Below are 57296 nucleotides of genomic sequence, written 5' to 3' on the forward strand. Positions count from 1 at the left end.
ATCCGCGTATTCGAGTCCGACGGTATCGTTGCCGATGCCGCAGCGGGCGCCGATTACATCAAGATCCGCAGTGACGCCATGTTCAACGAGCGTGACGTGCGGGCGCTGGAGGTGCATGAAGGGCTGGTGCATGTCGGCACCACGCTCAACGGGCAGAATCAGCCGATCTGCACCTTTCTGTCCAAAGGGCCGCCGTCGTCGACCGTCACTCAGGAAGGCCTGGCGATTCTCATGGAAGTCATCGCCTTCGCCTCCTACCCAAGCCGCCTGCGCAAACTGACCAACCGCACGCGGGCTATTCACATGGCCGAGCAGGGCGCTGATTTCCTCGATGTGTTCGGGTTCTACCGCGAGCAGGGTTTCAGCATGTCGGAAAGCTACGGCAACGCCAGTCGGGTATTCCGCGGCTCGGTGCCGAACGGACTGCCATTCACCAAAGACCTTTCGTACCTGAAAGGCTTCATCATGGTCTACAACTACATCCAGCTGGCCGTACGCAAAGGCAAGCTCGAACAGGTGCCCCTGCTGTTCTGCGGCAAAACCACACTGGAAGACATGCGCACCCTGCGACAACTGGTGGACGAAGGGCTGGTAGTGGCACCCAAATACCTGCCCGAACAATTCCGCGACATGAACGCCCTGTCAGCATGGATGTGTTTCTCCAACTTCCTCAACCACCTGAGCCTGGACCGCATCGAAGCGGATTACTCGAATATCTTGTAGGTGTTGAGTGGTGTTCTACACGAATACAGAAATGCTTTAGATGTGCTTTTCGATCGCGATGGCACTGACGACGCCGATTGCGACGTAAGTGACGGATCAGTGTCAGGACGAAGGAACCNCGAGGGGCGAAAAGGTGCCTTGAGTCAGGAATAAACATTACTGACATCGCAGAACCTCCGTGTTACGTGGAGCGTCGGCACGAGACCCAATTGTAAGGAACCCCGCATTTGAAACTGATCGGCATCCTCGCTTTGATCCTGAGCCTCACCGGTTGCAGCTCCATGCTGTTCTATCCCGAGCGAGACGTGCCGTTCACGCCGGACAAGGCACGGCTGCAATACCAGGACGTGAACCTTACCGCTGCCGATGGCACGCGCCTGCACGGCTGGTGGCTGCCGGCAAAAGAAGGGGTGCCGGTAAAAGGCACGGTCTTGCACCTGCACGGCAATGGCGGCAACCTGGCGTGGCATCTTGGCGGCGTCTGGTGGCTGCCCGAGCAGGGTTACCAAGTGCTGATGGTCGATTACCGTGGCTATGGCGAATCGCAGGGAGAACCGAGCCTCCCGGCAATCTATCAGGACGTTCAGGCCGCATTCGACTGGCTGAAGACAGCACCTCAATCGCAAGACATGCCCCTTGTGGTTCTGGGGCAAAGCATCGGCGGGGCATTGGCGGTGCATTACCTGTCAGAGCACCCGCAAGAGCGCTCCCGGGTCAAAGCATTGGTGCTGGACAGCGTGCCCGCCAGCTACCGCAGCGTCGCACAGCACTCGCTGAGCAAATCCTGGCTGACCTGGCCGTTGAAAACCCCGCTGTCATGGCTGATCCCGGATGCCGACAGCGCCGTCAACGGCCTGCCGCAACTGGCCGGCACACCGATGCTGATCTTCCACAGCATCGACGACACCCTTGTGCCGCTCGCCAACGGCATCGAACTGTACAAGGCCGCGCCACCGCCGCGCGTCTTGCAGCTGACCCGAGGCGAACACGTGCAAACCTTCGCTGACCCCCTGTGGCGTCAGGTCATGCTGCGCTATCTGGACGACCCGACCCACTTCAACGGCCTGCGTCGTCTGGCCGAAGTGCCCAATTTTCCGACCCCTGAAAAACAGCCTGCGCAATGAGTGATGATCGTAATGTGAACGGCATGATCCTGACCGGCATTGGCGCGATCATCGGTACGGTCGGCTGCCTGTGGTTTTACGGCTACCTGCACTTCGCCAGGCCGGAAGACGCGCTGCTGTTGAGCGAATTTACGCTGCTCAAGACCGTTCCGGGCGAGGATTACAAGATTGCCGCAACGCCCGCTGCCGAGGTCGCGCAATGCATCGATGGCGTGCTGGTGCTGTTCGACACCTCGCAAAAGGGCCTGTCAGGTGTGCTGATCAATGATCACCGCCAGGCCGTGCGCTGTATCGGCCAGCAGACGCCCCGGCAATAAGACGTTTATAAAACCGTCACCCATAAAAAAGCCCCGCCTGTATGCGCAGGCGGGGCTTCGGTGCAACAGCTCGGTCGCTTATTTCATCGAAGAGCGTGGTGCAACAGGCTGGTTGTCGTTGGAGATGGTCACTTCCACACGGCGGTTCATGGCGCGGCCCGAGTTGCTGGTGTTGTCAGCAACAGGGTATTCCTTGCCGTAACCCATGGTCACAACGCGCGCCGGGTCTACGCCCATGCGGACCAGTGCCATGCGAACCGAATTGGCGCGGCGCTCGGACAGCGACTGGTTGTAGGAAGCCGAACCGGTGCTGTCGGTGTAGCCTTCGACAATCACTTTACGGTCTGGATTTTCCTGCAGGAAAGCGGCCAGTTTGCCGATGTCGCCCTGAGCGGTAGGCTTCAGATCAGCCTTGTTGTAATCAAACAGCACGTCACCGAAAGTCACCAGCGTACCGCGTTCGGTCTGCTTGGCGTTCAGGCTGTTTTTCAGCGCAGCGATCTGAGCGTCGCGAGCTTCCAGACGGGCTTTTGCACGGTCGGCAGAAGCATTTTGCAGAGAGGCTTCGGAAGTGCGCAGCGCGATGGTTTGCTTGGCCAGTTCAACGCGCTGGTTGGTCAGGTAAGCCAGTTGGTCGACTTTCTTGACGTCTTCATCGTCGCGGAAGGCTTTTTCAGCCTTGTCCAGCCACTCGCTGGCGTCTTTGGTTTCAAGCGCCGCGACTTTGGTGGCTTCCGGGTTGGTTTGCAGCGCGGTGTAGTTGCTGCGCGCCTGCTCCAGATTAGGGTTGGGCTTGGTTGCACAGGCTGCCAAAGCAACGCTCATGGCCAGCAGAGCAGGGATCATCAATTGTTTACGCATAATATGGTCGTCCTTTAATCAGTTACGAATTCATGAAAACAGAAGGTTGGCGGAGCAATCACTGCACCTGGCGCAGGCCTTCTTCACGGAGTTCGTTGACGCCCTGGCGAGCATCCTGCACAGCCTTGGCAGCTTTGGCGGCCTGAGATTTGCGCTCAGCTACACGAGCATCCCACTCAGCCTGTTCAGCCAGTTTGCGGGCTTCGTCGTATTTGTGGTCTTGCATCGCCAGATCAGCTTCCTTGAGCTTGTCCTGAGCCGATTTCATTTCAACGGCTGCGAACTCTGTACCGCCAGCGCTGACGGCGCTGTTGACGGCCGATTGGGAAACCGCGTACTGCTCGGACGGCGGGTTGCCAGCGCAACCAGCCAGAATGAAGGTGCTACCGATTGCCAGTGCGGCCAGTTTCAAGCCGCGCAGGCCTGTGGATTTTTTGTTGGCAGTGAGGGTGTTCATGGTGATCAACTCCATTGTCTGACTCCGAACGTGGTTATCCATGACAGTTTGTATAGCAAGTCCGGGCATGAGGTCATACAACTGCCTGCTGCCATTCGGGCTTTCCTGTAATGGTTAATGGCTCCGACCTGCGCAGTTTTTGATTAGTTCAGTTAAATATTTTTGATTGGTAAGGAATTGTCAGCGCATTTGCGAGGCTGAAAGGATGCTTGTCGACATATGAAAGAAGCGTTCGTCCAGGTTGCCGTGCCCAGTGAAGCAGCTTTACGCAGCCGGCAATTGTCGCCGCACCGGCTTTTGGTGCACTGTTGGCAATCAGGATTCGAATACACGTGGCCGCCTGCGGGAGGGTCATGCTACTAAGCCCAAACAAAAACCGGGAGAGGGAACGATGGCCGATATCGATGTGCGTCTGCGCGAAGACGTTCACCTGCTGGGTGAACTGCTGGGCAACACCATCCGCGAGCAGCGCGGAGCTGATTTTCTTGACAAGATCGAACGCATCCGCAAGGGCGCCAAGGCCGGCAGACGTGGCTCTGCCGAAGGCGCCGAACAACTCAGTTCGAGCGTAGACAGCCTTGGCGATGACGAGCTGTTGCCTGTGGCGCGGGCCTTCAACCAGTTTCTCAACCTGGCCAATATTGCCGAGCAGTATCAGCTCATGCACCGTCGTGACGACAGCCAGCCGCTGCCGTTCGAGTCCCGCGTGCTGCCCGAGCTGCTTGATCGTCTGAAGGCCGAAGGGCACGCGCCTGATGCACTGGCGCGGCAGCTGAGCGAGCTGCAGATCGAACTGGTGCTCACGGCCCACCCTACTGAGGTCGCGCGCCGTACGCTGATCCAGAAGTACGACGCTATCGCGGCGCAACTCGCGGCACTGGATCATCGTGACCTGAACAGCGCCGAGCGCGAACAGATCACGGCGCGCCTGCAACGCCTGATTGCCGAAGCCTGGCACACCGAAGAGATCCGACGCATCCGGCCCACGCCGGTCGACGAGGCCAAATGGGGCTTCGCGGTCATCGAGCATTCGCTCTGGCACGCTATCCCGAACTACCTGCGCAAGGCTGACCATGCGTTGCACGCCGCCACTGGCCTGCATCTGCCGCTGGAGGCTGCGCCGATACGCTTCGCGTCCTGGATGGGCGGTGACCGGGACGGCAATCCGAACGTAACGGCCGCGGTCACCCGCGAAGTTCTGCTGTTGGCACGCTGGATGGCGGCTGACCTGTATCTGCGCGACGTCGATAACCTGGCCGCCGAGCTGTCGATGCAGCAGGCCAGCCCGGCCCTGCGCGCCAGTGTCGGTGACAGCGCCGAACCCTATCGCACCGAGCTCAAACGCCTGCGCGAGCGCCTGCGTGCGACCCGTAACTGGGCCAATGCTTCGTTGACCGTCACCCAGCCAGCGCCTGACGAGGTGCTCAGCGACAACCAAGAGTTACTCGACCCGTTGATATTGTGTTTCCAGTCGTTGCACGAATGCGGCATGGGCGTGATTGCCGACGGGCCGCTGCTGGATTGCCTGCGTCGCGCTGTCACCTTCGGCCTGTTTCTGGTGCGGCTGGATGTGCGTCAGGATTCCAGCCGGCACTGTGCAGCCATGACCGAAATCACCGATTACCTGGGGCTGGGTCGCTACGAAGAGTGGGGCGAGCAAACCCGCATCGACTTTCTGTTACGTGAACTGAATAACCGCAGGCCGTTGTTGCCTGCCTGTTTCAAACCTGCTGCCGACACTGCCGAAGTGCTGGCGACCTGTCGGGAAGTTGCGGCGGCTCCAGCAGCGTCGCTGGGCTCTTACGTTATCTCGATGGCCGGTTCGGCGTCGGATGTACTGGCTGTACAACTGTTGCTCAAGGAATCCGGGCTGCAACGGCCGATGCGCGTGGTGCCGCTGTTCGAGACCCTGGCCGACCTCGATAACGCCGGGCCGGTGATCGAGACGTTATTGGGTCTGCCGGGCTATCGCTCACGTCTGCATGGCCCGCAAGAAGTCATGATCGGTTATTCCGACTCGGCCAAGGACGCCGGCACGACAGCGGCGGCCTGGGCGCAATACCGGGCGCAGGAAAAACTGGTGGAGATCTGTCGCGAGCAGCACGTCGAGCTGCTGCTGTTCCACGGCCGCGGCGGTACAGTCGGGCGTGGCGGCGGTCCGGCGCATGCGGCGATTCTGTCACAGCCACCCGGTTCGGTGGCGGGGCGCTTCCGGACCACCGAACAGGGCGAAATGATCCGCTTCAAGTTCGGCCTGCCGGACATCGCCGAACAGAACCTCAACCTTTATCTGGCGGCGGTACTGGAAGCCACCCTGCTGCCGCCGCCGCCACCACAACCCGCCTGGCGGACGATGATGGACCAGCTGGCCAGCGACGGGGTCAGCGCCTACCGCGCGGTGGTGCGCGAGAATCCAGAGTTCGTCGAGTACTTCCGTCAGGCAACGCCCGAACAGGAGCTGGGCCGTCTGCCGCTGGGCAGTCGACCTGCCAAGCGTCGCGAAGGTGGCGTCGAGAGTCTGCGCGCCATTCCGTGGATCTTCGCCTGGACCCAGACGCGTCTGATGCTGCCCGCCTGGCTCGGTTGGGAAGCCGCGCTGGGCAAGGCGCTGGAGCGCGGTGAGGGTGAAGTGCTGGCGCAGATGCGCGAGCAGTGGCCGTTCTTCCGTACCCGCATCGACATGCTGGAAATGGTACTCGCCAAGGCCGATACGGACATTGCCAGGCTCTACGACGAACGTCTGGTTCCCGCCGAGCTGCAACATTTAGGCGCACATTTACGCGACCTATTGTCGCAGGCGTGCACTGTGGTTCTGGGGCTCACCGGGCAGACGCAACTGCTGGCCCACAGCCCTGAAACGCTTGAATTCATAAGTCTGCGCAACACCTACCTCGACCCGCTGCACCTGCTTCAGGCCGAACTGCTGTCCCGGTCGCGCAGCCGCGAAGCGAGTCTTGACAGCCCTCTGGAGCTGGCGCTGCTGGTGTCTGTAGCGGGTATCGCCGCCGGCCTGCGCAACACCGGCTGATCCGTCCGGCCAATACCGCAGCCGGGTCATTTCGATCCGGCTGCGGCAAGGTCGGGGTTTGCAGGTCAGCCTGCCGGAAACGTTGATACAGATCATGCCGCTCGACAGTCAAGGCCTGCAAGCCGGTACACCTGCGGTTACTGCGACTTTCGGCGGCTTGTGCGGCCCCGGTCGGCTGTGTATCTTGATCAGCCTTTCGGCCTGTTGGCCTGATTATTTTTTAGATTGGCCCCCGAGGCGAATCCGTTGATTTCACTATAAAAATTTTGAGGAGCATGACGATGCGCGTGATTCTGCTGGGAGCTCCCGGGGCCGGTAAAGGTACTCAGGCAAAATTCATCACTGAAAAATTCGGCATCCCGCAAGTTTCGACAGGCGACATGCTGCGCGCTGCGGTCAAGGCGGGCACCGAGCTGGGCCTGAAAGCCAAGAGCGTCATGGACGCAGGCGGCCTGGTTTCCGATGACCTGATCATTGGTCTGATCAAGGACCGACTGGCCGAACCGGATTGCGCGAACGGCGTGCTGTTCGATGGTTTTCCGCGCACCATTCCTCAAGCCGAAGCGCTGTTGAACGCCGGTCTGGAAATCGACCATGTGCTGGAAATCGCTGTCGACGACGAAGAAATCGTCAAGCGCATGTCCGGTCGCCGTGTCCATGAAGGCTCCGGCCGCATCTACCACACAATCTTCAATCCGCCGAAGGTCGAAGGCGTTGACGATGTGACTGGTGAACCCCTGTTGCAGCGCAAAGACGACGTCGAAGAAACTGTTCGCCATCGTCTGGCGGTCTATCACGCGCAGACCAAGCCGCTGGTCGAGTTCTACAGCAATCTGCAAGCGAAAAACGGCAAGCCTAAATGCAGCCACATTCCTGGCGTCGGCTCGGTTGAAGAGATCACTGCCAAAGTGCTGGACGCCTTGAAACCCGTGAAGTCGGTGAAACCTTTGAAACGTCTGAACCCCCGTCACTGAAGCACGCAGCCTGTTCAATAAATGGCCCGCTAGCGGGCCATTTGTCATTTATACTGCGCCACTTTTTCACCAAGACGGAAACATCGATGAGCACCTTGCTGGCCCTGGACACCGCCACTGAAGCCTGCTCGGTCGCTTTGCTGCATGACGGCAAGGTGCTGAGCCACTACGAGGTGATTCCGCGCCTGCATGCCCAGCGCCTGTTGCCGATGATCAAGGACTTGCTGGCCGAGGCGGGCATTGCGATGTCGGCGCTGGATGCCATCGCCTTCGGGCGCGGTCCGGGGGCTTTCACCGGCGTGCGCATTGCCATCGGGGTGGTGCAGGGGCTGGCGTTCGCGCTGGAGCGTCCGGTGCTGCCAGTGTCCAACCTCGCGGTGCTGGCCCAGCGTGCCTTTCGTGAGCATGGCGCGACGCAGGTTGCTGCGGCCATCGACGCACGCATGGATGAGGTGTATTGGGGTTGCTATCGCGAGACGGCGGGCGAGATGCGCCTGATCGGCGAAGAAGCAGTCATGGCGCCTGAACGGGCGACGCTGCCGACCGATGCCAGCGGTCAGTGGTTCGGCTCGGGCACTGGCTGGGGTTACGCCGAACGCATTCCGGTGAGTCTGGCTGCGCATGATGCAAGCATGCTGCCCCACGCCCAGGACTTGTTGGCCTTGGCAACATTTGCCTGGAATCGTGGCGAATCCTTGCCGGCAGACGACGCTCAACCGGTGTACCTGCGTGACAAGGTCGCCACGCCGAAGACACGCTGAGTTTGCATCCGGTGCGATGCGGGAATGACTGGGCAAATGCTCTGAACAGGTAGCCTGAGGGCTCATGAAATCCCGCGTCGCGCCGAAATAGTATCAACAGGCCATCTACCGTTTATCGTCTGGGTGCGTCGTAATCTCATATGGCGTAAACAATATTCAATATATGTGGTCTAGTTATCGTTCGGCAATTTGCGAACTACAATGCAGTAACGCTAAATTGCCACTATCGACGCCGAGTACTTAATCGATGCGCATAGACGGAACCTCATCACGCTCTTACCCGATCAAGCGAAAGCCGCAGAAGACGCCTTCCACTGTTGAAGGTTCTTTTGAGGAAGTCGCCGCTGATGCCGAGCTGCCACCGCTTTCCGCGCAGGCACGCCGCGAGCCGGGTGATGCACCTATTGGCAGTACGGCCAATGTACCTGCGCGTCCGCAAGACATTATCTTCCCGCGCTCAATGAGTTCTCGTGTCGCTCACGCTCTGGCCAGTTACCTGACCACTGCCAGCTTTGTGGATTGGGACCTTGAAGTATCGGGGCTCGATCTTCACGTCTGATTGTGTCTGACCTGCCTTACTACCTCGGTTGCCCGTCATGGAGTGAAAACGCCTGGCGCGAGTTTCTTTACCCCGAAAATGCCCGTCCGAATGATTTTCTGAGTCTCTACACTCAGGTATTCAATGTTGTTGAAGGCAACACCACTTTTTACGCGCGTCCAGCCGCCACGACCGTGCAGCGTTGGGCCGAAATAATGCCTGATGATTTTCGTTTCACCGCCAAATTCCATAAAGACATCAGCCACAGCGGCGACCTTCGTGAGCAGATCGGCGCTGCCGAGGATTTCATTCGCTTGCTTGCCCCGTTGGGTCAGCGGATATCGCCGTTCTGGCTGCAACTTCCCGCCAGTTTCACGCCGCAGCGTCTTGCCGAGCTGGTTGGCTTTGTCGATGAATTGAAGATGCCGCTGGCGGTAGAAGTGCGCAACATGGCGTTCTTCATGAAAGGCGACGAGGAGCGCATGCTCAACCGGCTGTTGCTGGATCGCGGGATCGAGCGCATCTGTCTCGACTCGCGCGCCTTGTTCAGTTGCATCTCGAGCGATCCTGCCGTGCTGCATGCGCAATCCAAGAAACCCAAAGTGCCACCGCGCCCGGCAGCATTGACCCTGTTCCCCCAGGTCCGCTTCATTGGCCGCCCCGAGCTGGAAGCCAACGATCCCTTTCTGGTCCAGTGGGTGGAGAAGGTCGCTTTGTGGATCGAAGAAGGGCGAACGCCTTACGTATTTCTGCACACTCCGGACAACCTCAGGGCTCCAGAGCTGGCCAGGCGTTTTCACGAACAACTGATGGTGCGCCTGCCCGGGCTGCCATCGCTGCCGGAACTGGATCGCGGGCCGCAGGTTGAACAGTTGGGCTTGCTCTGAGGTCTTCAAGCAGGGGCCGATAGCGCCTGAATCTTTCAAAGGCTGAATATGCGGGCATTGCTGTTTTTTCTGGTGGTTTGCACAGGTATTGCGCTTGCCGTCTGGCGCGGCTGGATTGATGTACCTGCGCAGTGGAATCCCTGGGCGCCGCTCGACGTGCGAGCCGAGCCGAACGTCCTGACGTCTTACAAATTGTCACGATTGCAGAACGATCCCGCCCTCTGCGATCAGGTGCTGGCGACCTCGGGTTTGCGTTTCAGTCGGCAGGNTGAATACCTTGCGTGTGCAGGGTGGCGAGGTGGCGCTGAGCAGCAGTTTTCTGGCCAGTTGCCCGCTGGCAGTGGCTTATGCGTTGTTTGATGTCCATACCTTGCAGCCTGCTGCTCAGGCGGTCTTTGGCCAGCGCGTGGCACGCATCGATCACCTCGGCAGCTTCGCCTGTCGCAACATCTACAACCGCGCCAACAGCCGGCTCAGTCAGCACGCTAGCGCCAATGCGCTGGACATAGCGGGTTTTCGCCTGGCTGACGGCCAGCGAATCAACCTGCTCAAAGACTGGGGTGATAGCGGCGACAAGGGGCGTTTTCTAAGGCTGATTCGCGACGGCGCCTGCAAGAACTTCAGCTCCGTGCTGGGGCCGGAGTACAACGCCGCGCATCGCGATCACTTTCATATGGACATGGGGCGGTGGGCAGTATGCAAGTGAGCGGCAAGCTGCAAGTTAGAAGCTCTCTCAGATCCGGGTGGCAGCTTGAGGCTTGAGGCTTACCGCTTACGCCGCCATCCTGAGGTTCTGCAAAATCAGTGGGCGAGCCCAGCCGTTTTCGTAGTCGAACTGGCGCTGTTGGGTGGCGATGGTTTGCGGGTCCAGGGGCAGGGCAGGCTTGTCGGCCAGTTCCCATTCAAGTTCGGCAATCGGCAAATGCAGCGGGCGCGGCTGCGGACCGGGGCCAGGAGTGCCTTTGTCGTCGTAGGGGTTCATAACAAGTGGGCGTACCCAGTTGCTTTCGAATTCCAGATTTCGCTGCTGTGCGATCATTTCAGCCATGCTGAAAGGTTCGGCGGGCGGTGGCAGCAGGTCGAGATCAAATTCGGCGATCGGCAGGAACAACGGTTCTGGTGGCTTGACCTCGGTGTCAGTCACCGGGCAGGCGCGTTGCTCGACGATTTTGCTCAGCGTCTTGGCGCCGGCAACCGGCTCGCCGGTTTCAATATCGACTTCGGCGGCTGTCGGGTGTACTGGAACGCTATCGCTGTCACTGACCTGTTCTGCCATCGCGCGGGCAAAAGCATCCGACCACAGCTGCGTTACACCACCCAGTGTGCGGGTGTTGCGAACGCTAAAGTCGCCTGAGTGCGACAAATAGCCAATGGCGGGTTGAACAATGTCTGACATAGCGATCAGTACTGACGTTGGGTCTGGCAAAATGCCTGATACTTGGTTATCGGCAGAAATTGCCGATCATTAACAAATTTTGAGTGTGTAAGCGCAATGAGTGAGCAACAAACAGGCAGTCGTATCCGGGTCGAGGCGATGGCCGTCGACGGACAGGAGCGGGCGAAGGAATGGGCGCAGCGTCTTGGCTTGCCACTGCACGACGAAGAGGCCGATTTTGCGTTGCAGCTCACCGACGTTGGCTTGCAATTGCAGCAGTTGGGCGACGATGCGCCAGGTGCCGTGCGGGTGGACTTTGTCGAAGGTGCGGTTGCGCACCGGCGTATGTTCGGTGGCGGCACCGGGCAAATGATTGCCAAGGCAGTCGGCATTCAGCCCGGCATACGCCCCAGTGTTCTGGATGCGACGGCGGGCTTGGGCAAGGATGCGTTCGTGCTGGCGAGTCTGGGTTGTGACATGAGCCTGATCGAACGCCAACCGATTATCGCGGCGCTGCTGGAAGATGGTCTGGCGCGTGGTCGTGCTGATCGTGACGTCGGTTCGATCGTTGCCCACATGCGCCTGCTGACCGGTAACTCCATTGACCTTATAAACACGTGGGCAGACGAGCCGCCGCAGGTCATCTACCTCGATCCGATGTTCCCGCACCGGGAAAAGACCGCACTGGTCAAAAAAGAAATGCGCCTGTTCCGGCCGCTGGTCGGCGACGACATGGACGCCCCCGCCTTGCTGCAAGCCGCCCTGGCGCTGGCCACCCACCGCGTAGTCGTCAAACGCCCCCGCAAAGCCCCCTGCATCGAAGGGCCCAAGCCTGGCTACGCGCTGGATGGCAAATCCAGCCGCTACGACATCTACCCGAAAAAAGCCCTGAAACCCAAGGTGGTCGAGAAGGCACCGGGTGAGTAGAGCGTTTGCCCGGCTGCTTCTCCGTGCGTGCGTTGAGAACGCCTGAACCCCGGTTGTTGCTTACGCTCCAGCGCTGTGGGAACGGGCCGGGCGACGCTTCGCTTGTCCGCGAACTGCCGGGAACCGGCAGCAAAACCGGATATGCGGTACATCAGGCGCAACCGGGTGACCGGTTTTAGGGCACTTCAGGACCTGTATATGATGCTGGGGACCCTGGCGCGGGAACGTATTTGCGTCAAAGCGCCCCAAACACCTTCTTCGCCAGCCCGGTAGCCGCTGCCTGCGGGTTGGAGCGGATGCTCTCTTCCTGCCTGGCAATCATCTCGAACAGACCGTTAAGCGCCTGCTCGGTTACATAGCTTTCGAGATTGGCACTTTTGCTGTCCAGCGCGCCAAGCGCTGCAGCCTTGCCGGCGAAGGCATTGTATTTCTGTGCCAGACCCACTTGGTCAGTAGACTTCTTGACGATAGGCAGGAATTTGGCGCGGATCTGTTCACGGCTGGTGCTGCTCAGGTACTGGGTCGCCGAGTCCTTGCCACCGCTGAGAATGGCCTTGGCATCGGTCACCGTCATTTTTTTCACCGCGTCTACCAGCAACGCCTGAGCCTGAGGTACGGCTGCTTCAGCCGCCTGATTCATGCTGGTTTCCAGTTGATCGACCTGGCTGCCCATGCCCAGCATTTTCATCTTCTTCGCGACCTGGCCCAGCTTGCCCGGCAGCTCGATACGCACCTGTTCATTCTTGCTGAAACCGCCGGGCACTCCCAGTTGCTTGACAGCAACCTGCGCGCCCTGGGTCAGGGCATCCTTGAGCCCGCCCGTGGCGTCCGATTGTGAAAGGTCGCTCAGCGACAAGGCGAACACGTTGGCCGACATCAGCAGACCTGCACAGAGACCGGCAACGGTAAACGAAAAACGAGGCATAAGGCGTCCTTGTATAGATAGGTTCTAACCCGCGCATGAGTTGATAGCAGCGCAGCACGCTATCAAGCGTATCAGGAAGTCATGGCAGGCATGTAAAACCTGCGGATGAGTCTTGATGATTTCTGAAGAGGGGGTGTGTGGGTGAAACGACAGCGGCGCGTTGAGAACGCGCCGCTGAAGAGCGCTTTTTATTTCGAGGTCAATCAACCGTCTACTTGAATGACCTTGATCATCAGACCGGTCTGATCTTCGCCGGCCAGTGTCACTTCATGCACGGTGTCGCTGATCCAGATCAGGCGATTGTCATGTTCAATCCGTGCCGACAAGCCGTAAGTGTGGCCCGGCACCGGATATCGATCGGTTGCATAGCCCAATTCAAACGGGATCGGCACCTGGTGGTTGATTGGCTTCTCGCAGACATCAATCACTTCCGAAAAATCGTCAGCACCGCTGATGTCACTCAGCTGAACAGTCAGTTTGCAGTCGCTTGGCAGAGCGATGCGTGGCAGGTAATAAACTTCACCCTGAAGGCGTACTAGGGGTTCACTGGACATTTCAATTTCCTTATTGAGTAGGCACCAGTCATTGGTGCAAACCACACGTTAGCTGACGCCAGCATGTAGAAAACACCTGTCTGAAAGTCCTTATCAATTTGCGGAAAACCCCTACGTCTCCCCAGTCTCGCTTCTCACATTTTGCTCTTCTTCGTTGCTGTGCAGGGCAACTTGCCGGATCGACAGGCGGATTTCAGCAGGCAGGACGCGCTTGGCTGCACCTTCCGCCAGTTCGCCCAGCAACGGGTGATAACTCAGTTTGCCTGAGGCGTCCTTGCGCAGTACACCGAGGTCCAGCAAGGTCTGGATAAAGTGCCGGAACAGGCTCTTGTCGAAAAACTCCGGCGCGTTCAGGCCATGCAGGATCGACAGGCGCTGGGCCATGACCGTGCACAGGTCTTCCAGCTCTTCGGGGCTCAGAGTGTTCTGGCCATTGTTGAGCAACAAGGCAATTGCCATGTAGAAACGCTGCAAGGTCTGCGCGATGGCGCGCGACAACAGGGTCAGCAACACGAACTCCCGGGAGCTGGGTTCCGGGCGCACGTAGGCGTCATTCTTGAAGCGCAACAGACCTTGTTCGACGAACGCGGCGAGCCATTGATCGATCACCTCATCCAGCTTGTTCAGCGGCCAGCGAATGAACAGTTCCGATTGCAGGTAAGGATAAAGCGCGTGGGTGTAGCGCAGAATCTGCTCGCGGGTCATGCGTGACGAACTCTGGAAAAAGCTCGCCAGCAACGACGGCAGGGCGAAGATGTGCAGGACGTTGTTGCGGTAGTAGGTCATCAGGACCGCGTTCTGCTCGTTCAGGTACAGAATCCTGCCCAGCGCATCTTTCTGCTCGGCCAGCAGGTCCATGCCTTTGACGTGCTCGATCAGCGAACGGCCGTCGCCTTCCGGCAAGGTGGTGTGCGGTGAATACGGCACGCTGCGCAATAGCGTCAGGTACAGGTCGAGAACACGCTCCATGGCCTGATCGTCCAGCGCCAGTTTTTGCGTCGACAGCAGTGCCACCGCCACCAGGTTCATCGGGTTGACCGCCGCCGCTTCGTTGAGGTGCTGGGCCACACGCTCGCCCAGTCGATGCGTGGTTGCACTCAACCATTCGGGGCGATACTGCGGCGCGAGTTCCTGGGCGCGCCAGTCTGGCTGCTCACTGTCGAGGAATTCAGCCAGCTTGATCGGTTCTCCGAAGTTCACCGAGACCTCACCAAAGCGCTGCTTCAATGCGCCGATGACTTTGAAAATATCGAAGATCGATTCTTTTTTCTTGGTCGCACCGCGCAGCTCGCCCAGATAGGTACGGCCTTCCAGCACTCGCTCGTAGCCGATATACACCGGAACGAAGACAATCGGCATCCGCGAGTTGCGCAAAAAGCTGCGCAGTGTAATGGCTAGCATACCGGTCTTGGGTTGCAGCATGCGCCCGGTACGCGAGCGACCGCCCTCGACGAAGTATTCGACCGGAAACCCTTTGGTGAACAAGGTGTGCAGGTATTCATTGAACACTGCGGTATACAGCGGATTGCCCTTGAAGGTACGACGCATGAAAAACGCGCCGCCACGCCTTAGCAGACTGCCGACCACCGGCATGTTCAGGTTGATACCGGCGGCAATGTGCGGCGGGGTCAGGCCGTTGCGAAACAGCAGATAAGACAGCAACAGGTAATCGATGTGGCTGCGATGACACGGCACGTAGATCACCTCATGCCCCGGCGCGACTTCCTGCACACCTTCGATGTGGCTGACTTTGATGCCGTCGTAGATCTTGTTCCAGAACCAACTGAGCACCACTTCCAGAAAACGGATGGCGGAATAGGTGTAGTCCGACGCGATTTCGTTGCCGTAACTCAGTGCACGTTCGCGCGCCTTCTCATGCGAAATCTTTTCCCGTTCGGCTTCTTCGATGATCGCCTGTTTAACCAGCGGCTCGTCCAGCAGGCCCTTGACCACGGTGCGCCGGTGCGACACATCCGGGCCGATCACGGCACTTTTCAGGTTGCGGAAATGCACGCGAAGCAGACGCTGGCTCATGCGCAGGGTCAGTGGGTAGCCTTTGTTCTGGTCAACCAGTTCACGCATATGAATCGGCGCGGAAAACTGCACGCGGGTCTTGCGGCCCAGAATCAGGATGCTGACCAGACGCCGCAAGCGCCCGGTGACTGCCCAGCTGTCGGCGAACAACAGTTTCCAGGCGCTGGACTCGCGATCAGGCGACTGACCCCAGAACACACTGACCGGAATGATCTGCGCATCTTCGGTAGGGTTCTGGCTGACCGCTGCCACCAGACGTTCCAGCGCCGGTGGCGCACCGCGCTTGTCATGGCGGCCCAGCCAGTCAGGCGAGGGCGTCAGGTAGAAATACGCCATCGGTTCGATCAGCTCGCCAACCGCAACCGACAGCACGGGACGCGGCAGGCCGGCCTTGCGGCATTCGGTGTCGACGACCGCGAGATCGCTGACCGACGGCGACTGCAACGCATAGAACACCGGCCGACTGCGGTCGAGGTTGAGCGTGAAGGACGACTGATTGATGGTTTCCGAGCGAACCCAGAGGTACAGCAATCGGCGCAGGGTGCCGAACACAAGACGACGGAACGGAGAGCGGGTCATACGGCTTCTGCTGAGTAGGGGGCGGGCGGCTGCCCGAGATGGGCGTCAGTGTGACGCATCCCGAGAAGATCGGCAAAAAGGCTGAGCCGTCTTCCGGCAAGTCGGGAGGTGGACCTGTAAAACACAGCCACGACGGCACGGTTGTACCGCCGGAGAAAGAAGTCTCAGGCGGTGCGCCAGGTGATCTCTTCTTCACCGTCGGCACTGACGCGTATCCAGCGATCGGCGGTTTCGTCGCTTTCTTCTTCGATCCACGTGCCTGGGGCACAGCGCACTTCGACGTTCAGTGCGGCGAATGCGGCGCGCGCGCAGGCGATGTCGTCTTCCCACGGCGTCTGATCGCTGTCCAGGTGCAGGCTGTTCCATTTGCCCACGGCTTTGGGCAGCCATGTCACGCGCACGTCACCGGCCTGGCATTTCCAGGTCTGGCCGCGTTGTGTCCAGTCAGTGCATGGGCCAATGGCAGCTTCCAGCCATGCAGCAATTGCCTTGTGATCGACGTCTGCATCTTTCAGGTAAATCTCGATATCGGGTTGGCGCATGGGTGCCTCTGTTGAATGCTTATTGCAGCACGAAATAATCGTAGCGCATGGAAACGGTGACCTTGAAAGGTCCGGGTTGCTCGATGACTGCCGCGCGGCGTTCGGCGCTGGCTCGCCAGCCATGCGGTGTCATGGCCAGCAAATCGGCGCGGGACTGGCCGTCGATCAGCGTCAAGGTATAGCGCAGTGTTTCGCTGTGTTGCAATTGCATGCCTTCCGGCACCAGCGCCAAGTGCTTATCGTCAGCGTAATCACGCACTTCATCGTACAGCCGTTGACGCAGCTCCATCAGGTGCTCGCTGGTCGGGCCGACGCGCATCAGTCCGCCGCCAGGCGTCAGCAGGCGTTTGGCTTCTTGCCAGTCCAGCGGGCTGAACACGCTGGCCAGAAACTGACAACTTGCCTCCGGCAGCGGCACCCGGGCCATGCTGGCGACCATCCAGGTCAGCCTCGGATCACGACGGCAAGCCCGTTTGACGGCTTCGCGGGAGATGTCCAGGGCGTAACCGTCGGCGCGCGGCAGGGCTTCGGCAATCTGTGCGGTGTAATAACCTTCGCCGCAGCCAATGTCCAGCCAGTGCGCCGGATTGTGCTCGGCGGCCAGCTCGGCCAGTCGCCGGGCGACCGGTGCGTAGTGCCCGGCGTTGAGAAAGTCGCGCCGTGCTTCGACCATGGCCTGATTGTCACCGGGGTCGCGGCTGTTCTTGTGCTGCACCGGCAGCAGGTTCAGATAACCCTGTCGAGCACGGTCGAAACGGTGGTTGGCCGGGCAGACCACACCGTTATCTGCCGTACTGAGCGGCGCAGAGCAGATCGGACAGGTCAGCATCAGGCGAGCAACTTGACCAGGGTCCGGTAGTAAATCTCGGTCAGTACATCGAGATCACTGGCCAGAATACGTTCGTTGACTTGATGGATCGTCGCGTTGACCGGTCCCAGTTCGACCACCTGGGTACCCAGCGTGGCAATGAACCGACCATCGGAGGTTCCGCCACTGGTCGAGGCCTTGGTGTCGCGGCCGGTGACGCTCTTGATGCTGGACGACACCGCGTCCAGCAGCGCACCCGGTTCGGTCAGAAACGGCAGGCCGGACAAGGCCCAGTCCACATGCCAGTCCAGCTCATGCTTGTCGAGAATGGTCGCCACGCGCTGTTGCAGGGCTTCGACGGTCGACTCGGTCGAAAAGCGGAAATTGAAAACCGCGACCAGATCGCCTGGGATCACATTGGTCGCGCCGGTGCCGGAATTGAGGTTGGATATCTGGAAGCTGGTCGGCGGGAAGAAATCGTTACCGTTGTCCCAGTGCTCGGCAGCCAGTTCGGCCAGCGCCGGAGCAGCGAGGTGAATCGGGTTCTTCGCCAGATGCGGGTAAGCCACATGGCCCTGCTTGCCACGCACGGTGAGTTTGGCACCGAGTGAGCCGCGACGACCGTTTTTGACCACATCACCCACCAGCGTGGTACTTGAAGGCTCGCCGACGATGCACCAGTCGAGTCGCTCTTTGCGTGCAGCCAGGCGCTCGACGACAGCCTTGGTGCCATGGTGCGCCGGGCCTTCTTCGTCACTGGTAATCAGAAACGCCACCGAGCCCTTGTGATCGGGATGATCGGCGACAAAACGCTCGGCCGCGACCAGCATCGCCGCCAGGCTGCCTTTCATGTCCGCTGCGCCACGTCCGCAGAGCATGCCCTGGTCGTCGATCAAGGCGTCGAACGGATCGTTCTGCCATTGCTCCAGCGGACCGGTCGGCACCACGTCGGTATGCCCGGCGAAACACAGCACCGGGCCGTCCTGTGTGCCGTGGGTGGCCCAGAAGTTATCGACGTCTTCGATACGCATCGGCTCGAGCGTGAAGCCGGCATCGCCCAGGCGCTGCATCATCACGGTCTGGCAATCGGCATCAATCGGCGTGACCGAAGGCCGACGGATCAGGTCGCAGGCCAGTTGAAGGGTAGGCGAGAGGTCGGCGGGGGCCGTCATGTACAGAACTCCGGTAGCAAGACTTTGGGCGCGAAAAGGCGGATATCTTAAAGCAAAACGACGACCTGAGGCCGTCGTTTATTGTGCGCTGTGGATAGGTCAGGTTGTGGAACGGGAAGGGCGGTTTGCTATTGCAGAGAGGATTGCCATGACCACTGCCGCCAGGTAAGGGAGCGATTGGGCGAACAGCATTGCAATCCAGAAACCCAGATCCATGCCGATGTCTTCTTTCCTGATAAACAAAAAAGTGATTGTTCCCCACAAAATCAGCACCATGCACACGTCTTCTCTGGCCTCCAGCATGGCTTGCCCGAAACTGTTGCCGGATGTCTGCTTGGGGGTGCGGAAGAAGGGCAGTTGTGATGTGAATATGCCTGACAATACGGCCTTGCCTATAGTCGGATAAAGCGCCATGCCTGCCAGTATCGCGGCCAGCGCTTCTTTGATATCTGTGCTGATCAGTCGTTGATAAAGGGCAAGTACTTTGACGACTCGTAGCGCCAGCAGCAGTAGCAAGGAAAATGGATAGACCCACGCGACAGGTGCTGAGATGTCGGGTCGAAGGACCATTATCACGGACCAGAAAAGCATTGTCAGCGTCAGCAAGTAATTCAAGCCTTCTGCCGCCCAAGGCATCCATCCGGCCAGGAAGTGATAACGTTGTATTGCGTGCAGGTGAGGGCTCTTTCCTCTGATGAGACTTCCCGCATGTTGCTTGACGATCTGCATTGCGCCGTAGGCCCAGCGATACCGTTGTTTCTTGAAATGCGTGAAGGTATCTGGAATTAGTCCTTTGCCATAGCTGGAAGCGTTGTAGCCGGTGGAAAATCCATGTTCCAGCATTCGCAGACCGAGTTCCGCATCTTCACATATACACCATTGCGCCCAGCCCAGTTGCTGTAACGCAGATTTTCGAATCAGGGTCATTGTCCCGTGCTGGATGATGGCGTCCTGATTATTTCGGACGACCATCCCAATGTTGAAAAAACCTCGGTACTCCGCGTTGCAGCAACGCTTGAACAGGCTGTCATCACCATCACGGTAGTCCTGCGGTACTTGAATGACTGCAATATCGGGGTTCTCGAAATGCGGCACCATGTGCTTTAGCCAGAGCGGGTGGACACAATAGTCGGCGTCGATAACTGCCACGATGTCGGTCAGTTCAGACGTATATTCCAGCAGGTAGTTAAGCGCGCCAGCCTTGAATCCTTCCAACGAGTCGACATGAAAGAATCGAAAGCGCGGACCCAGTTGCTGACAGTGCTGTTCAATTGGCTTCCAGGTCTCCGGGTCTTGGGTATTATTGTCGATGATCAAAACTTCGAGATCTGGGTACTTGAGGGCGTTCAATGAATCGAGCGTCTGTTTCACCATTTCTGGAGGTTCGTTGTAGCAAGGCACATGTACAGAAACTCTGGGCGAAAAATCGGTTTGAGTGCGCTTGGGAGGAAAGGATCTCGGCTTCTCAGGCCCCCAGCAGGCTTCCAGAAACTCATGCACTTCCGTACCCGCCCCGACCATCAGGCTGGCTGCCCAGAACAGAGCGACAGGCAGAGCGACCCATTCGGAAAGAGGCTGCGCGTAGTGCATGCCGATCGCCACCAGCACACTATAGGCCACAGCTAACATCAACAGTCCTGTTACCCAGGATGTTGGTCGCAAGACTTCAAGGATCTTCGGGATTTTCGACTGCCAACTGACGTGTCTTTTGATAGGTCCACGCACCTGCAGTTTCAGAGTGCGTTGTGCATCGAAAATACCCCAGTGGGGACCTTGTAAACCCTCATCGGTCTTCCAGGGTTGATCAAAGGCTTCCAGCACAAAATAGTCATGGCCATGCTGCTCAAGCAGTGATAACTGAGTGCGCAGGTAGATTGACTGCTCTGCCAGATACTTATCCAGACGCTTTCTGTAGTTGCCGTTGCTGGGCCAGCCAATCTCACTAAGTATCAGAGGTTTGTCTGGGAACATGTGTTTCAGTTCGCTGGCTCTAGCGATTACCGCAGCGCTCGCGTCTGTCGCGGATATGCCTTCCCAAAAAGGCAATACATGCGCGGCGATGAAGTCAGTCTGTTCCGCCAATTCTGGTGTTTCGCACCAGATGTGCCATATCTCCGATGTCGAGACAGGTACGGTGACGTCACCTCGCGCGGTGCGCAGATAGTCGATCAGTTGATCGACACTGGCATCGTTGCGATAAAGTACTTCGTTGCCGATAATCAGGCGGCAAACACTGGAGAACCGACGGGTGAGGTCTATGCCCGCCATGAGTTCCTGATTATTGTGTTTTACATCCTGGTTTATCCAGACGCCGAGCGTGACACTCATGCCCAGTTCTTCGGCGATCTCCGGAATGCAGCTCAGGGTGTCTTCGACTGAATAGGTTCTTATATGTCGAGTCAGCGCGCGAATGAGTAGCAGGTCCTCTCTGATTTGCTCACGGGTTGGAAAAATTCGCGTGTGAGGACTTTGCTTTGAGCGAAAAGGCGCGTAGGTGATGCCCGATATGGTTTCAGGCCAGTCGGGCAGTTCGTCGGCTCTGTCGGCTGTGTAGTTGAGAGATTTCGCTGGACATGCCAGGTCCTTCGGTATGTTTTCATCCATGTTTGAAATGTGCTCCATGCTGCTGGACGTGGTGCCGCGACTCCCTGTCGCGCTTTTAACCTTAGCGGCTATGGGCATGGAGGTTTTCAGTCGTTAGAATTTTTTCTGCAGGTTTTCTACAAAACATACTGGGTTCAAGTCACTACTGAACATCGCTTGGGGACAAGCCGCGTGTCCTAACCCCGACAAACCTCTATAATGCGCGCCGGTTTTCGGGGTATTGATCATGAGCACAGACGATCCACGTTTCGCAGGCATCGCCCGTTTGTATGGCGTCGAGGGGCTGGCGCGCCTGCGTGCGGCTCATGTGGCGATAGTCGGTATTGGCGGTGTGGGTTCCTGGGCGGCAGAAGCCATGGCGCGCAGTGGCGTGGGTGAGATTTCGCTGTTCGACATGGACGACGTCTGTGTCAGTAACAGCAATCGCCAGCTACACGCTCTGGACAGCACCGTCGGGCGGCCCAAGGTCGAAGTGATGGCCGAGCGCATCCGGGCGATCAACCCCGACTGCGTGGTGCACGCGGTGGCGGATTTCGTGACCCGCGACACCATGGCCGAGTGCATCACTGCGGACATGGACTTCGTGATCGACTGCATCGACAGCGTCAACGCCAAGGCCGCGCTGATCTCCTGGTGCAAGCGCCGCAAGATCCAGATGGTCACCACCGGTGGGGCAGGCGGGCAGATAGATCCGACCCTGATTCAGATCGCCGACCTGAATCGTACCTTTAACGACCCCTTGGCTTCCAAGGTGCGTTCGACTCTGCGTCGCGACTACGGTTTTTCACGCACCCCGAACCGCCACTACAGCGTGCCCTGTGTCTTTTCCACCGAGCAACTGCGCTATCCGAAGCCGGATGGCAGCATCTGTCTGGAAAAGAAGTTCGTCGGTGAGGGCGTCAAGCTGGACTGTGCCGGCGGGTTTGGCGCGGTGATGATGGTGACTGCCACGTTCGGTATGGTCGCCGCCACGCGCGCCGTGGACAAGCTGGTCGCCGGCACGCGGCGGCCGTCCGAGCGGGTCAAGCCTCTGGCTGCGGCAGCCAATCATGCCTGAGTCAGTTCGCGCATTCTCTGCAGTACGGCATTCAGGCCGTTGCTGCGCGACGGTGAAAGCTGGCGGCTCAGCCCCAGTTGAGTGAACCAGTCAGGCAAATCCACGCGTTGCAGTTCGTCGGCGGACAGCCCATTGACGCGCGCGAGCAATAGCGCAACCAGCCCGCGAATCAACCGCGCGTCGCTGCTGGCACGGAACTGCCAGCCTGCAGCGCTGATTTCGCCGGTCAGCCAGACGTTGCTTTCACAGCCATGGACCAGGTGGTCATCCGATTTATCGTGATCGTCCAGCGGTGGCAGACGATCACCCCACTGCATGAGCAGGCGTGCGCGCTGTTCCCAGCTCTGCGGTTGCCCGAAGGTTTCCAGTGCAACGAGCGCCTGTGCGGGAATAGTCATCGAAGCAGCTCCAGCGCCTGATCCAGTGCGCTGAAAAAAGCCAGCAGGTCATCCGAGTCGTTGTACAGCGCCAGCGATACCCGCACCGCGCCGGGCAAGCCGAGGGTCTTGAACAGCGGCATCGCGCAATGATGACCGGCCCGTACGGCAATGCCTTGTTCAGTCAGCAGATGCGCCAGATCGGCATTGTGAACCCCGTCAACCACGAAGCTGACCAGCGCCAGATCCGGGTCGCCGAGCACTTGAATGCCATCACGCTGTTGCAGGCCTTCCAGCAGCCGGCGATGCAGGTTCGCTTCGTGCTCCGCGACGGCGTGGTGATCGAGGTTACTCAGGTAATCGAGCGTGGCGCCCAGGCCGATCACACTGGCGATGGGCGGCGTGCCGGCCTCGAAGCCCAGTGGTGCAGGTCGAAACGTCGCTTGCTGGTAGTCGGCCGTCAGCACCATCTCGCCGCCATACTGCCAGTGCGCCAGGCTCGGCAGCGCTTCATGGCGGCCATACAGCACGCCTAGTCCCTCAGGTCCGTAAAGCTTGTGACTGGAAAATACATAGAAGTCGCAGCCAAGGACCTGCACATCGTGGCGACCATGCACCACGCCTTGTGAGCCATCCACTACGGTCAGCGCGCCATGCGTCCTGGCCAGTGCAATCAGGCGGGCCAGCGGTTGCCAGGTGCCGAGCACGTTGGACAGCTGACTGACTGCCAGCAGACGTGTGCGCGGTCCGATCAGGCTGGCGGCGGCATCGGTGTCGATGACGCCATTGATGTCGATCGGCAGGATCACCAGTTTCAGGTTGCGACGTTGCGCCAGTTGCTGCCACGGCAGCAGGTTGGCGTGATGTTCCAGCGCGCTGATGACGATCTCGTCGCCCGCAACGAACGCATGCTCCAGCCCGTAAGCAAGCAGGTTGAGGGCTGAGGTCGCGCCGTGGGTGAAAATGAGTTGCCCGCTGTCACCGGCATTGAGCCAATGCGCCGCCTTGAGGCGACTGTCTTCGAACGCCTGGGTGGCATGGGCGCCGGGCAGATGCTGCGCGCGATGCACGTTGGCTGCACCGTTGGCGTAATAGTGGCTCAGGGCATCGATCAATGCCTGCGGCTTTTGCGTGGTGGCGGCGTTGTCCAGATAGGTCTGGCCTTGCCGTTGCAGGGCGGCGATGGCTGGAAAGTCAGCACGCCAGAGAGAGGTGAGGGGCATTGTTCGTCCGGCTCGTGGAAGCGGATTCAAAGCCGCAAGACTTTGAATCCGCACACAGCATCAGTTATGAGCGTGCAGTGCTTCGTTCAGCTCGACGGCCGACTTGTGGGTCTTGCATTCCACAGCGCCGGTCTGCGAGTTGCGACGGAACAACAGATCGTTCTGGCCTGCCAGCTCGCGGGCCTTGACGATCTTCACCAGCTCGTTGTTTTCATCGAGCAGCGCAACCTTGGTGCCGGCGGTGACATAAAGACCCGATTCCACGGTATTACGATCGCCCAGCGGAATGCCGATCCCGGCGTTGGCACCGATCAGGCAGCCTTCGCCGACCTTGATGATGATGTTGCCGCCACCGGACAGTGTGCCCATGGTCGAGCAGCCGCCGCCCAGATCAGAGCCCTTGCCGACGAATACGCCTGCCGAAACACGACCTTCGATCATGCCCGGGCCTTCAGTGCCGCCGTTGAAGTTGACGAAGCCTTCGTGCATCACGGTGGTGCCCTCACCGATATAGGCACCCAGACGCACGCGCGCGCTATCGGCAATACGCACGCCGCTCGGCACGACGTAGTCGGTCATTTTCGGGAATTTATCAACCGAGAACACTTCCAGCAGCTCGCCCTTGAGGCGCGCTTCGAGTTGGCGTTCGGCCAGCTCACCCAGGTCGACTGCGCCCTGACTGGTCCAGGCGACGTTTGGCAGCAGCGGAAAAATGCCGGCCAGGTTCAGGCCGTGCGGCTTGACCAGCCGATGCGACAGCAAATGCAGCTTGAGGTAGGCCTCGGGCGTCGACGTCAGTGTGCTGTCTTCAGCCAGCAGGGTGGCGACCAGCGGTTTCTGGCTTTCCGCCAGGCGTGTCAGCAGGGCGGCTTGAGTGCTGTCGACCGGCTTGACGGCCTCGGCCAGCTTGTACGCCATGTCTACAGTGAAGGTGATTGCCTTGTTGCCATCGGTATAGCCCAGAACCGGTGCGATCGCGGCGACCAGTGCAGGCGATGGATTGATCAGTGGCTGGGCATAAAACACTTCCAGCCACGCGCCTTGACGATTTTGGGTGCCGACGCCGAAGGCCAGGCTGAACAGGGTAGTGGACATGCAAATACCTCTTAACTTTATCAAGGGGCTTTCAGTAGCGCTCTGGCTTACTGTAAAGCCGCTGCATACAGGTCTGGTTTGAACCCGATCAGGGTTTTATCGCCCAGCTCAAGCACCGGACGCTTGATCATGGACGGCTGCGCAACCATCAGCTCGATGGCCTTTGCCTGATCGAGATCGGCTTTCTGTCCGTCATCGAGCTTGCGAAAGGTGGTGCCTGCGCGGTTCAGCACCACTTGCCAACCGTGTTCGTCGCACCACTGAGTCAAGTGCTCACGGTCGATACCCAGCGTCTTGTAATCATGAAACTCGTAGCTCACGGAATGTTCGTCGAGCCAGGTACGAGCCTTTTTCATGGTGTCGCACGCTTTGATGCCAAATAGAGTGTAAGTCATTGTTTTAAGCGGGGTGGCTGATCTTGCTCGTGATTCCCCGCGATTTCTCCTCGCAATTCAGCCGCGCATTATGCCACGTCATTTCATGCAGCGCCGCGCCTGAGTGGATCTGGCGTCCGGCGGTGAATAGATAACTCCTATAACTATCATAAAAAATGTTTCACCCCCGCCATCTTGAGTGAAGCGTCGTGTCGGACAATGATGGCGCTCGATTTTCAAAACTGGGTCGCGTTATGTCTGAACAAGATAAGAAGCGTCAGGAAGCGCTTGTCCGGCAACGCTATTACAGGGAACGTCAACGTGCCGAAGGCTTCAAGCAAAGCACAATCTGGATTCACGCCGAAGCGGAGGCGGACGGCAGGTCGGCTGCTCGCGAAGGCAAGCCGCTGCTGCCCATGCAGTCCCACGACCCGGTAAGCTGGGCCGTGGGGTGGGTAGCGGAAAAAATGCGCACGCGTCAGTAATCAGCTTTCAGCGCGTGCTAGCGCCACGCTTCATGGCTGAAGTGCGTGGCGCGTGAACCGGGCAGCAGACGCTCCCGACCTATAGCTTCAGCGTTGTTCGAATTTCGAGTTGGTGCGATTCGGGTAGATGGCACCCATCACTTTGATGTCGTTGGGGCTGAGTGTCTTGCCGACATTGATGATTTCAAAGTCGCCCAGGGTCAGGCCATTGGGGATGTCGAAGTGCATGACCGAGTCCCGGTCATAAGCTGAATAATAGTAATCTGCGGCTTCGTACCGGTCGAGAAAGTTCCGGTTGACCTCGTCGTCGGTCAGCCCGGTCTGTACAAGCAGGGAGCGCAGAAGCGGCTCGTTCCAGGGAATGTTGGCCTGAGGATGCTGATGCTCGTGAACGGCACCCAGCGCGTGCCCGAATTCATGCAACACGATGCGCGTCAACTCTGCGGACGGCTTCAGATCTGCCGTATAAATCTCTTTGATATTGAATTCCATAGTGGACTCATCCTGCCTGGCGAGCAGCGCATCGGTGCCTATTGCGCTCCAGTTCAGGTGTTCGTTGAAGCCAATACGGATATCGCTGGGACCTTGGGTCACGAACTCGAATTTCAGATTTATGTGCTCAAGCCACTTTTTTGCCGCCTCGATGATGGGGTCTTTAAGCACGGCCGGAGGGTCTTTCGGAAAGAGAATTTTCAGGGTACGCCCGCGTGCCCAGTATTTGGTGAATGCCACCAGAATCCGTGGCTCGCGCGTTGACTCGCCTGTTTCGTAGCCGGTTTCCGACTCGTAGGTGGGGGTGATGGCCGCGTTGGCGGCGTTTTCACGAATGGCAGCGTCATAAGACGTCTGCTGATCTGTGACAGTTCGCATGCAGCAGGATGATGGCAGTTTTACATTCTGAACGGATGGAGCAGGCATTTGATTGACCTTCATAGCGATTCACTTCCTGTCAGGAAGCCGGAAAAATGAAGGTTCAAGGTAGGTTCAAACGAGGTGTTGCAGGTGGTAACTATTTATTTTATTACCCTGCCGCACATTGCATGCGACAGGGCTGTTTGCGATGCGTCTACTTGTTCAGGAAGGCGCGGATGCGTTCAGCGGCCTCGATGCACTCGGCCAGCGGCGCTACCAGTGCCAGTCGCACCCGCCCGGCACCCGGGTTGACGCCGTCCACTTCCCGCGACAGGTACGAGCCCGGAACGGCGGTGACGTGCTGGTCAACGAACAGATCGCGACAAAAAATGGCGTCGTCGGTGTCCACATTCGGCCACAGATAGAACCCGCCGTCCGGACGCTGTACGTCCAGCACCGGGGCCAGAATGTCGAGCACCGCGTCGAATTTCTCGCGGTACAGGTCCCGGTTGGCACGCACATGGGCTTCGTCGTTCCAGGCGGCGATGCTGGCCAGTTGGGTTTGAACCGGCATGGCGCAACCATGGTAGGTGCGATACAGCAGGAACGCCTTGAGAATCTCGGCATCGCCGGCAACGAAACCGGAGCGCAGGCCCGGCAGGTTGGAGCGCTTGGACAGGCTGTGAAAAACCACGCAGCGCTTGAAGTCCTTGCGGCCCAGTTCCACGCAGGCACTGAGCAGGCCTGGAGGTGGCGTTTGTTCGTCGAAGTACAGCTCGCTGTAGCACTCGTCCGCGGCAATGACGAAGTCATACTGATCGGCCAGTGCGATCAGCTTTTTCAGCGTTTCGACCGGGATCAGCGCGCCGGTCGGATTGCCCGGCGAACACAGAAACAGAATCTGGCAGCGTTTCCAGATGTCCGGGGTGACCGCATCGAAATCAGGGTTGAAGCCGTTCTCGCTCAGGCACGGCAGATAGTGCGGCCGGGCGCCCGCCAGATACGCCGCACCTTCGTAGATCTGATAAAACGGGTTCGGGCTGATCACCAGGCCGTCGTCACTGCGATTGACCACGGTCTGGGTAAATGCAAACAGCGCCTCGCGGGTGCCGTTGACCGGCAGTACGTTGCGCGCCGGGTCAATCCAGCTTTCAGGCACGTCAAAGCGACGGCTGCACCAGCCGGCAATCGCCTCGCGCAGCGCGGGGATACCGAGCGTGGTCGGGTACACCGCCATCTGGTCGAGGTTGTCTGCGAGCGCCTTGGCAACGAAATCGGGTGAACGGTGCTTCGGCTCGCCAATGGACAGCGCCACCGGGCGTTTATCCGGGTTGGGCGTCACGCCGCCCAGCAACGCGCGAAGCTTTTCGAACGGGTAGGGGTGAAGCAGTTGCATGGCGTTATTCATGGAGCGTGTTCCTCGATGAGCTATGTAGAGCCGATTCGTGTGGTCGAGTGTTCAAATGCTGATCCGCAGATCGCCGCCGGTGTCCGGGTTGACGCTCAGTTGCTTGACGATGGCTTCCTGCAACTGGCTGCACAACTGTGGATCGGACAGCGGCTGATTGTTGGCGTCGGTGATGAAGAAAACGTCCTCGACGCGCTCGCCCAGCGTTGCAATCTTGGCGTTCTGCAAAGACAGGTCGAACTCCAGGAAGATCTTGCCGACCCGCGCCAGCAGGCCGGGTCGATCCGGGGCCAGCAGTTCCAGTACAGTCACCGGGCGCTGGGCATCATTGTGAATGGTGACCTGCGGCGCAAACGCGAAGTGCTTGAGCTGGCGGGGGACGCGGCGCTTGATGATCGTCGGGTAGTCATCCGGGTTGTGCAGCGCTTCGGTCAGGCCGTCGCGGATGTCCTGAATGCGTTCCGGATTGTTGCCGATCGAGCCGCCTTCGTGATCGAGCACGATGTAGGTGTCGAGTGTGAACTGGCTGCTCGAGGTAATGATGCGCGCATCGTGAATGTTCAGGTTCAACTGGTCCATCGCGGCGACGGTCACCGCGAAGAAATCGTGCTGATCCGGTGCATAAATGAAGATCTGGGTACCGCCTTCGAACTCGCGATGCGTGGTTTCCTTGATCAGCACCAGCGGGCCGCCGTCGGAGGGCTGTTGCAGGATCGCGTCGCTGTGCCAGGCCACGTCACCGGCGGTATGGCGCAGAAAGTAGTCGTCTCCCAGGGCTGACCACAGCTGCTCGACATCATCGGGATCGGTGCCATTGCGGACCAGAATATCCAGCGCGGCGATCTGCGTGCGGCGGATCTGCTCTTCGCGGTCGACCGGGTTTTCCAGGCCGCGACGCAGGGCGCGCTTGGTTTCGGTATACAGCTGGCGCAACAGGCTGGCGCGCCATGAATTCCACAGGGTCGGATTGGTCGCGTTGATATCGGCGACGGTCAGCACGTACAGATAATCCAGATGCACCTCGTCACCGACAAACTGGGCGAAATCGTGAATCACCTGCGGGTCGGACAGATCCTTGCGCTGGGCGGTGGTCGACATGACCAGGTGATTGCTCACCAGCCAGACGATCAGCCGGGTGTCCCAGTCAGGCAGTTGATGACGCTTGCCGAACGCCTGCGCATCCACCGCACCAAGCTCCGAGTGATCGCCACCCCGGCCTTTGCCGATGTCGTGATACAGCCCGGCCAGGTAGATAAGCTCGGCCTTGGGCAGGCGGGCCATGATCTTGCTGGCCAGCGGAAATTTCTCCGACACTTCGGTGTATTGCAGCTTGCGCAGGTGCTTGATCAGATTCAGCGTGTGCGCGTCGACGGTATAGATGTGGAACAGGTCGTGCTGCATTTGCCCCACGATGTGGCCGAACTCCGGCAGATACAGGCCAAGAAGGCCGTAGCGGTTCATGCGTCGCAGGTTGCGGTGAATACCCGTTTCGCACTTGAACAGCTCGATGAACAGGCTGGTGTTGCGGATATCGTTGCGGAAGTCGTCGTTAATCAGGTGCCTGTGCTCGCGCAACAGGCGAATGGTGTCGGCACGTACTCCCTTGATTTCCGGATGTTGAGCCATCAGCACGAAAATTTCGAGCATCGCGAACGGGGTGCGCTTGAACACGTTCGCATGGGTGGCTTCTATATAGCCGTCATGCAGCTGGAAGCGCGAATTGATCGGCTGCGGCGTACCGCTGTCTTCGGAAAGAATCACTTCCTCGAAGTGCTGGATGATCAGATCGCTCAGTTCGGCGATGCTCATGACCACGCGATAGTACTTCTGCATGAAGCGCTCGATGGCCAGTTTGGCATCATTGTCTTCGTAGCCCAGCAGGCTGGCGATACTGCGCTGGTAGTCGAACAGCAGCCGGTCTTCGGAGCGTCCGGCCAGCATGTGCAGCGCATAGCGTACTTTCCAGAGAAACTCCTGGGAGGAGGCCAGCAATGCGTTTTCGCTGCCCAGCAGAAAACCTTCGCCCGCCAATGCATGCAGGTTCAGCGTGCCGTACTGGCGTCGGGCTACCCAAAGAATGGTCTGGATATCGCGCAGCCCGCCGGGGGAGCCTTTGACGTTGGGCTCCAGGTTGTATTCGGTGTCGTTGTACTTGTGATGGCGCTTTTTCTGCTCTGCATGCTTGGCAAGGAAGAAATCCTTGCTCGGCCACATCCGCCGCGTACTGGTGACGTCCAGCATGCGTTGGCGCAGGTGTTCAGGTCCGGCGATGGTGCGGCTTTCCATCAGGTTGGTGATGACCGTCAGGTCAGCCCGTCCTTCCTGTGCGCACTCGGCGACCGAGCGTACGCTTTGCCCGACCTCAAGGCCGATGTCCCACAGCAGCGTCAGAAAACCCTCGATAGGTTCGCGAAAAACTTCGTGGTCGTCGCTGTCCAGCAGGATCAGCAGGTCGATGTCCGAATAGGGGTGCAATTCGCCGCGGCCGTAGCCACCCACCGCCAGCAGCGCGATGTCGGCGTCTTCGCTCCAGTTGAACTGGTCCCAGGCCTTTTGCAGGATGTTATCCACGAACCAGGCCCGATCCTCGATCAGTCGCCGAATGTCGCGGCCCGACCTGAAGCGCTCGTCCAGTACGTCTCGTGCTCTGCGAATGGCTTTCTTGAAAGCGGCGATGGGGCTGGCTTTCAAGGCCAGTTCGGCCTGGAACTGGCCGCGATCGAACAGGTCTGGGTCTACTTGCGGCATGGAACAGCATTCCTCATGTCGGGCATTGCGTGTGTTCAATCGGATTCAGCCATGCAGACTCGAGTCAGGGAGCCTTTTGTGCAATGGTATCGTCGCTGCGTAAAGTGAAGATTTCGTAACCGTCGGCGGTCACCAGCAGCGTGTGTTCCCACTGTGCCGAAAGCTTGCGGTCCTTGGTGATCGCCGTCCAGCCATCGCCGAGGATCTTGGTTTCCGGGCGACCCTGATTGATCATCGGTTCGATCGTGAAGGTCATGCCTTCCTTTAACTGAATGCCGGTGCCCGCTTCGCCAAAGTGCATGATTTGTGGCTCTTCATGAAATACCTTGCCGATCCCGTGGCCGCAAAAATCACGTACCACCGAAAAACCATTCTTTTCCGCATGTTTCTGGATGACTGCACCGATATCGCCCAGGTGAGTACCCGGTTTGACGATCTCGATGGCTTTGTACAGGCATTCCTGAGTCACCTTCGACAGGCGTTCGGCCCACACCGGAACGGTGCCGACATGGAACATTCTGCTGGTGTCGCCGTGGTAGCCGTCCTTTATGACCGTGACGTCGATGTTCAGCGAGTCGCCGTCCTTGAGCTTCTTGTCGCTCGGGATGCCGTGGCAGACCACCTGATTGATCGACGTGCAGATCGACTTGGGGAAACCCCGGTAATTCAGCGGGGCAGGGATCGCTTTCTGTTCGTTGACGATATAGTCGTGGCAGATGCGGTCCAGCTCTTCGGTGGTCACGCCCGGCTTGACATAAGGGGCAATCATTTCCAGAACCTCGGCGGCCAGACGGCCGGCGATGCGCATCTTTTCGATGTCTTCCGGAGTTTTGAGGGTGATGGTCATACAGAATCTCTCGACGTGTCGGGCACGCGGCTGGTGCGCAAAGGCGCGATTCTACCAGACCGTCTGCGTCGGGGGATCATCGCTTCCTTCTATAGCCTTTCGATGCCGCCTTTCAGAGCGGGCTAAATGCAAAGTAAAACAAGAACTTGATGGGAGTTCCGTTCTCTTCCCTTTTGTGATATAAAATGCGCCGCTTTCCAAGGTCCGCCTTCGAAGCACAAACCCACACACGTGTCGACACGATGACCTGGGTGCCCTGGCTAGATGCCATTGGTTGGTCATTGGGATGCGTGGAGGCCTAACCCGACTTATCAAGGAACTATCATGTCCCAAGTCAACATGCGCGATATGCTGAAGGCTGGTTGCCACTTCGGCCACCAGACCCGTTACTGGAACCCGAAAATGGGTAAGTACATTTTCGGCGCGCGTAACAATATTCACATCATCAACCTTGAAAAAACCCTGCCTATGTTCAACGAAGCTCTGACTTTCGTTGAGCGCCTGGCTTCGGGCAAAAACAAGATTCTGTTCGTCGGCACCAAGCGTTCCGCTGGCAAGATCGTTGCTGAAGAAGCAGCACGTTGCGGTTCGCCGTACGTCGACCATCGCTGGTTGGGCGGCATGCTGACCAACTTCAAGACCATCCGTCAGTCGATCAAGCGTCTGCGCGAGCTGGAAGTACAGGCTGAAGACGGTACTTTCGCCAAGCTGACCAAGAAAGAAGCCCTGATGCGCACTCGTGATCTGGAAAAACTGGATCGCAGCCTGGGTGGTATCAAGGATATGGGCGGTCTGCCAGACGCACTGTTCGTCATCGACGTTGACCACGAGCGCATCGCGATCACCGAAGCCAACAAGCTGGGCATCCCTGTTATCGGCGTCGTCGACACCAACAGCAGCCCGGAAGGCGTTGACTACATCATCCCGGGCAACGATGACGCAATCCGCGCTATCCAGCTGTACATGGGTTCGATGGCTGATGCTGTTATCCGTGGTCGTAACAATGTTGCTGGCGGCACCGACGTATTCGTCGAAGAAGCTCCAGCTGCAGCAGCTGTAGAAGGCTGAGTAAAAACGCCTGGCGTTTACTCAGTACGCGAAAAGGGGGCTTAGCCCCCTTTTTGCCACCTCGGAAATGATTTGTCGGCGTGCAAGCACGGCCTTGTTGTCATGTGTTGCTGCCACCCTGATTTTTCAAGAATTGCACGCCCGGCCAGCCGGGTGGAATGGTTGAAGACCTATCCAAGAGGATTTTGAAATGGCAGAGATTACTGCAGCGTTGGTCAAAGAACTGCGCGAGCGTACCGGCGAAGGCATGATGGATTGCAAAAAGGCCTTGACCAAGGCTGGCGGCGACATCGAAAAGGCAATCGACGACATGCGTGCTTCCGGCGCCATCAAGGCTGCCAAGAAAGCAGGCAACGTTGCTGCTGAAGGCGCTATCGCCATCAAAGACGACGGCAAAGCTGCTGTCATCATCGAAGTCAACTCGCAGACCGACTTCCTGGCTCTGCAGGACGATTTCAAGAATTTCGTCGCTGCCAGCGTCGAAAAAGCCTTTGCCGACAAAATGACCGACGTCGCTCCGTTGATCGAAGCTCAGGAAACTGCGCGTCTGGTGCTGGTCGGCAAGGTTGGCGAAAACGTCAACATTCGTCGTCTGAAGCGCATCGAAGGTGACGTGGTAGGTTCTTACCTGCACGGCAACAAGATCGGTGTGGTCGTTACCCTGAAAGGTGGCGACGTCGATCTGGCTAAAGACATCGCCATGCACGTAGCGGCGAGCAACCCTGAGTTCCTGTTACCTTCGGAAGTGTCTGCCGAAGCGATCGAGCGCGAGAAGAATGTCTTCCTGCAACTGAACGAAGACAAGATCAAAGGCAAGCCTGCTGAAATCGTCGAGAAGATGGTTGGCGGCCGTATCACCAAGTTCTTGGCAGAAGCCAGCCTGGTTGAGCAGGCGTTCGTCAAGAACCCTGAAGTCAAGGTCGGCGAGCTGGCCAAGAAAGCCGGTGCTGAAATCGTTTCTTTCACTTACTTCAAGGTAGGCGAAGGCATCGAGAAGCCGGTCGACAACTTCGCTGACGAAGTTGCTGCCCAGCTGGCTGCCGCCAAGCAGTAAGACAGTTTTCAAACTGTCGCCCCAAAGAGGCTGCCCGCTCACGCGTGCGGCCTCTTTGTCGAAAGAGCAAAGGAATTTCCTTGGAGATTACGCCTGCAAGGCTGCATTCTCCCGACGCTTGCACAGCGTCAAGCTAAAGTATTCGCAGGCTTGAAATAGCTCGCACAGATTTTTTCAGAAAAACGCCGCAGGAGAGATTCGCAATGGCTCAGCAGGGCAGTGGTTATCAGGCTCGCTATAAACGCATTCTACTCAAGCTTAGCGGCGAGGCCCTCATGGGCTCCGAAGAGTTCGGCATCGACCCCAAGGTCCTTGACCGCATGGCACTGGAAGTCGGCCAACTGGTCGGTATTGGTGTTCAGGTCGGCCTGGTCATCGGTGGCGGCAACCTGTTTCGTGGTGCAGCCCTGAGTGCAGCCGGCATGGATCGGGTAACGGGCGACCACATGGGCATGCTGGCCACTGTGATGAACGCTCTGGCCATGCGCGATGCGCTCGAGCGCGCTAATATCACGGCGATCGTCATGTCCGCCATTTCGATGGTGGGTGTCACCGATCACTACGATCGTCGCAAGGCCATGCGCCACCTCAGTGCCAAGGAAGTGGTGATCTTCGCGGCGGGTACGGGTAATCCGTTCTTCACGACCGATTCGGCAGCGTGCCTGCGCGCTATCGAGATCGACGCCGACGTGGTGCTCAAAGCGACCAAGGTCGACGGTGTGTACACCGCAGATCCGTTCAAGGACCCGAATGCCGAGAAGTTCGATCATCTGACTTACGATGAAGTGCTGGATCGCAAGCTGGGCGTGATGGATCTGACCGCAATCTGCCTGTGTCGCGATCACAAGATGCCATTGCGCGTCTTCAACATGAACAAACCGGGTGCCCTTCTGAATATCGTCCATGGTGGCGCCGAAGGAACCCTGATCGAGGAAGCCCAACAATGATCAATGAAATCAAGAAAGATGCTCGGGTTCGCATGCAGAAGAGCCTGGAATCGCTGGCCCATGCGTTCACCCGGATCCGTACCGGCAAGGCTCACCCAAGCATTCTGGGTGGTGTCATGGTTCCTTACTACGGTTCCGACACCCCGCTGAGCCAGGTTGCCAACGTGACCGTCAAGGATTCGCGCACCCTTCAGGTCGTGGCGTTCGAGCGCAACATGCTGGCTGCGGTCGATAAGGCCATCCAGAGCTCCGGCCTGGGCTTCAACCCGACCAACCTGGGCGAATTGCTGCTGATTTCGATGCCGGCGCTGACTGAAGAAACCCGCAAGGGCTTCACCAAGCAGGCGCGCGATGCAGCCGAAGATGCGCGTGTTGCCGTGCGCAATATCCGTCGTGATGCGCTGAGCCAGTTGAAAGACCTGGTCAAGGACAAGGAAATCAGCGAAGACGAAGAGCGTCGTGCGGCTGACGACGTGCAGAAGCTGACCGACAAGTTCGTGGCGGAAATCGAAGCTGCGGTGAAGCAGAAAGAAGCTGATCTGATGGCTGTATAAGGTTTCGGACGCTTTCATGGAAAAAATAAAACCGGCCGCGCCCTCATCGGTGCCGCGTCACGTCGCGATTATCATGGATGGTAATAATCGCTGGGCGAAAAAGCGTCTGTTGCCAGGCGTTGCAGGCCACAAGGCGGGCGTCGATGCTGTGCGCGCCGTTATCGAGGTCTGCGCCGAAGCCAACGTCGAAGTGTTGACATTGTTCGCGTTCTCCAGTGAAAACTGGCAGCGCCCGGCCGAAGAGGTCGGTGCGCTGATGGAGCTGTTTTTTACGGCCTTGCGGCGTGAAACGAAGCGCCTGAACGAGAATGACATCAGCCTGCGCATCATTGGTGATCGTTCGCGCTTTCATCCCGAGCTTCAGGCAGCCATGCGTGAGGCAGAGGCGCGGACGTCAGGCAACAGTCGCTTTGTGCTGCAGATTGCTGCCAATTACGGGGGTCAGTGGGACATTGCGCAGGCCGCACAGCGGTTGGCGCGCGAGGTTCAGGCCGGTCATTTGCAGCCGGACGAGATTACGCCCGAGCTGTTGCAGTCCTGTCTGGCGACGGGCGATCTGCCGCTGCCGGACCTGTGCATTCGCACCGGCGGCGAGCACCGCATCAGCAATTTCCTGCTTTGGCAGCTGGCCTACGCCGAGCTGTACTTCTCCGACCTGTTCTGGCCGGACTTCAAACACGATGCCATGCGAGTTGCGCTGGCAGATTTCGCTTCTCGCCAACGTCGCTTCGGTAAAACCAGCGAACAGGTAGAAGCTGGAGCCCGGGCTTAATGCTGAAACAACGGATCATCACGGCACTCATTCTGTTGCCGATCGCCCTCTGCGGCTTTTTCCTGCTGACCGGCATGTACTTCGCCCTGTTTATCGGGGTTGTCGTTGTTCTGGGCGCCTGGGAATGGGCGCGGCTGGCTGGTTTCGCTGCCCAGTCGATGCGCATTGGCTATGCCGCAGTGGTCGCAGTCCTGCTATTTCTGATGTACCTGCTGCCGGGGCTTGAGCCGTGGGTGCTGGTCGCTGCGGTCATCTGGTGGGGCGTGGCAACGTTTCTGGTGCTTACCTATCCCGATTCCAGTAGCCACTGGGCGAGCGCCGCGTGCAAGCTGGTGATCGGTCTGCTGATTTTGCTGCCGGCCTGGCAGGGTCTGGTGCTGATCAAGCAGTGGCCGCTGGGCAACTGGTTGATTCTGGCTGTCATGGTGCTGGTCTGGGCGGCCGACATCGGTGCCTATTTCTCCGGAAAGGCATTCGGCAAGCGCAAGCTGGCGCCCAAGGTGAGCCCCGGCAAAAGCTGGGAGGGCGTATACGGTGGGCTGGCGGTGAGTCTCGCTATCACGGCTGCGGTGGGTATTTCCCGCGACTGGTCTGTCATCCAGTTCATCGCCGCCCTGCTGGGCGCTGCCGTGATCGTCTTCATCTCGGTGATCGGTGACCTGACCGAAAGCATGTTCAAGCGCCAGTCAGGGGTCAAGGACAGCAGCAACCTGCTGCCTGGCCACGGCGGGGTGCTGGATCGCATCGACAGCCTGACGGCGGCCATTCCGGTATTTGCCGTACTGCTCTGGGCCGCTGACTGGGGTGTCATGTGAGTGCCCCGCAACAGCTCACCATTCTGGGGGCGACCGGTTCCATCGGCCTGAGTACCCTGGATGTGGTCGCTCGCCATCCGGCGCTTTATCAGGTGTTCGCGCTGACGGGCTTCAGTCGTCTGAAAGAACTACTGGCCTTGTGCATCAGGCATACACCGCAATACGCCGTGGTGCCGGATCAGGCGGTCGCGCGTAAATTGCAGGACGATCTTGCCGCTGCCGGGCTCGATACCCGTGTGCTGGTGGGGGAGCAGGGTCTGTGCGAAGTGGCTGCGCATCCGCTGGTCGATGCGGTGATGGCTGCCATCGTCGGTGCGGCGGGCTTGCGTCCGACTCTGGCGGCGGTAGAGGCAGGCAAGAAGGTCTTGCTGGCCAATAAAGAGGCGCTGGTCATGTCCGGTGCCTTGTTCATGCAGGCTGTGCAGCGAAGCGGGGCCGTGCTGCTGCCCATCGACAGCGAGCACAATGCGATCTTTCAATGCCTGCCTGGCGACTTTTCGCGCGGGCTGGCCGCTGTCGGTGTGCGGCGTGTCATGCTGACTGCTTCGGGCGGCCCGTTCCGTGAAACGGCCCTCGATCAGTTGCAGGATGTGACCCCTGAGCAGGCCTGTGCGCACCCGGTCTGGTCGATGGGGCGCAAGATTTCAGTGGATTCGGCCACGATGATGAACAAGGGGCTTGAGCTGATCGAAGCCTGCTGGCTGTTCGATGCTCGCCCTGATCAGATCGAGGTTGTGATTCACCCCCAGAGCGTGATCCACTCGCTGGTTGATTATGTCGATGGCTCGGTTCTGGCCCAGTTGGGCAATCCCGACATGCGTACGCCAATCGCCCATGCACTGGCCTGGCCTGCACGTGTAGACTCCGGCGTAGCGCCGCTGGATCTGTTTCGGATCGGGCAGCTGGATTTTCAGGCGCCGGACGAAGGCCGGTTCCCGTGTCTGCGGCTTGCGCGGCAGGCGGCAGAAGCCGGAGGCAGCGCGCCCGCCATGCTCAATGCCGCCAATGAAGTGGCCGTCGCGGCATTCCTTGATCGGCGTATTCGCTATCCGGAAATCGCCGGAATGATCGCGGATGTCCTGAGTCAGGAGCCCGTTATCGCTGTCGAGGAGCTTGATACGGTTTTCGCGGTGGATGCGAAAGCGCGCTTGCTGGCAGGTCAATGGCTTGAAAGAAACGGCCGGCAGTGATCGCCACTTTATGAATGAAAGGGTTGTTGTGGTGCGTCAACGGCAGGTCGCGCAGGCGTGCACTGATTAACACACTGACCGACCAGTCGGTACCTGGAGAAGATTGATGAGCGCTCTATACATGATTCTCGGCACCCTGATTGCGCTGGGTGTGTTGGTGACCTTCCACGAGTTCGGCCACTTCTGGGTGGCGCGGCGCTGTGGCGTCAAGGTATTGCGCTTTTCGGTGGGCTTCGGCACGCCGCTGTTGCGCTGGCACGACCGTCAGGGTACCGAGTACATGATTGCTGCGATTCCGCTGGGCGGTTATGTGAAGATGCTCGACGAGCGCGAGGGCAACGTCCCGCCCGAGCTGGCCGATCAGGCCTTCAACCGCAAGACGGTCGGGCAGCGCATCGCGATTGTGATCGCCGGTCCGACGGCCAACTTCCTGCTGGCCATCGCGTTCTTCTGGGTGCTGGCGATGATGGGCAGCGAACAGGTTCGTCCGGTGATCGGCAACGTCGAGCCTGGCAGTATCGCTCAGCAGGCCGGTTTGACGTCCGGTCAGGAAATCGTTGCAGTCGATGGCGAGCCGACTTCCGGCTGGGCGGCGGTCAACCTGCAACTGGTTCGCCGGCTGGGTGAAAGCGGCACCATCGCGCTCAAGCTCAGGGATCAGGGCTCGACGGTCGATACATCCCGCGAGCTGGTGCTGAACGACTGGCTCCGAGGCGCCGAGGAGCCGGATCCGATCAAGTCGCTGGGGATTCGCCCGTGGCGTCCGGCCTTGCCGCCGGTACTGGCAGAAATTGATCCAAAAGGTCCGGCGCAGAGTGCCGGGCTCAGGACCGGTGATCGTCTGGTGTCGATGGACGGTCAGCCCCTCAATGAGTGGCAGCAGGTTGTTGACCGGGTGCGTGAGCGGCCGCAAGCCGTTGTGTCGATGCGCATCGAGCGTGATGGCGTGCAAATGGATATGCCGGTGACCCTCGCCGCCAAAGGTGAGGGCAAGGCAGCCGCAGGTTATCTCGGTGCCGGGGTAAAAGCTGTCGATTGGCCACCGGAAATGTTGCGCGAGGTCAGCTACGGTCCTTTCGCCGCGATGGCCGAGGGTGTAAAGCGCACCTGGAGCATGAGCGTGCTGACTCTGGACTCGCTCAAGAAAATGTTGTTCGGCGAGCTCTCGGTAAAAAACTTGAGTGGACCGATAACCATTGCTAAAGTGGCGGGCGCTTCGGCCCAGTCGGGTTTTGGAGATTTTCTGAACTTCCTCGCTTATCTGAGCATAAGCCTCGGGGTTCTGAATCTGCTGCCCATTCCTGTTCTGGACGGGGGGCATCTGCTGTTTTACCTGATCGAGTGGGCGCGTGGTCGTCCCCTGTCGGAAAAGGTACAAGGTTGGGGTGCACAGATCGGTATCAGTCTGGTGGTGGGCGTCATGTTGCTCGCACTGGTCAACGATCTGGGCCGATTGTAAAGCGTTGCCGAGTTGCGAATCTGCCGCATTTTGCGGCAGTTTGTTTATTGCCAGTTGGAATAAGAAAGGACTTCATGAAACGTCTGCTGCTAACTGCGGTTCTTTCCGCACTGATGATCGCTGAAGTTCACGCCGAGTCCTTCACCATCTCCGATATCCGTGTCAACGGCCTGCAGCGGGTTTCCGCCGGCAGCGTCTTTGGTGCGCTGCCGCTGAACGTAGGCGAGCAGGCGGATGACGGTCGTCTGGTCGATGCTACCCGTTCGTTGTTCAAAACCGGTTTCTTTCAAGACATCCAGCTGGGTCGTGATGGCAATGTGCTCGTCATCAACGTCGTTGAGCGCCCGTCGGTTGCCAGTATCGAAATCGAGGGCAACAAGGCCATTTCGACTGAAGACCTGATGAAAGGCCTCAAACAGTCCGGTCTTGCCGAAGGTGAAATTTTTCAGCGTGCAACCCTTGAAGGTGTGCGTAACGAGCTGCAACGCCAATACGTTGCCCAAGGCCGTTACTCCGCCACGGTTGACGCCGAGGTCGTACCTCAGCCGCGCAACCGCGTAGGCCTGAAAATCGATATCAATGAAGGCACCGTTGCCTCCATTCAGCACATCAACGTGGTCGGCAACACCGTCTTTTCCGACGAAGACCTGACCGACCTGTTCGAACTCAAGACCAGTAACTGGCTCTCGTTCTTCAAGAACGATGACAAGTATGCTCGCGAGAAGCTGTCCGGCGACCTCGAGCGTCTGCGTTCGTACTACCTCGATCGCGGCTATATCAACATGGATATCGCCTCGACTCAGGTGTCGATCACGCCTGACAAGAAGAACGTGTACATCACGGTCAACGTCAACGAAGGCGAGAAGTACAGCGTCAAGTCGGTCAAGCTCAGCGGCGACCTGAAGGTGCCTGAAGATCAGGTCAAATCCCTGCTGCTGGTTCAGCCGGGGCAGGTCTTCTCGCGCAAGGTCATGACCACGACTTCCGAGCTGATCACCCGTCGTCTCGGTAACGAAGGCTACACCTTCGCCAACGTCAACGGCGTGCCTACGCCGAACAACGAAGACCACACGGTCGATATCACGTTTGTGGTCGATCCTGGCAAGCGCGCTTACGTGAACCGCATCAACTACCGTGGCAACACCAAGTCGGAAGACGAAGTGCTGCGTCGCGAAATGCGTCAGATGGAAGGTGGCTGGGCTTCTACCTACCTGATCGATCAATCGAAAACCCGTCTTGATCGCCTGGGCTTCTTCAAGGAAGTCAACGTCGAAACGCCGCCTGTTCCGGGCACCGATGATCAGGTGGACGTGAACTACGCCGTTGAAGAGCAAGCGTCCGGCTCGATCACCGCCAGCGTCGGCTTTGCACAGAGTGCCGGTTTGATCCTGGGTGGTTCGATCAGCCAGAACAATTTCCTGGGTACGGGTAACAAGGTCAGCATCGGCCTGACTCGCAGTGAGTATCAGAGCCGCTATAACTTCAGCTACGTCGATCCGTACTACACGCCGGACGGTGTAAGCCTGGGTTACAGCGCGTTCTATCGCACCACCAACTACGATGACCTCGACGTTGATGTGGCAAGCTACGCAGTAGACAGCCTGGGTGCCGGTATCAATCTCGGCTACCCGATCAGCGAGACCTCGCGCCTGACCTACGGTCTGACCGTGCAGCAGGATGAGATCAAGACGGGCCGTTACACCGTTGACGAGATTTTTGACTTCGTTGACAAGGAAGGCGACAAGTACCTGAACTTCAAGGGCTCGGTTGGCTGGTCTGAATCGACGCTGAACAAAGGTGTGCTGGCCACCCGTGGTCACTCGCAAAGCCTGGTGTTCGAATCCACCTTGCCAGGCAGCGACCTGTCGTTCTTCAAGCTGGATTACCGCGCTCAGTACTTCCACCCGATTACCGACAGCTACACCTTGCGTCTGCACACCGAGCTGGGTTATGGCGACGGCTACGGTTCGACCTCGGGTCTGCCGTTCTACGAGAACTACTACGCCGGTGGCTTCAACTCGGTTCGTGGCTTCAAGGACAGCACGCTAGGGCCGCGTAGTACTCCGAGCCGGGGTGCTGCGGTGACGGGTAACCAGGGTACGTCAGCCGATCCTGACCAGGATCCACTGCCGTTTGGCGGTAACGCTCTGGTTCAGGGTGGCGTAGAAGTCATGTTCCCGCTGCCGTTCGTCAAGGATCAACGTTCCCTGCGTACTTCCGTTTTCTGGGATGTCGGTAACGTATTTGACACCAAGTGCGACTCGAGCAGAACGACAGGCAACGGCAAGAAAGTCGAGTGCAATGATATCGACCTTTCCGGTATGGCCAGTTCTGTTGGTATCGGCGTCACCTGGATCACTGCGCTCGGTCCTTTGAGCTTCGCTTTGGCGATGCCGATCAAGAAGCCGGACGACGAAGCAGAAACTCAGGTCTTCCAATTCTCCCTGGGTCAGACGTTCTAAGCGTCTGATCTGTGATAACGCAACGAATTTTGTAGGAGTTGTATTGTGCGTAAGTTGACTCAATTGGTAATGCTGGCCACCGTATTGGTCGCCAGCCCTGTATTTGCTGACATGAAAATCGCGGTACTGAACTATCAAATGGCCCTGCTGGAATCCGACGCTGCCAAGCGTTATGCAGTGGACGCCGAGAAGAAATTCGGTCCGCAACTGACCAAGCTGAAGAGCCTGGAAAGCAGCGCCAAGGGTATTCAGGATCGTCTGGTAAGCGGCGGCGACAAAATGGCTCAGCCTGAGCGCGAACGTCTGGAGCTCGAGTTCAAGCAAAAGGCGCGTGACTTCCAGTTCCAGTCCAAGGAACTGAACGAAGCCAAGGCCGTTGCAGACCGTGAGATGCTCAAGCAGCTCAAGCCGAAGCTGGATCAGGCTGTTGAAGAAGTCATCAAAAAAGGTGGTTTTGATCTGGTCTTCGAGCGCGGTGCAGTGATTGACGTCAAACCTCAGTATGACGTGACTCGCCAGGTCATCGAGCGCATGAACCAGCTGAAGTAATCATGAGCATAACCATCAAGCTCGGCCAGTTAGCCGAGTTCCTTGGCGCCACCTTGCGTGGCGACAAGGACAGGGAAATCACCGGGCTGGCCGCTCTAGAAGAGGCCGGCCCTGGTCAGATCAGCTTCCTGGCAAAACCTCAATACCGCAAATATCTGGCCGATGCACAGGCGGCTGCCTTGTTGCTCAAACCGGCAGATGCTGACGGCTACGCCGGGGATGCGCTGCTGGTTCCGGATCCCTATCTGGCCTACGCGCGTATCTCGCATTTTTTCGACCCCAAGCCCAAAAGCCCGGCAGGCGTGCATCCCACCGCCGTCGTTGCCGAGGGCGCTCAGATTGATCCGGCCGCCAGCATTGGTGCGTTTGCCGTGATCGAGAGTGGTGTGCGCATTGCAGCAGGTGTCACCATCGGTGCGCATTGCTTCATCGGCGCCCGTTGCGAAATCGGTGAGGGTGGCTGGCTGGCGCCTCGTGTGACGCTCTACCACGACGTTCGCATCGGCAAGCGTGTGGTCATTCAGTCAGGCGCGGTGCTGGGGGGCGAAGGTTTCGGTTTTGCCAACGAGAAGGGTGTCTGGCAGAAAATCGCTCAAATAGGCGGCGTTACCCTGGGCGATGATGTCGAGATCGGCGTCAATACGGCGATTGATCGCGGTGCACTGGCTGACACGCGTATCGGCAATGGTGTGAAGCTGGACAACCAGATTCAGATCGCCCACAACGTGCAGATTGGTGATCACACGGCGATGGCGGCCTGTGTCGGTATTTCCGGAAGCACTAAAATCGGCAAGCATTGCATGTTCGCAGGCGGCGTCGGGTTGGTCGGGCATATCGAGATTTGTGATGGCGTCTTCATCACCGGCATGACCATGGTGACGCATTCCATCACCGAGCCAGGTTCCTACTCCTCGGGTACGGCGATGCAGCCCGCGGCCGAATGGCGCAAGAGTGCGGCTCGTCTGCGCAAGATCGACGACATGGCGCGACGTCTGCAAAAGCTCGAAAAGGTTGTCGAGACGGTGACCTCCCCGGGTGATCGCTCATCTGATGGCTGATACCTTTTTAATATCAAGCGTGCACAGTCGATAAACTGCCTCCTTGATGTAGAGGGGTGCTGCGCAGTCGCGACGCACTCCTAATCTTTACTACAGGCTTCCCCTCGAAATGATGGACATCAAAGAAATTCGCGAATACCTGCCTCATCGTTACCCGTTCCTGCTGGTGGATCGAGTGACGGAGCTGGATTTCGAGAACAAGAACATTCGCGCGTACAAGAATGTCAGTGTCAACGAGCCTTTTTTCAACGGTCATTTCCCTGAGCATCCGATCATGCCAGGTGTTCTGATCATCGAAGCAATGGCGCAGGCGGCCGGTATCCTTGCGTTCAAGATGCTCGACACCAAGCCGTCAGACGGTACACTTTATTATTTCGTGGGCTCGGACAAACTGCGTTTCCGTCACCCGGTTCTGCCGGGCGACCAGCTGATTCTTGAAGCCAGGTTCCTGAGCTGCAAGCGCCAGATCTGGAAGTTCGAATGCAAGGCCACAGTTGACGGCAAGGCCGTATGCTCCGCCGAAATTATCTGTGCGGAACGTAAACTATGAGTTTGATTGACTCTCGCGCAATCATCGATCCGACGGCCATTCTGGCCGACAACGTTGAGGTCGGCCCGTGGTCGATCATCGGAGCCGGTGTGGAAATTGGCGAGGGTACAGTCATCGGTCCGCACGTGGTCCTCAAGGGGCCAACGAAGATCGGCAAGCACAACCGCATCTATCAGTTTTCATCGGTGGGCGAAGATACGCCTGATCTCAAGTACAAGGGCGAAGAAACCCGTCTGGTGATCGGTGATCACAATGTCATTCGCGAAGGCGTGACCATTCACCGCGGCACTGTTCAGGACCGCGCTGAAACCACGCTGGGTGATCACAACCTGATCATGGCCTATGCACATATCGGCCATGACAGCGTGATCGGCAATCATGTGATCCTGGTCAACAATACGGCGTTGGCCGGCCATGTGCACGTCGACGACTGGGCGATCCTGTCCGGTTTCACCCTTGTGCATCAGTTCTGCCATATCGGTGCCCACAGCTTTTCCGGAATGGGCACGGCCATCGGCAAGGATGTTCCTGCGTTTGTCACAGTGTTCGGCAACCCGGCCGAGGCGCGCAGCATGAACTTCGAGGGCATGCGTCGTCGAGGTTTCTCCGAAGACGCCATTCATGCGTTGCGCAGAGCCTACAAAACGGTTTATCGCCAGGGGCTGACCATTGCTCAGGCACTGACCGAGCTGGCTGAACCTGCGGCACAGTTTCCTGAAGTCGCGGTGTTTCTCGAATCCATTCAGACATCGACTCGCGGCATCATTCGTTAATCATGACCAGCCCATTACGCATTGCACTGGTCGCTGGCGAAGCCTCCGGCGATATCCTTGGCTCCGGCCTGATGCGGGCCATCAATGCGCGCAACCCCGATGTTCAGTTCATGGGTGTAGGGGGGCCGTTGATGGAAGCGGAGGGCATGCAGTCGTACTTCCCGATGGAGCGTCTGTCGGTAATGGGGCTGGTGGAAGTGCTCGGTCGGCTGCGTGAGCTATTGGCCCGGCGCAAATTGCTGGTGCAGACGCTGATCAACGAGAACCCGGATGTCTTCATCGGTATCGATGCGCCCGATTTCACGCTCAATATCGAACTGCAATTGCGTCGCGCCGGTATCAAGACCGTTCACTACGTCAGCCCGTCGGTCTGGGCCTGGCGTCAGAAGCGGGTCTTGAAGATTCGCGAAGGCTGCGACCTGATGCTGACGCTGCTGCCGTTCGAGGCGCGTTTCTACGAAGAGAAGGGCGTGCCGGTGCGGTTTGTCGGTCATCCGCTGGCCGATACCATTCCTCTTGAGTCCGATCGTGACGCGGCGCGCGCGCAGCTGGGCTTTCCTGCTGAGGGGTCGGTTGTGGCGCTGATGCCGGGTAGCCGAGGCGGCGAAGTCGGTCGTCTGGGGACGCTGTTTTTCGATGCGGCCGAGCGGTTGCTGGCTGAGCGACCCACGCTACGCTTCGTGCTGCCGTGTGCCAGCCCGCAACGGCGCGTCCAGGTCGAAGAACTGTTGCAAGGTCGGAATTTGCCCGTCACATTGCTCGACGGTCAGTCTCACGTCGCGCTGGCCGCCTGTGATGCGGTGCTGATCGCCTCCGGCACCGCCACGCTGGAAGCCCTGCTCTACAAGCGGCCGATGGTCGTTGCCTACCGGATGGCACCGCTGACGTTCTGGATTCTCAAGCGGCTGGTCAAAAGCCCTTACGTGTCGCTGCCGAACCTGCTGGCCCAGCGCATGCTGGTGCCGGAGCTGCTACAGGACGATGCCACTGCCGAAACGCTGGCCAGCACGCTGCTGCCGTTGATCGACGACGGGCATGCGCAGACCGCAGGTTTTGACGAGATTCACCGGGTTCTGCGCCGTGATGCATCGAATCAGGCGGCAGACGCCGTACTGGGCCTGCTCGGCCGTTCATCCCCACTGTGAGTTCGCTTACCATGCAGACAGGCCTGGATTTCACTCTTGTCGAAGATCTGGTCGCGGGCGTCGACGAAGTCGGACGCGGTCCGCTTTGCGGTGCCGTGGTCACGGCGGCTGTCATTCTCGATCCGGCCAGACCCATTCTCGGGCTCAACGACTCGAAAAAACTGACCGAAGCCAAGCGCGAAAAGCTGTTTGTCGAGATTCAGGAAAAAGCCCTGTGCTGGTTCATCGCCCGGGCCGAAGTCGAAGAAATCGATCAACTGAACATTCTGCACGCCACAATGCTGGCCATGAAGCGCGCAGTCGAAGGCCTTGTCATCACGCCGAAGCTGGCGTTGATCGATGGTAACCGCTGCCCGCAATTGTCTGTGCCCTCTGCGCCGGTGGTGCAGGGCGATGCCAAAGTACCGGCCATCGCTGCCGCGTCGATTCTGGCCAAGGTCAGCCGGGACCGGGAAATGGCGGCACTCGAGCTGGTCTATCCGGGTTATGGCATCGGCGGGCACAAGGGTTATCCTACGCCGGTGCATCTGGAAGCACTGGCCCGACTGGGCCCTACGCCTATCCATCGGCGTTCTTTTGCGCCGGTGCGGGCCGCCCATGAAGCGCGCGCGGCGATGAACAACGGCGCAACACGTCTACCGTCGATCGGTTTGCTGCAGGACTGACGTTTCTGTCTGAGGCCGCTACAATCCCGCCCTTCGTTTGTATTTTCGCGTTATAGGATCACCATGCCGGCTTCTTTCGTTCATCTACGCCTGCACACCGAATATTCGCTGGTTGACGGTCTGGTCCGGGTCAAACCGTTGATCAAGGCGCTGACCGGCATGAACATGCCCGCCGTGGCGGTGACCGATCAGAACAACATGTGTTCGCTGGTCAAGTTCTACAAGGCCGCGCAGAGTTCGGGGATCAAGCCGATCTGTGGTGTCGATCTGTGGCTGGCCGGCAGGGACGAAGACGCTGCGCTCAGTCGCATCAGCCTGCTGGCGATGAACGCTCAGGGCTACCGTAACCTGACCGAACTGATCTCGCGCGGCTTTATCGAAGGTCAGCGCAATGGTCAGATCGTCATCCAGCGCCAATGGGTTGCGCAGGCCAGCGAAGGCGTCATTGCACTTTCTGTGGCCAAGGAAGGCGAGATCGGCATGGCGCTGCTCGGCGGCAACCCCGGCGAGGCAGACGAATTGCTGCGCGAGTGGCTGCAAGTCTTTCCGGATCGCTTCTATATCGAAGTGCAGCGCACCAACCGCACCAACGACGAAGAACATCTGCACGCCGCTGTCGCGCTGGCCCAGCGCCATGGCGCGCCGCTGGTGGCGACCAATGATGTGCGCTTCATCAAGCAGACCGACTTCGAGGCCCATGAGACGCGCGTGTGCATCGGCGAAGGCCGTGCGCTGGACGACCCACGTCGCTCGCATAACTACAGCGATCAGCAATACCTGAAAAGCCCGGAAGAAATGGCCGAGCTGTTCAGCGATCTGCCGGAAGCGCTGGAAAACACCGTCGAGATTGCCAAGCGCTGCAACATCGACGTCAAGCTGGGCACTCACTTTTTGCCCAACTTCCCGATTCCCGATGGCATGACCATCGACGAGTATTTTCGCAAGGTCTCGTTCGACGGCCTGGAAGAGCGTCTTTCGGTTCTGTTGCCAAAAGACACGACCGAGGATTACGAGGCCAAGCGCCAGGTCTATGTCGACCGGCTGAATTTCGAGCTGGATATCATCATTCAGATGGGCTTCCCCGGTTACTTCCTGATCGTGATGGACTTTATCCAGTGGGCCAAGAGCAACGGCGTGCCGGTAGGGCCGGGCCGTGGTTCGGGTGCCGGTTCTCTGGTCGCTTACGTGCAGAAGATCACCGACCTCGATCCGCTGGAATACGACCTGCTGTTCGAACGCTTCCTTAACCCGGAGCGGGTTTCCATGCCCGACTTCGACGTCGACTTCTGTATGGACGGCCGTGATCGGGTCATCGAGTACGTGGCCGAGAAATACGGGCGCAACGCGGTCAGCCAGATCATCACCTTCGGTTCCATGGCTGCCAAGGCGGTGGTGCGCGACGTGGCGCGGGTGCAGGGCAAGTCTTACGGGCTGGCGGACCGTCTGTCGAAGATGATCCCGTTCGAAGTCGGCATGACCCTAGAAAAAGCCTACGAGCAGGAAGAAATTCTCCGCGACTTCCTCAAGGTCGATGAAGAGGCCGCAGAAATCTGGGAGATGGCGCTCAAGCTGGAAGGCATTGTGCGTAACGTGGGCAAGCACGCCGGCGGCGTGGTTATTGCTCCGACCAAGCTGACCGACTTTTCGCCGATCTATTGCGACGAGGCGGGTGACGGTCTGGTGACCCAGTTCGACAAGGATGACGTCGAGGCGGCCGGGCTGGTGAAGTTCGACTTCCTCGGTCTGCGTACCCTGACGATCATCGACTGGGCGCTCAAGACCATCAACCGCGACCGCGCCAAGGTCAATGAAGCGCCGCTGGACATCGCGTTCATTCCGCTCGATGACATGCCGACCTACCAGCTGCTGCAGCGCGCGGAAACCACGGCGGTGTTCCAGCTCGAGTCGCGCGGCATGAAAGAGCTGATCAAGAAGCTCAAGCCCGACTGCCTGGAAGACTTGATCGCATTGGTGGCGCTGTTTCGTCCCGGTCCGCTGCAATCGGGCATGGTGGACGACTTCATCAACCGCAAGCACGGTCGCGCCGAGCTGTCCTATCCGCACGTCGATTACCAGTACGAAGGCCTCAAGCCGGTACTGGCACCGACCTACGGCATCATCCTGTATCAGGAACAGGTGATGCAGATCGCCCAGGTCATGGCCGGTTACACCCTGGGTGGTGCGGACATGCTGCGCCGGGCGATGGGCAAGAAAAAGCCCGAGGAAATGGCCAAGCAGCGCGGCGGTTTCATCGACGGTTGCAAGACCAACAACATCGACCCGGACCTTGCCGGTAACATTTTCGACCTGGTGGAGAAGTTCGCCGGTTACGGCTTCAACAAGTCTCACTCGGCGGCCTATGGCCTGGTGTCGTACCAGACTGCCTGGCTGAAGACACACTACCCGGCGCCGTTCATGGCGGCCGTGTTGTCGGCGGACATGCACAACACCGACAAGGTCGTGACCTTGATCGAGGAAGTGCGCACCATGAAACTGCGCCTCGACGCGCCGGACGTGAACACCTCGGAGTTCAAGTTCACGGTCAGCGACGACGGCCGCATTCTTTATGGCCTAGGTGCGATCAAGGGCGTGGGCGAGGGGCCGGTCGAGGCGATTACCGATGCGCGTCAGAAAGGACCGTTCAAGGATCTGTTCGATTTTTGTGCCCGCGTCGACCTCAAACGGGTCAACAAGCGGACGCTGGACGGCCTGATTCGCAGTGGCGCGCTGGATCGGCTCGGCCCGTATTTCGAGCTTGAGCCCAAGGCCTATCAGGCCAATATCGACCGCAACCGTTCGGTATTGCTGGCGGCGCTGGAAGAGGCCATCCAGGCTGCCGAGCAGACTGCGCGCAGTCGCGACAGCGGTCACTCGGACCTGTTTGGCGGCCTGTTCGTCGAAGCGGATGCCGACGTTTACGCGAACCATCGCAAGACCCGTGAGCTGAGCCTCAAGGATCGCCTGCGTGGCGAGAAAGAAACGCTGGGGCTGTACCTGACCGGTCACCCGATAGACGAATACGAAGGCGAAATTCGCCGTTTCGCCCGCCAGCGGATCATCGATCTCAAGCCGGCCAGAGACACCCAGACAGTTGCCGGGCTGATCATTGCCCTGCGCGTGATGAAGAACAAAAAAGGCGACAAGATGGGGTTTATTACCCTGGACGACCGCTCGGCCCGCATTGAAGCCTCGCTGTTTGCCGAGGCGTTTCATTCGGCTCAGTCGTTGTTGCAGACCGATGCTATGGTTGTGGTCGAAGGTGAAGTGAGCAACGATGACTTCTCCGGCGGGCTGCGACTGCGTGCCAAACGCGTCATGAGCATCGAGGATGCGCGTACCAACCTCGCCGAAAGCCTGCGCGTGACGGTGCATGCCGACGCACTCAAGGGGGATCGGCTGCGCTGGCTCGGTGATTTGTGCAAGCGCCATCGCGGTGCCTGCCCGATCACGGTGGACTACACGGGGCAGGACGCCAGAGCATTGCTGCAATTGGGAGAAGCGTGGCGTATTGATCCGGCAGACAGCTTGATTCAAGCTCTGCGTGACCAGTTCGGGCGTGAGAACGTCTTTCTCCAGTATCGTTGAATGCCGCAGGCTCTGCCTGCGCTCGACGCTGAATCCAATTTCGACCTGAACGCGCCTGTTCCGAGCAGGAAAGGCGCAGACGGATCAACCGGCCGGCCTCTTGGCCGTTTACCCAAGACGGATGCCTATGAACCCGAATTTTCTTGATTTCGAACAGCCTATCGCTGACTTGCAGGCCAAAATCGAAGAGCTGCGCCTGGTGGGTAACGACAACTCGCTGAACATCGGCGACGAAATCTCCCGGTTGCAGGACAAGAGCAGGACGCTTACCGAAAGCATCTTCGGCAACCTGACCAGCTGGCAGATCGCGCGCATGGCGCGTCACCCGCGTCGTCCGTACACGCTCGATTACATCGAAAACATCTTTACCGAGTTCGACGAACTGCATGGCGATAGACACTTCTCCGATGACGCAGCGATCGTCGGCGGCATTGCGCGTCTGGACAGCCAGCCGGTCATGGTGATCGGTCATCAGAAAGGCCGTGAGGTTCGCGAGAAGGTTCGCCGCAACTTCGGCATGCCGCGTCCGGAAGGCTACCGCAAGGCCTGCCGTCTGATGGAGATGGCCGAGCGTTTCAAAATGCCGATCCTGACCTTCATCGACACGCCGGGTGCCTATCCGGGTATCGACGCTGAAGAGCGCAACCAGAGCGAAGCGATTGCCTGGAACCTGCGCGTCATGGCCCGCCTGAAAACCCCGATCATCGCTACCGTCATCGGTGAGGGTGGTTCCGGTGGTGCGCTGGCCATTGGCGTCTGCGACCAGTTGAACATGCTGCAATATTCGACCTACGCGGTCATCTCGCCGGAAGGCTGCGCTTCGATTCTGTGGAAGACCGCCGAGAAGGCGCCGGATGCTGCCGAAGCCATGGGCATCACTGCGGATCGCCTCAAGGGTCTGGGCATCGTCGACAAGGTTATCGCCGAGCCATTGGGTGGCGCGCATCGTGATCCGGTGGCGGCAGCCGGTCTGATCCGTGAATCGTTGAGCAGCCAACTGGCCATGCTCAAGGAACTGGACAACGACGCGCTGCTGGCTCGCCGTTACGACCGACTGATGAGCTACGGTCTGTAAGCTGCGTCGCTCCGATTGTTTCCACGCCTTGCGGGCTTCTGCCCGAAGGGCGTGGGAGCGTACCGCGAGATGCTTCGCTTGTTCGCGAATGGGCTGGTTCGAGCACTTGAGCAGTCAGGGTGCGAATAAGCCAAGCCGGTGAAAAACACCAGTGACCACTTCCACACGCAACGGTCATGATCTTTCCGCCAGGCTTCTTCAAGCCTTGGCGCCCTGGCGTGCTGCGCCAGCCTGGCACATCGGTTTTTCCGGCGGCCTTGATTCCACCGTGCTGCTACATCTTCTGGCTGACCTCTCCGGGCGCGAAACGCTGCCTGCGCTCAACGCTGTTCATGTTCATCACGGCCTGCAGGCAGCTGCCGATGCCTGGCCGGAGCATTGTCGGCAAGTGTGTCAGGCACTGGGCGTGGCATTCGAGCGGGTTCGCGTGCAGGTCGAACCAGGCGCAAGCATCGAGCAGGCGGCCCGGCAGGCGCGCTATGCCGCGTTTACCGAGCGGCTGGGTGAAGGCGACGTGCTGCTGACCGGCCAGCATCGCGATGATCAGGCCGAGACCCTGTTATTCCGCCTGCTGCGTGGTACGGGGGTGCGTGGTCTGGCTGGCATGCCTGTTCAGCGTATTCTGGGGCGCGGGCATCTGGTGAGGCCGCTGCTGGCGGTGTCGCGAACCGAACTGGAGGACTACGCGCATCAGCAGGGTCTGGCCTGGGTCGAGGATCCCAGTAATGATGATCAGCAGTTCTCGCGCAACTTTCTGCGCGGTCAGGTGCTGCCACTGCTCACGTCCAGATGGCCGCAGGCGTCCGCCAGCCTGGCGCGCACCGCGGTTCATCTTGGCGAAGCGCAACAGTTGCTGGACGAGCTTGCGGCGCAGGACATCGCCGATGCCCAGGCCACAACGCCGTTTGCCTGGCTCGGCTTGCCGGTGCTGAGTCTTGAACCGCTTGCCGGCTTGTCGGCCGCGCGGCAGCGCAATGCTTTGCGTTTCTGGCTAACGCCGTTGACCCGCCTGCCGGATACCGATCACTGGGCCGGCTGGGAAACGCTGCGCGATGCAGCGCCCGACGCGTCGCCGCTGTGGCGGCTTGCCGAAGGTGCGCTGTATCGCGCGCAGAGCCTCCTTTGGTGGCTGCCCGCCGGTTGGGAGCGGGCGTGTTCAGGGCCGACGCTGTGGCACGACCCCCAGGCACCGTTGAGTCTTCCCGGTAACGGTCAACTGACGCTGGACGACGGCGCGCCAGACGGACCGTTGCAGGTTCGCTATCGCAAGGGCGGGGAGGTGATGCGCATCGCCGGGCGTGGCCGTCGTGATCTCAAGCGGCTACTCAACGAGCAGGCGGTGCCGGCGTTTTTGCGCGGCAGATTGCCGCTGCTGTACCGCGACGACGAGTTGCTGGCGGTCGCCAACCTGCCCGGACTGGACGCTTCGCCCAATGAACGCTGGCGTTTGCGCTGGATTGCGCCGGTCAGCGACCAAAGTTTGAGCTGAAAGGGCCTTTCCGGTAGACTACGCTCCCTTCTTGATACAACTTCTGTTGGTTCTTTTGAAACAACGCAAGTTGCCGGTTACCAACCAGTGTTTGCTGGGTAATTCTTAAAATGTAGCGCACGCCACACTGGCTTCGGCCGGTCGGTTTCAACGCAGCAGTTTCGGGAGTGCACCGTGAATTTTGTCGGTAACCGGAGGCCTCGGCCATCCTTCGCTTTCCCCGGCGGCTCTGACCGCTTTAACGCAGACTTCTAGGGTTTTTCATGACGCGCTACATCTTCGTCACGGGCGGTGTTGTTTCTTCATTGGGGAAAGGCATTGCCTCGGCTTCACTGGCGGCCATCCTGGAGGCGCGGGGACTCAAGGTCACCATGCTGAAACTGGATCCCTACATCAACGTGGACCCAGGCACCATGAGCCCGTTCCAGCACGGTGAGGTGTTCGTCACCCACGACGGCGCTGAAACCGACCTTGACCTTGGTCACTACGAGCGGTTCATCCGCACCACAATGACCCAGAACAATAACTTCACCACCGGGCGTGTGTACGAACACGTCCTGCGCAAAGAGCGTCGTGGTGATTATCTGGGCGCGACGATTCAGGTCATTCCGCACATTACCGACGAGATCAAGCGCCGCATCATCAAGGGTGCAGGCGATGCCGACGTGGCACTGGTCGAAATCGGCGGCACGGTCGGTGACATCGAGTCGCAACCGTTTCTCGAAGCCATCCGCCAGTTGCGCTTCGAAGTCGGCGCACGCCGCGCGATGCTGATGCACCTGACGCTGGTGCCGTACATCGCCACCGCCGGCGAGACCAAAACCAAGCCGACGCAGCATTCGGTGAAAGAATTGCGCTCCATCGGCCTGCAGCCGGACATTCTGGTCTGCCGCTCCGATCATCCGATCGATATCTCGTCGCGTCGCAAGATCGCTCAGTTCACCAACGTCGAAGAGCGTGCGGTCATCGCCCTCGAAGACGCGGACACCATCTACAAGATCCCGGGCATTCTGCATTCGCAAGGCCTGGACGATTTTGTCGTCGAGCGCTTCGGCCTGCAATGTGGCGGTGCCGACCTGTCCGAATGGGACAAGGTGGTCGACGCCAAGCTCAACCCGGAACACGAAGTCACCATCGCGATGGTCGGCAAGTACATGGAACTGCTCGACGCCTACAAATCGTTGATTGAAGCCATGAGCCACGCCGGCATCACCAATCGCACCAAGGTGAACCTGCGTTACATCGATTCCGAAGACATCGAAAATCAGGGCACCGGTCTGCTGGAGGGCGTCGATGCGATTCTGGTTCCAGGCGGCTTCGGTCTGCGTGGCGTCGAAGGCAAGATCACTGCGGTGCAGTTCGCTCGTGAAAACAAGGTTCCGTATCTGGGCATCTGCCTGGGTATGCAGGTGGCGGTCATCGAGTTCGCACGTAATGTGCTGGGCTGGAAAGACGCCAACTCCACTGAATTCGATCGCACCAGTGCGCATGCCGTGGTCGGTCTGATTACCGAGTGGGAAGACGCCACTGGCGCAGTCGAAACCCGTACCGAAAGCTCCGATCTGGGCGGCACCATGCGTCTGGGTGCGCAGGAATGCCAGCTTGAAGCGGGTTCGCTGGTCCACGACTGCTACGCCAAGGACGTGATTGTCGAGCGTCATCGCCATCGCTATGAAGTGAACAACAACCTGCTGCCGCAACTGATCGAGGCTGGCCTGAAGATTTCCGGTCGCTCCGGTGATGGTGCGCTGGTCGAAGTGGTCGAAGCGCCGGATCATCCATGGTTCGTGGCGTGCCAGTTCCACCCGGAATTCACCTCGACGCCGCGTGATGGCCATCCGCTGTTCAGCGGTTTTGTCAAAGCGGCATTGGCTCAACATCAGAAAAATTCCTGACAGGGACTTCACACATGGCTCAGAAAATCATTCGTGTAGGTTCAATCGAGGTCGCCAACGACAAGCCGATGGTGTTGTTCGGCGGCATGAACGTGCTCGAATCCCGGGACATGGCCATGCAGGTCTGTGAAGAGTACGTGCGGGTGACCGAAAAGCTCGGTATTCCTTACGTATTCAAGGCCAGCTTTGACAAGGCCAACCGCTCCTCGGTAACGTCCTACCGCGGTCCGGGCCTTGAAGAGGGCATGCGCATTTTCGAAGAGATCAAGCGTACCTTCAATGTGCCGCTGATCACCGACGTGCACGAGCCTCATCAGGCCGCGGTAGTGGCCGAAGTGTGCGACATTATCCAGCTGCCGGCGTTTCTGTCGCGTCAGACGGACCTGGTGGTGGCGATGGCCAAGACCGGCGCAATCATCAACATCAAGAAAGCCCAGTTCCTCGCACCGCAGGAAATGAAACACATCCTGACCAAGTGTGAAGAGGCGGGTAACGATCAGTTGATCCTCTGTGAGCGTGGTTCGAGCTTCGGCTACAACAACCTGGTGGTGGACATGCTCGGCTTCGGCATCATGAAGCAGTTCGAATACCCGATATTGTTCGACGTCACTCACGCCCTGCAGATGCCGGGCGGCCGTGCGGATTCTGCCGGTGGCCGTCGTGCCCAGGTGCTGGATCTGGCCAAGGCCGGTATCAGCCAGAATCTGGCGGGCCTGTTTCTGGAAGCCCACCCCGATCCTGACAACGCCAAGTGCGATGGCCCGTGTGCCTTGCGCCTGGACAAGCTGGAGCCGTTCCTGGCCCAGCTCAAGTCACTGGATGAACTTGTCAAAAGTTTTCCGATCGTAGAGACCGCTTGAGCAGGGTTCTCCGGTAAAGTGCCATCCCCCGTCATTCGTGACGGGGTTGTCGCATTCAGGGCTGCCGGTTTTTGTGCCTGACTGCGAAGATCGTTTTTCTGCTGCGTCGTTTTCGTCAATCCTGGAGTGTTTACAACAATGGCAAAAATCGTTGACATCAAAGGTCGTGAGGTTCTCGACTCCCGTGGCAATCCTACCGTTGAAGCCGATGTGCTCCTCGATAACGGCATCATCGGCAGCGCCTGCGCGCCGTCCGGTGCATCAACCGGCTCGCGCGAAGCGCTGGAGCTGCGTGATGGCGACAAGAGCCGTTACATGGGCAAGGGCGTTCTGAAGGCTGTGGCCAACATCAATGGTCCGATTCGTGACCTGCTGCTGGGCAAGGACCCGGTCGATCAGAAGGCGCTGGATCACGCGATGATCGCGCTGGATGCTACCGAGAACAAGGCAAGCCTTGGCGCAAACGCCATTCTCGCCGTGTCTCTGGCCGCTGCCAAAGCTGCTGCCCAGGACCAGGATCTGCCGCTGTACGCGCACATCGCCAACCTGAATGGCACACCGGGCGTCTACTCGATGCCGGTGCCGATGATGAACATCATCAACGGTGGCGAGCACGCCGATAACAACATCGACATCCAGGAATTCATGATTCAGCCTGTCGGCGCCAAGACCTTCGCTGAAGGTCTGCGCTGGGGCACCGAGATTTTTCATCACCTCAAGGCTGTGCTCAAGGCACGTGGCCTGAACACCGCGGTGGGTGACGAAGGTGGTTTCGCGCCTAACCTGGCGTCCAACAAAGAAGCACTCGACGCCATCGCCGAAGCCGTTGCCAACGCTGGCTACACTCTGGGCACTGACGTGACCCTGGCACTGGATTGCGCGGCAAGCGAGTTCTACAAGAACGGCAAGTACAAACTGAGCGAAGAAGGCGAGTACAGCTCTGCCGAGTTTGCCGAATACCTTGCCGAGTTGACTCGCAAGCACCCGATCATTTCCATCGAAGACGGTCTGGACGAGTCCGATTGGGACGGCTGGAAAATCCTCACCGACAAGATCGGCGAGAAAGTCCAACTGGTCGGTGACGACCTGTTCGTGACCAACACCAAGATCCTGAAAGAAGGCATCGACAAGAAGATCGCCAACTCGATCCTGATCAAGTTCAACCAGATCGGTACGCTGACCGAAACGCTGGAAGCCATTCAGATGGCCAAGGCCGTGGGTTACACGGCAATCATCTCTCACCGTTCCGGCGAAACCGAAGACTCGACCATCGCCGACCTCGCTGTGGGAACCGCTGCCGGTCAGATCAAAACCGGTTCGCTGTGCCGCTCCGACCGCGTATCCAAGTACAACCAGTTGCTGCGTATCGAAGAGCAATTGGGTGCCAAGGCTGTGTATCGTGGTCGTGGTGAGTTTCGCGGCTGAGCCATAGATGGTAAAAGACGCAGAGCGTTGCGCAGAGTCGAGCCACACGGCCGGTCTTCGCAACGTCAATGCTGACGCTCCGCGTTAGTCTGGAGTGATTGAGCCTGGCTTATGTCAGGCTCAATGCCCTCAGTGATGTGTGCTTTAGGTTGGCTCTGCTGTCCTTTTTACTGGGTACCTGATATTTCAATGCGCAGTCCTAACTGGTTATTCCTCATCCTGCTTCTGATGCTGGGTGGCTTGCAATACC

The 57296-nt window shown here is 58.9% G+C and carries 51 protein-coding genes and 1 pseudogene (2 of these 52 cut by a window edge); 34 read left to right on the forward strand and 18 right to left on the reverse strand.

Features of this window, described 5'->3' with window-relative positions:
• The 3 genes from ABJ99_RS20000 to ABJ99_RS20010 all read left to right on the forward strand — a co-directional run.
• Positions 1-723 carry the 3' portion of a flavohemoglobin expression-modulating QEGLA motif protein gene (locus ABJ99_RS20000; RefSeq protein ID WP_054087286.1) on the forward strand. Its footprint begins 555 nt before the window's first position, so 723 of the gene's 1278 nt are visible here — the last part of the coding sequence; its start codon lies beyond the left edge, outside the window; it ends in the stop codon at positions 721-723.
• Between the two features lie 227 nt (positions 724-950).
• Complete coding sequence (locus tag ABJ99_RS20005) at positions 951-1847, forward strand: alpha/beta hydrolase (protein ID WP_054087287.1); 897 nt, start codon at positions 951-953, stop codon at positions 1845-1847.
• On the forward strand, positions 1844-2164 hold the full coding sequence (locus ABJ99_RS20010) for a hypothetical protein (protein ID WP_054087288.1): 321 nt from the start codon (positions 1844-1846) through the stop codon (positions 2162-2164). Before ABJ99_RS20005 ends, ABJ99_RS20010 begins: the two co-directional genes overlap by 4 nt.
• Before the next feature lie 78 nt (positions 2165-2242).
• Here ABJ99_RS20010 and ABJ99_RS20015 read toward each other — a convergent pair whose 3' ends face one another.
• Together ABJ99_RS20015 and ABJ99_RS20020 are read right to left on the reverse strand one after the other, a co-directional pair.
• Positions 2243-3025, reverse strand: a complete 783-nt coding sequence (locus ABJ99_RS20015; protein WP_054087289.1) for an OmpA family protein — start codon at positions 3023-3025, stop codon at positions 2243-2245.
• Positions 3026-3083: 58 nt separating this feature from the next.
• Positions 3084-3497 (reverse strand): DUF4398 domain-containing protein, encoded by a 414-nt coding sequence (locus ABJ99_RS20020; RefSeq protein ID WP_054087290.1) that lies wholly within the window; start codon positions 3495-3497, stop codon positions 3084-3086.
• Between the two features lie 376 nt (positions 3498-3873).
• On the opposite strand from ABJ99_RS20020, the gene ppc reads away from it, so the two are divergent.
• The 6 genes and pseudogenes from ppc to ABJ99_RS20050 all read left to right on the forward strand — a co-directional run bounded on the left by ppc (position 3874) and on the right by ABJ99_RS20050 (position 10376).
• Positions 3874-6510: a phosphoenolpyruvate carboxylase gene (gene ppc / locus ABJ99_RS20025; protein ID WP_054087291.1), complete on the forward strand. Its 2637-nt coding sequence runs from the start codon at positions 3874-3876 to the stop codon at positions 6508-6510.
• Positions 6511-6791: 281 nt separating this feature from the next.
• Positions 6792-7484, forward strand: coding sequence for an adenylate kinase (adk, locus tag ABJ99_RS20030; RefSeq protein WP_054087292.1), 693 nt, complete (start codon positions 6792-6794; stop codon positions 7482-7484).
• A gap of 86 nt (positions 7485-7570) precedes the next feature.
• Positions 7571-8245, forward strand: coding sequence for a tRNA (adenosine(37)-N6)-threonylcarbamoyltransferase complex dimerization subunit type 1 TsaB (gene tsaB / locus ABJ99_RS20035; protein WP_054087293.1), 675 nt, complete (start codon positions 7571-7573; stop codon positions 8243-8245).
• A 247-nt stretch (positions 8246-8492) separates the two neighbouring features.
• A complete protein-coding gene (locus tag ABJ99_RS20040) occupies positions 8493-8804 on the forward strand; it encodes a hypothetical protein (protein WP_007250124.1) in 312 nt (103 codons plus the stop codon).
• A gap of 2 nt (positions 8805-8806) precedes the next feature.
• The gene (locus tag ABJ99_RS20045) at positions 8807-9670 is read left to right on the forward strand and encodes a DUF72 domain-containing protein (RefSeq protein ID WP_054087294.1); all 864 of its coding nucleotides are present in this window, start codon (positions 8807-8809) and stop codon (positions 9668-9670) included.
• Positions 9671-9718: 48 nt separating this feature from the next.
• Positions 9719-10376 (forward strand): annotated as a pseudogene (locus ABJ99_RS20050) (extensin-like domain-containing protein).
• 66 nt (positions 10377-10442) lie between these two features.
• On the opposite strand, the gene ABJ99_RS20055 reads toward ABJ99_RS20050, so the two are convergent.
• On the reverse strand, positions 10443-11066 hold the full coding sequence (locus ABJ99_RS20055) for a hypothetical protein (protein WP_054087295.1): 624 nt from the start codon (positions 11064-11066) through the stop codon (positions 10443-10445).
• Between the two features lie 138 nt (positions 11067-11204).
• Between ABJ99_RS20055 and ABJ99_RS20060 the strand changes: the two genes are divergently transcribed.
• Positions 11205-11972 (forward strand): class I SAM-dependent methyltransferase, encoded by a 768-nt coding sequence (locus ABJ99_RS20060; RefSeq protein ID WP_375232739.1) that lies wholly within the window; start codon positions 11205-11207, stop codon positions 11970-11972.
• Positions 11973-12207: 235 nt separating this feature from the next.
• Here the strand turns inward: ABJ99_RS20060 and ABJ99_RS20065 are convergent, their stop codons facing one another.
• From ABJ99_RS20065 to ABJ99_RS20095, 7 genes are all read right to left on the reverse strand, one after another.
• The gene (locus ABJ99_RS20065; RefSeq protein ID WP_054087297.1) at positions 12208-12897 is read right to left on the reverse strand and encodes a DUF4197 domain-containing protein; all 690 of its coding nucleotides are present in this window, start codon (positions 12895-12897) and stop codon (positions 12208-12210) included.
• Between the two features lie 203 nt (positions 12898-13100).
• Complete coding sequence (locus tag ABJ99_RS20070) at positions 13101-13451, reverse strand: YbaY family lipoprotein (protein ID WP_054087298.1); 351 nt, start codon at positions 13449-13451, stop codon at positions 13101-13103.
• 111 nt (positions 13452-13562) lie between these two features.
• On the reverse strand, positions 13563-16064 hold the full coding sequence (gene plsB / locus ABJ99_RS20075; protein ID WP_054087299.1) for a glycerol-3-phosphate 1-O-acyltransferase PlsB: 2502 nt from the start codon (positions 16062-16064) through the stop codon (positions 13563-13565).
• 164 nt (positions 16065-16228) lie between these two features.
• Positions 16229-16606 carry a hypothetical protein gene (locus tag ABJ99_RS20080; RefSeq protein ID WP_054087300.1) on the reverse strand — a complete coding sequence of 126 codons (378 nt, stop codon included), beginning with the start codon at positions 16604-16606 and terminating at the stop codon, positions 16229-16231.
• A 19-nt stretch (positions 16607-16625) separates the two neighbouring features.
• Positions 16626-17435: a putative RNA methyltransferase gene (locus ABJ99_RS20085; RefSeq protein ID WP_054087301.1), complete on the reverse strand. Its 810-nt coding sequence runs from the start codon at positions 17433-17435 to the stop codon at positions 16626-16628.
• Entirely contained in the window at positions 17435-18586 is a 1152-nt protein-coding gene (dapE, locus tag ABJ99_RS20090; protein WP_054087302.1) for a succinyl-diaminopimelate desuccinylase, read from the reverse strand. The genes ABJ99_RS20085 and dapE overlap by 1 nt, the downstream gene beginning before the upstream one ends.
• Before the next feature lie 99 nt (positions 18587-18685).
• Positions 18686-21208 (reverse strand): glycosyltransferase, encoded by a 2523-nt coding sequence (locus ABJ99_RS20095; protein ID WP_054087370.1) that lies wholly within the window; start codon positions 21206-21208, stop codon positions 18686-18688.
• A 208-nt stretch (positions 21209-21416) separates the two neighbouring features.
• Between ABJ99_RS20095 and tcdA the strand changes: the two genes are divergently transcribed.
• Complete coding sequence (tcdA, locus tag ABJ99_RS20100) at positions 21417-22247, forward strand: tRNA cyclic N6-threonylcarbamoyladenosine(37) synthase TcdA (RefSeq protein WP_054087303.1); 831 nt, start codon at positions 21417-21419, stop codon at positions 22245-22247.
• Here tcdA and ABJ99_RS20105 read toward each other — a convergent pair.
• Genes ABJ99_RS20105 through ABJ99_RS20120 form a run of 4 tightly spaced genes read right to left on the reverse strand, consistent with a single transcriptional unit; the run spans position 22238 to position 25337 of the window.
• Positions 22238-22645 (reverse strand): SufE family protein, encoded by a 408-nt coding sequence (locus tag ABJ99_RS20105; protein ID WP_054087304.1) that lies wholly within the window; start codon positions 22643-22645, stop codon positions 22238-22240. The two genes, tcdA and ABJ99_RS20105, sit on opposite strands and share 10 nt — an antisense overlap.
• On the reverse strand, positions 22642-23847 hold the full coding sequence (locus tag ABJ99_RS20110) for an aminotransferase class V-fold PLP-dependent enzyme (RefSeq protein ID WP_054087305.1): 1206 nt from the start codon (positions 23845-23847) through the stop codon (positions 22642-22644). The genes ABJ99_RS20105 and ABJ99_RS20110 overlap by 4 nt, the downstream gene beginning before the upstream one ends.
• Before the next feature lie 60 nt (positions 23848-23907).
• Positions 23908-24942, reverse strand: a complete 1035-nt coding sequence (gene dapD / locus ABJ99_RS20115; RefSeq protein WP_054087306.1) for a 2,3,4,5-tetrahydropyridine-2,6-dicarboxylate N-succinyltransferase — start codon at positions 24940-24942, stop codon at positions 23908-23910.
• 47 nt (positions 24943-24989) lie between these two features.
• Complete coding sequence (locus tag ABJ99_RS20120) at positions 24990-25337, reverse strand: ArsC family reductase (protein WP_054087307.1); 348 nt, start codon at positions 25335-25337, stop codon at positions 24990-24992.
• A 233-nt stretch (positions 25338-25570) separates the two neighbouring features.
• Here ABJ99_RS20120 and ABJ99_RS20125 point away from each other — a divergent pair, with 233 nt between their 5' ends.
• Positions 25571-25801: a hypothetical protein gene (locus tag ABJ99_RS20125; protein WP_007250141.1), complete on the forward strand. Its 231-nt coding sequence runs from the start codon at positions 25571-25573 to the stop codon at positions 25799-25801.
• An 87-nt stretch (positions 25802-25888) separates the two neighbouring features.
• Here the strand turns inward: ABJ99_RS20125 and ABJ99_RS20130 are convergent, their stop codons facing one another.
• From ABJ99_RS20130 to map, 4 genes are all read right to left on the reverse strand, one after another.
• Positions 25889-26734 (reverse strand): matrixin family metalloprotease, encoded by an 846-nt coding sequence (locus ABJ99_RS20130; RefSeq protein WP_054087308.1) that lies wholly within the window; start codon positions 26732-26734, stop codon positions 25889-25891.
• Positions 26735-26867: 133 nt separating this feature from the next.
• The gene (gene dapC / locus ABJ99_RS20135) at positions 26868-28061 is read right to left on the reverse strand and encodes a succinyldiaminopimelate transaminase (RefSeq protein WP_054087309.1); all 1194 of its coding nucleotides are present in this window, start codon (positions 28059-28061) and stop codon (positions 26868-26870) included.
• A gap of 51 nt (positions 28062-28112) precedes the next feature.
• A complete protein-coding gene (locus ABJ99_RS20140; RefSeq protein ID WP_054087310.1) occupies positions 28113-30809 on the reverse strand; it encodes a [protein-PII] uridylyltransferase in 2697 nt (898 codons plus the stop codon).
• A 64-nt stretch (positions 30810-30873) separates the two neighbouring features.
• A complete protein-coding gene (gene map, locus ABJ99_RS20145) occupies positions 30874-31656 on the reverse strand; it encodes a type I methionyl aminopeptidase (RefSeq protein ID WP_054087311.1) in 783 nt (260 codons plus the stop codon).
• A gap of 324 nt (positions 31657-31980) precedes the next feature.
• On the opposite strand from map, the gene rpsB reads away from it, so the two are divergent.
• The 22 genes from rpsB to ftsB form a co-directional block, all read left to right on the forward strand.
• Positions 31981-32724 carry a 30S ribosomal protein S2 gene (gene rpsB / locus ABJ99_RS20150; protein WP_054087312.1) on the forward strand — a complete coding sequence of 248 codons (744 nt, stop codon included), beginning with the start codon at positions 31981-31983 and terminating at the stop codon, positions 32722-32724.
• Between the two features lie 190 nt (positions 32725-32914).
• Positions 32915-33778: a translation elongation factor Ts gene (gene tsf, locus ABJ99_RS20155; RefSeq protein ID WP_007250147.1), complete on the forward strand. Its 864-nt coding sequence runs from the start codon at positions 32915-32917 to the stop codon at positions 33776-33778.
• Positions 33779-33981: 203 nt separating this feature from the next.
• Positions 33982-34725, forward strand: coding sequence for a UMP kinase (gene pyrH / locus ABJ99_RS20160; protein ID WP_007250148.1), 744 nt, complete (start codon positions 33982-33984; stop codon positions 34723-34725).
• A complete protein-coding gene (frr, locus tag ABJ99_RS20165) occupies positions 34722-35279 on the forward strand; it encodes a ribosome recycling factor (protein WP_054087313.1) in 558 nt (185 codons plus the stop codon). Before pyrH ends, frr begins: the two co-directional genes overlap by 4 nt.
• 16 nt (positions 35280-35295) lie before the next feature.
• On the forward strand, positions 35296-36051 hold the full coding sequence (uppS, locus tag ABJ99_RS20170) for a polyprenyl diphosphate synthase (RefSeq protein WP_054087314.1): 756 nt from the start codon (positions 35296-35298) through the stop codon (positions 36049-36051).
• Positions 36051-36866 carry a phosphatidate cytidylyltransferase gene (locus tag ABJ99_RS20175; protein ID WP_054087315.1) on the forward strand — a complete coding sequence of 272 codons (816 nt, stop codon included), beginning with the start codon at positions 36051-36053 and terminating at the stop codon, positions 36864-36866. Before uppS ends, ABJ99_RS20175 begins: the two co-directional genes overlap by 1 nt.
• Complete coding sequence (ispC, locus tag ABJ99_RS20180; protein ID WP_054087316.1) at positions 36863-38056, forward strand: 1-deoxy-D-xylulose-5-phosphate reductoisomerase; 1194 nt, start codon at positions 36863-36865, stop codon at positions 38054-38056. The genes ABJ99_RS20175 and ispC overlap by 4 nt, the downstream gene beginning before the upstream one ends.
• A 106-nt stretch (positions 38057-38162) precedes the next feature.
• Positions 38163-39515 (forward strand): sigma E protease regulator RseP, encoded by a 1353-nt coding sequence (gene rseP, locus ABJ99_RS20185; protein ID WP_054087317.1) that lies wholly within the window; start codon positions 38163-38165, stop codon positions 39513-39515.
• A 74-nt stretch (positions 39516-39589) separates the two neighbouring features.
• Positions 39590-41977, forward strand: a complete 2388-nt coding sequence (gene bamA / locus ABJ99_RS20190) for an outer membrane protein assembly factor BamA (protein ID WP_007250153.1) — start codon at positions 39590-39592, stop codon at positions 41975-41977.
• A gap of 45 nt (positions 41978-42022) precedes the next feature.
• The gene (locus ABJ99_RS20195; RefSeq protein ID WP_054087318.1) at positions 42023-42526 is read left to right on the forward strand and encodes an OmpH/Skp family outer membrane protein; all 504 of its coding nucleotides are present in this window, start codon (positions 42023-42025) and stop codon (positions 42524-42526) included.
• A gap of 2 nt (positions 42527-42528) precedes the next feature.
• Positions 42529-43584, forward strand: a complete 1056-nt coding sequence (gene lpxD / locus ABJ99_RS20200) for a UDP-3-O-(3-hydroxymyristoyl)glucosamine N-acyltransferase (protein WP_054087319.1) — start codon at positions 42529-42531, stop codon at positions 43582-43584.
• A gap of 109 nt (positions 43585-43693) precedes the next feature.
• On the forward strand, positions 43694-44134 hold the full coding sequence (fabZ, locus tag ABJ99_RS20205; protein ID WP_054087320.1) for a 3-hydroxyacyl-ACP dehydratase FabZ: 441 nt from the start codon (positions 43694-43696) through the stop codon (positions 44132-44134).
• Positions 44131-44907 carry an acyl-ACP--UDP-N-acetylglucosamine O-acyltransferase gene (lpxA, locus tag ABJ99_RS20210; protein ID WP_054087321.1) on the forward strand — a complete coding sequence of 259 codons (777 nt, stop codon included), beginning with the start codon at positions 44131-44133 and terminating at the stop codon, positions 44905-44907. Before fabZ ends, lpxA begins: the two co-directional genes overlap by 4 nt.
• A gap of 2 nt (positions 44908-44909) precedes the next feature.
• Positions 44910-46052, forward strand: coding sequence for a lipid-A-disaccharide synthase (gene lpxB / locus ABJ99_RS20215; RefSeq protein WP_054087322.1), 1143 nt, complete (start codon positions 44910-44912; stop codon positions 46050-46052).
• Between the two features lie 11 nt (positions 46053-46063).
• Positions 46064-46717, forward strand: a complete 654-nt coding sequence (gene rnhB, locus ABJ99_RS20220; RefSeq protein ID WP_054087323.1) for a ribonuclease HII — start codon at positions 46064-46066, stop codon at positions 46715-46717.
• Positions 46718-46780: 63 nt separating this feature from the next.
• Positions 46781-50302, forward strand: coding sequence for a DNA polymerase III subunit alpha (gene dnaE, locus ABJ99_RS20225; protein WP_054087324.1), 3522 nt, complete (start codon positions 46781-46783; stop codon positions 50300-50302).
• Positions 50303-50429: 127 nt separating this feature from the next.
• The gene (gene accA / locus ABJ99_RS20230) at positions 50430-51377 is read left to right on the forward strand and encodes an acetyl-CoA carboxylase carboxyl transferase subunit alpha (RefSeq protein ID WP_054087325.1); all 948 of its coding nucleotides are present in this window, start codon (positions 50430-50432) and stop codon (positions 51375-51377) included.
• 151 nt (positions 51378-51528) lie between these two features.
• On the forward strand, positions 51529-52866 hold the full coding sequence (gene tilS / locus ABJ99_RS20235) for a tRNA lysidine(34) synthetase TilS (protein WP_054087326.1): 1338 nt from the start codon (positions 51529-51531) through the stop codon (positions 52864-52866).
• A gap of 263 nt (positions 52867-53129) precedes the next feature.
• Positions 53130-54761 (forward strand): CTP synthase, encoded by a 1632-nt coding sequence (locus ABJ99_RS20240; RefSeq protein WP_054087327.1) that lies wholly within the window; start codon positions 53130-53132, stop codon positions 54759-54761.
• A gap of 14 nt (positions 54762-54775) precedes the next feature.
• Positions 54776-55621, forward strand: coding sequence for a 3-deoxy-8-phosphooctulonate synthase (gene kdsA / locus ABJ99_RS20245; RefSeq protein WP_054087328.1), 846 nt, complete (start codon positions 54776-54778; stop codon positions 55619-55621).
• A gap of 138 nt (positions 55622-55759) precedes the next feature.
• Positions 55760-57046 (forward strand): phosphopyruvate hydratase, encoded by a 1287-nt coding sequence (eno, locus tag ABJ99_RS20250; protein ID WP_054087329.1) that lies wholly within the window; start codon positions 55760-55762, stop codon positions 57044-57046.
• A gap of 189 nt (positions 57047-57235) precedes the next feature.
• Positions 57236-57296: the start of a cell division protein FtsB gene (gene ftsB, locus ABJ99_RS20255; RefSeq protein WP_007250165.1), read on the forward strand. 218 nt of this gene lie beyond the right edge of the window; 61 of the gene's 279 nt are visible here — the first part of the coding sequence; it begins with the start codon at positions 57236-57238; its stop codon lies off the right edge, out of view.

The sequence above is a fragment of the Pseudomonas syringae pv. cilantro genome (genome assembly GCF_001293775.1).
Classification (GTDB): Bacteria; Pseudomonadota; Gammaproteobacteria; order Pseudomonadales; family Pseudomonadaceae; genus Aquipseudomonas; species Aquipseudomonas syringae_P.

Bases quoted from the DNA above. Each gene is read 5' to 3' on its own strand.
- ABJ99_RS20010 (WP_054087288.1), top strand. From the start codon at position 1,844: ATGAGTGATGATCGTAATGTGAACGGCATGATCCTGACCGGCATTGGC.
- ABJ99_RS20015 (WP_054087289.1), bottom strand. From the start codon at position 3,025: ATGCGTAAACAATTGATGATCCCTGCTCTGCTGGCCATGAGCGTTGCT.
- ABJ99_RS20020 (WP_054087290.1), bottom strand. From the start codon at position 3,497: ATGGAGTTGATCACCATGAACACCCTCACTGCCAACAAAAAATCCACA.
- ppc (WP_054087291.1), top strand. From the start codon at position 3,874: ATGGCCGATATCGATGTGCGTCTGCGCGAAGACGTTCACCTGCTGGGT.
- adk (WP_054087292.1), top strand. From the start codon at position 6,792: ATGCGCGTGATTCTGCTGGGAGCTCCCGGGGCCGGTAAAGGTACTCAG.
- tsaB (WP_054087293.1), top strand. From the start codon at position 7,571: ATGAGCACCTTGCTGGCCCTGGACACCGCCACTGAAGCCTGCTCGGTC.
- ABJ99_RS20040 (WP_007250124.1), top strand. From the start codon at position 8,493: ATGCGCATAGACGGAACCTCATCACGCTCTTACCCGATCAAGCGAAAG.
- ABJ99_RS20055 (WP_054087295.1), bottom strand. From the start codon at position 11,066: ATGTCAGACATTGTTCAACCCGCCATTGGCTATTTGTCGCACTCAGGC.
- ABJ99_RS20060 (WP_375232739.1), top strand. From the start codon at position 11,205: ATGGCCGTCGACGGACAGGAGCGGGCGAAGGAATGGGCGCAGCGTCTT.
- ABJ99_RS20065 (WP_054087297.1), bottom strand. From the start codon at position 12,897: ATGCCTCGTTTTTCGTTTACCGTTGCCGGTCTCTGTGCAGGTCTGCTG.
- ABJ99_RS20070 (WP_054087298.1), bottom strand. From the start codon at position 13,451: ATGTCCAGTGAACCCCTAGTACGCCTTCAGGGTGAAGTTTATTACCTG.
- plsB (WP_054087299.1), bottom strand. From the start codon at position 16,064: ATGACCCGCTCTCCGTTCCGTCGTCTTGTGTTCGGCACCCTGCGCCGA.
- ABJ99_RS20080 (WP_054087300.1), bottom strand. From the start codon at position 16,606: ATGCGCCAACCCGATATCGAGATTTACCTGAAAGATGCAGACGTCGAT.
- ABJ99_RS20085 (WP_054087301.1), bottom strand. From the start codon at position 17,435: ATGCTGACCTGTCCGATCTGCTCTGCGCCGCTCAGTACGGCAGATAAC.
- dapE (WP_054087302.1), bottom strand. From the start codon at position 18,586: ATGACGGCCCCCGCCGACCTCTCGCCTACCCTTCAACTGGCCTGCGAC.
- ABJ99_RS20095 (WP_054087370.1), bottom strand. From the start codon at position 21,208: ATGGAGCACATTTCAAACATGGATGAAAACATACCGAAGGACCTGGCA.
- tcdA (WP_054087303.1), top strand. From the start codon at position 21,417: ATGAGCACAGACGATCCACGTTTCGCAGGCATCGCCCGTTTGTATGGC.
- ABJ99_RS20105 (WP_054087304.1), bottom strand. From the start codon at position 22,645: ATGACTATTCCCGCACAGGCGCTCGTTGCACTGGAAACCTTCGGGCAA.
- ABJ99_RS20110 (WP_054087305.1), bottom strand. From the start codon at position 23,847: ATGCCCCTCACCTCTCTCTGGCGTGCTGACTTTCCAGCCATCGCCGCC.
- dapD (WP_054087306.1), bottom strand. From the start codon at position 24,942: ATGTCCACTACCCTGTTCAGCCTGGCCTTCGGCGTCGGCACCCAAAAT.
- ABJ99_RS20120 (WP_054087307.1), bottom strand. From the start codon at position 25,337: ATGACTTACACTCTATTTGGCATCAAAGCGTGCGACACCATGAAAAAG.
- ABJ99_RS20125 (WP_007250141.1), top strand. From the start codon at position 25,571: ATGTCTGAACAAGATAAGAAGCGTCAGGAAGCGCTTGTCCGGCAACGC.
- ABJ99_RS20130 (WP_054087308.1), bottom strand. From the start codon at position 26,734: ATGAAGGTCAATCAAATGCCTGCTCCATCCGTTCAGAATGTAAAACTG.
- dapC (WP_054087309.1), bottom strand. From the start codon at position 28,061: ATGAATAACGCCATGCAACTGCTTCACCCCTACCCGTTCGAAAAGCTT.
- ABJ99_RS20140 (WP_054087310.1), bottom strand. From the start codon at position 30,809: ATGCCGCAAGTAGACCCAGACCTGTTCGATCGCGGCCAGTTCCAGGCC.
- map (WP_054087311.1), bottom strand. From the start codon at position 31,656: ATGACCATCACCCTCAAAACTCCGGAAGACATCGAAAAGATGCGCATC.
- rpsB (WP_054087312.1), top strand. From the start codon at position 31,981: ATGTCCCAAGTCAACATGCGCGATATGCTGAAGGCTGGTTGCCACTTC.
- tsf (WP_007250147.1), top strand. From the start codon at position 32,915: ATGGCAGAGATTACTGCAGCGTTGGTCAAAGAACTGCGCGAGCGTACC.
- pyrH (WP_007250148.1), top strand. From the start codon at position 33,982: ATGGCTCAGCAGGGCAGTGGTTATCAGGCTCGCTATAAACGCATTCTA.
- frr (WP_054087313.1), top strand. From the start codon at position 34,722: ATGATCAATGAAATCAAGAAAGATGCTCGGGTTCGCATGCAGAAGAGC.
- uppS (WP_054087314.1), top strand. From the start codon at position 35,296: ATGGAAAAAATAAAACCGGCCGCGCCCTCATCGGTGCCGCGTCACGTC.
- ABJ99_RS20175 (WP_054087315.1), top strand. From the start codon at position 36,051: ATGCTGAAACAACGGATCATCACGGCACTCATTCTGTTGCCGATCGCC.
- rseP (WP_054087317.1), top strand. From the start codon at position 38,163: ATGAGCGCTCTATACATGATTCTCGGCACCCTGATTGCGCTGGGTGTG.
- bamA (WP_007250153.1), top strand. From the start codon at position 39,590: ATGAAACGTCTGCTGCTAACTGCGGTTCTTTCCGCACTGATGATCGCT.
- lpxD (WP_054087319.1), top strand. From the start codon at position 42,529: ATGAGCATAACCATCAAGCTCGGCCAGTTAGCCGAGTTCCTTGGCGCC.
- fabZ (WP_054087320.1), top strand. From the start codon at position 43,694: ATGATGGACATCAAAGAAATTCGCGAATACCTGCCTCATCGTTACCCG.
- lpxA (WP_054087321.1), top strand. From the start codon at position 44,131: ATGAGTTTGATTGACTCTCGCGCAATCATCGATCCGACGGCCATTCTG.
- lpxB (WP_054087322.1), top strand. From the start codon at position 44,910: ATGACCAGCCCATTACGCATTGCACTGGTCGCTGGCGAAGCCTCCGGC.
- rnhB (WP_054087323.1), top strand. From the start codon at position 46,064: ATGCAGACAGGCCTGGATTTCACTCTTGTCGAAGATCTGGTCGCGGGC.
- dnaE (WP_054087324.1), top strand. From the start codon at position 46,781: ATGCCGGCTTCTTTCGTTCATCTACGCCTGCACACCGAATATTCGCTG.
- accA (WP_054087325.1), top strand. From the start codon at position 50,430: ATGAACCCGAATTTTCTTGATTTCGAACAGCCTATCGCTGACTTGCAG.
- ABJ99_RS20240 (WP_054087327.1), top strand. From the start codon at position 53,130: ATGACGCGCTACATCTTCGTCACGGGCGGTGTTGTTTCTTCATTGGGG.
- kdsA (WP_054087328.1), top strand. From the start codon at position 54,776: ATGGCTCAGAAAATCATTCGTGTAGGTTCAATCGAGGTCGCCAACGAC.
- eno (WP_054087329.1), top strand. From the start codon at position 55,760: ATGGCAAAAATCGTTGACATCAAAGGTCGTGAGGTTCTCGACTCCCGT.